The organism is Achromobacter sp. SD115, assembly GCF_017355315.1.
GTDB lineage: Bacteria > Pseudomonadota > Gammaproteobacteria > Burkholderiales > Burkholderiaceae_B > Achromobacter > Achromobacter xylosoxidans_B.
The window spans coordinates 57,672-113,533 of record NZ_JADIJM010000008.1 but is presented as its reverse complement, the minus strand read 5'-3'; the positions used below and the strand labels follow the sequence as shown (position 1 = coordinate 113,533).

Here is a 55,862-nt window from a genome sequence, read left to right as displayed (position 1 = left end):
TGCCTGCTCCCCATTTTCCAGGTTCATCGTCCGCGTCCGGCCGCCCGGCGCGAATCATTTGAGGGCAATTCTCGGCACCGGGATCGATATCGTCCAATACGAATTAAGGAATCATCTATAGTGTTTCCAGATAAATTGGACGGAATGCCCAGCCATGGACTTGCGGCAGCTTCGGTACTTCGCGGCGATTGCGGAAGAACAGAGCTTTACGAAAGCGGCCCGGAAGCTGCACATTTCGCAACCTCCGCTCAGCCAGCAACTGAGCAATCTGGAGGCCGACCTCGGCGTCCGTCTTTTCATACGCACCAGCAGAAGCGTCCAGCTCAGTGAAGCGGGCAGCGTGCTGTTGCCCCACGTCCGCGCCGTGCTGGATCGCCTGGACGAGGCCAGGCTGCAGGTACAGCGCGTGGCGCAGGGCCTGGAAGGGTGCGTGACGCTGGGCTTGACCGGCTCGCACTTCCTCGGCACCTTGCCCCAGTTCATCCGCGAGTTCCGGCAGGAGCGGCCGCAGGTGGACGTGGCCTTGAAGGAAATGCCCCCGTCCGATCAACTGACAGGGCTGCAGGACAGGCGCCTGGATCTGTGCCTCTCGCGCGGCATTCCTGACGACCCGACATTCGCCGCCGAACTGCTGTGGCACGACTCGTCGGTGGTCGTGCTGCCACCGGGCCATCCGCTGTCGCGCCGCAAGCGGCTGCGCCTGCAGGAATTGAAAGACGAGGATTTCGTATTCTTCCGCCTGGGGTCGTCCATCTTTGCCGACTCGGTGTACCAAGCCTGCCTGTTTTCCCGCTTCAAGCCGAAGATCGTCCAACAGGTCGTGGAAGTGCCCGCCGTGGTCAATCTGGTGGCCGCCGGACTCGGGATCTCCATCGTCCCGGAATCGATTGCACGCCTGCGCGCCGACGCCGTCGCGATCTGCGAACTCGCACATGAAAAAGACATGCCGCAGATTTCCTCCAGCGTCTATCTGATGCGCCGATCCGACGAAGACCGCCAGGTCGTGCTGGGATTTGCCGCCGCGCTCAATCAATGGGCCAGGCAATCGATGCCCGCGCCCCTTTCCCTGGCCCGCCCTTCCGCGATATCGTAAGACGCCCTCTCCGTAGCCCGCCGCATCCATCCACCGGAGCCGCGACATGCGCGCCCAAGCAACAGCAAGAGCAAAAGCGCTTTTCGGTCTGATTGCACTGCTGGCCTGCCTGCTGGGTCCCGCGCACGCACAGAGCGGCGCTACGACGCCAGCCCGCCCAGTCCCGGCTTCCACGCAGGTCCAGGCCATCCTGGTGGCGGAAATCCCGCTGCGGGCGGACACCGATCACCGCTACGCCGAAAGCGTCATGGAACGCGTCACCGGCGCCGACCCCACTGACTTGCTGGCGCCGCGCCTGGAATCGATTTCCCGGTCCGTCGACGAAAAGCTCCAGCAATTCCAGCCGGCCCAATTGCGCAGCCTGCCCATCATGCGGCTGGAAAGCCTGGAGCGGCACTGGATGTTCGACGCGCGCCGTTTCGCGGCCTGGCAAGAGGACATGCGCCAGGCGACCGCGGCCTATGCCAGCGACGCCGCCGAACTGGCGCGTCGCCGGGATGCCTGGCAGGCCCTCAAGAGCGCGCCCGGCGCCGCCGACCTGCCGCCGGCCCTGACCGGCCGGATCGACTCCGTCATTGCCCAACTGGTCCGGGCTGAACAAGCGCTTTCCGTGCCGCTGGGCCGCCAGATCGCACTGGGCCAGCGCGCCAACGCCGTCGAAGAGCGCATCCAGTCCGGACAGCGGGCGGTGGCCGAGGCCATCAACTACATCGACGCCCGCCTGCTCGAACTGGACGCGCCCCCGCTATGGGCGGCTACCTTCACGCCCACCGCACGCAGCGATGCGATGGCCTATCTACGCTCCGGCCTGGACATGGAATTGCGCTTCGCCCGCCAGTACGCCGCGGCCGACACCGGCAACCAGCTTGCCCTGCATGTGCTGCAAGTCGTCCTGCTGCCGCTGCTGCTCTGGCTGGCCTGGCACAGCCGCCACGCGATCCGGGCCGGCGAAATGAGCCAGACCGCCGCAAGGGTGCTGGGACGCCCGCTGTCCGCCTGGCTGCTGCTGGCCATGATGGGGGTGCAGCTGCTGGAGTCGGATGCACCGCTGATCGTGCTGCAGATCGCGCTGCTGCTGGCGGTAGTGCCGGTCCTGCGCCTGCTGCCGCCGACCGCGCGCGAGCAGCTGGATCTGTGGCCCTACGCCATCACCGGCCTGTATCTGGCGGAGCGGCTGGGCATATTCTTCCTGGCCAGCGAAACGCTGTACCGGCTGCACAACCTCGCCATCACCCTGCTGGCCCTGGCAACGGCGCTTTGGCTGCATACCCGCGCCCAGCGCCGCGGCAACGCCCAGGCGCCCAGCCGGCTGCACAAGGCCGTGCGTGCCGGCGCCTGGGTCGCCGTGGCGTTGCTGGCCATTGCCGGCGTCTCCAACCTGATCGGCAACCTGTCGATGGCTGAGATGCTGACCAGCGCCGTCATCAGCAGCGGCTACTTCGGCCTGATGCTGTACGCCGGGGTCACCATCATCGTCACCCTGCTGCAGCTGCTGCTGGCCCGGCCCGGCGTGTCGCGCTTCCGCATCGCGCGCGAGCACGCCCCGCCCCTGGTGCAACTGCTAATCCGCCTGGTGATGGCCAGCGCCGTCGTGGGCTGGACCCTCTACACGATGGACCGCTTCCGCATTCTGCGCGGCACCTATGCCGTCACGACGAAAGTACTGTCATACACGCTGGCGCTCGGGGACATCACCATCAGCCTGGGTAACATCCTGGTGTTCGCGATCTCCGTAGTGATCGCGTTCTGGGCTGCGCGGGCGATCCGCCTGGTGCTGCACGACGAAGTGCTGGCCCGCATGCCGCTGCCGCGCGGCGTCGGCAACAGCATCGCCTCGCTGACCTACTACTCCGTGCTGCTGCTGGGCCTGGCGGTGGCGCTGTCGGCCGCCGGCGTCAGGACCAGCCAATTGGCCCTGGTGCTGGGCGCACTGGGCGTGGGCATAGGCTTCGGCCTGCAGAACGTGGTCAACAACTTCGTGTCAGGGCTGATCCTGATGTTCGAACGTCCCATCCAGCCGGGCGACGTGGTGGAAATCGGCGAGACCTCCGGACAGGTGCGCGAGATCGGCATGCGCGCAACCCGCATCAGAACCTTTGAAGGGGCCGACGTGGTGGTCCCGAACGGCACCTTGCTTTCGGAAAAACTGACCAACTGGACCATGCTGGACCGCAACCGCCGTATCGAAATCAGCATCGGTCTGGCCTACGGCACGGACCCCGCGCAGGCCATCGAACTGCTGGGCTCGGTGGCGCGCGGCACCCTGGGCGTCTCCACCCAGCCGGCGCCCATCGCACTCTTCATGGGCTTCGGCGCCAGCACCCTGGATTTCAGCATCCGCGCCTGGACGCCGGACTTCGACCAGTGGATGTCCATCCGCAGCGACATGTTGTCGCGGATGTACGAGGCGCTGACGCAGGCCGGCATCGGGATACCCTATCCGCAGACCGACCTGCACCTGCGCAGCATCTCTCCGGAAGCCGGCGCCGTCCTCGCGCAAGCCCGCCGCGCCGCGCCGGATGGCGGGCCGCCTCCCACATGACGCGGATATTGTGTATAGTGGCGGACTTTCGCGTTGGCCTGGTAGCTCAGTCGGTAGAGCAGAGGATTGAAAATCCTTGTGTCGGTGGTTCGATTCCGCCCCAGGCCACCAATGAATTCAAGCAGCTGGCCCCGCCTTTGGCGGGGCCTTTTGCTTTGGTGCGCGGCGGCGTTTGTCGGATAGCATAGTCACGCCGTGCCACCCCTGACTTCCCCTCCACGCGATGACGCCTGATTCCTCTTCCCCGTCCTCCTCCATCGGCATGGGCCGCGCGGCGCTCGTGCTGTGTCGCGCGCTCTGGCACTATGCCGACGGCGCGCGGCGGCAGCTGATGGGCGCCATCGCGCTGCTATCGGGCGCGCAGTTGGTCAAGCTGACCCTGCCCTGGCTGGCCTCCCACGCCATCAATGCCTTGCAGCAGAACGACATGTCCACCGCCGGCCTCTGGATCCTGTTCCTGGTCGGCAGCTACATGATGTCCTGGGTGTTCCACGGCCCGGGACGCGTCCTGGAAGGCAACGTAGGCGTGCATGTCCGCCAACGGCAGGCCGACGATCTCTATGCCCGCATCGCGGCCGCCCCGCTGACCTGGCGCGACGGCAGGCATTCCGGCGACCTGCAGCATCGGGTATTGCAATCCAGCCGCGCGCTGTCGGCTTTCGCCCGCAGCATGTACGGCTACCTGCACAGCGCCTTGAACTTCATCGGCCCACTGGTCGCGCTGACCCTGCTGTCGCCTGTCAGCGGCCTCATCGCCGTGAGCGGTTACCTGATAATTGCCCTCGTCACGTTGCGCTTCGACCTTGCGCTGATGCGGCTGGCCCGTTCCGAAAACGACCAGGAACGCCGCTACGTCGCCGCGCTGCTCGACTTCGTCAGCAATGCCGGCACCGTGATCGGCCTGCGGCTGCAAGCCGCCTCGCGCAAGATCCTGGGCCGCCGCCTGGAGGCGGTCATGCAGCCCTTGCGCCGCGCCCTGTGGATCAACGAAGTGAAGTGGTGCGTGGTCGACCTGGCCGGCATGTGCCTTACCTGGATCCTCGTGGTGGAGTATGTGCTGCGGCACCGCGAGCCCGGGCAGGCGCTCTTGCTGGGCACCATCTTCATGATCTATCAGTATGCTCAGCAGGCCGCGTCCGTGGTCAGCGCCATCGCCTCCAACTTCCAGAGCTTCGCGCGCATGCACACCGACTACAGCAGCGCAGAACCCATCTGGCAGGCCCCTGGCAATCCCGAAGCCGCCGTCCCAGCCGTCCAGCCCGACGCGCCGTGGCAGACCCTGGAGTTGCGCGGCGCCACCTGGCGTTACTCGGACGAAGGGCGCGGCGGCCTGCACGGCGTGGACCTGGTGCTGCGCCGCGGTTCGCGCGTCGCGTTGATCGGCGCCAGCGGCGGCGGCAAGAGCACGTTGCTGCGCACCCTTGCCGGACTCTATCCGCCGCAGCAGGGCGATCTGCTGCGCGACGGCAAGCCCGTGGACTGGACCGAACTGCGCGCGCTGGCCACGCTGATTCCGCAGGAGGCCGAAGTCTTCGAAGCCAGCGTGCAGGAGAACCTCACTTTCGGCGAACCTGCCGATGCGCAGGCGCTGCAAGCCGCTGTGCATACCGGCGTGTTCGACGAAGTGCTGCAACGCATGCCCGACGGCCTGGCCAGCCCGATGAATGAACGCGGCAGCAATCTGTCCGGCGGGCAACGCCAACGCCTGGCCCTGTCGCGCGGCGCGCTGGCCGCGCAAGGCAGTTCCTTGCTGCTGCTGGACGAACCCACCAGCGCGCTTGACCCGCAAGCGGAGGGTCGGGTGTTCGACCGCATGTACGCCGCCTTCCCGACGGCTTGCATCGTGGCCTCGGTGCACCGCCCCAGCCTGCTCAACCGCTTCGACACTATCGTGGTGATGGAAGCCGGGCGCGTGGTGGATGCGGGGCCGCGCGACGAGGTGCTGGCCCGGCATCAGCCTTGATGAGCAGCGCCTGCCGACCGCCCGTCTACACTCGATACCATGACACAGCCACCCGCCTCCGAAGCAGCGCAGCGCCCGTCCGGTCGCAGGCGCGCGAGCCTGATCACCTATGCCTGCCTGGCGATCAGCCTGGTGTTCGTCTACCTGGGTACGGAAATGATCCGGGACGGCGCCGACGCAGGCATCCCCGTCACGCTGTTCTTCGGCATCTGCGCCGCAACCGGCGTCCTGCAACTATGGCCGCAGCTGCTCCAGCGCGACTCGCGCTCGGCCGCGATGCTGCTGGCACGCTATCCAGGTCCCTTGGTGCTCAAGGCCGCGAAGGGCAAGCTGCTGGTGTTCTCGGTCCTGTCGGCGGCCTTCGGCGGCGTGATCCTGTGGATGCTGCTGCACGAAACGCTGCCGCCGCTGAAGCAGTTGATCCTATGGCCGGGAGCCTTGTTCTTTCTGCTCGGCGCGGCCATGTTGCTGGTGCGCGCCGCGAAAAACGATACCGCCTTGCGCCTGATCCGCGACGGCTTCGAAACCCGGCAGGTGTGGAACGGCAGAACCATACGCTGGCAAGACACCAGCGAATTCACCGTGGTCAGCGTCAGCCGCGCGGTGCCCAAGCTCATTGTCTTCGACGATGCCGCGGTAGAACGCAGCGGCACTGCGGGCCTCAACAGACATATCGTGGGGCGCAATTCCAGCCTGGGTGAGACGTATGGACTGACCCATGAGGCCCTCGCCGAACTGCTCAATGAGTGGCGTAAGCGGGCCTTGGATCAGGATGCGATCTTTACGCGATGGCCTGAGAACGGATGACAGCTGTTCTTCAGCAGAGCAGTCCGAAATGGATGTACTGCTGCGCTGGCTGATGTCGCGCATGCGGCGCCCCCAGAACATTACAAAAAAGTAATCCACGCGTAACCTCCCCGCCCCTGTCAGCCGTCCACACTGGAGTCCATGCACTTCCAGACCACAGAAAGGAGCTGACCATGAAGACCCTGACCACCTTGTTCAGTGCGTGCGCGTTGAGCCTGGGAATGACAGGCGCGGTCTACGCGCAGGCCGCCAGCGGCGGACATGACACGCATCATCCGGCCACGGCCGAGCCGGCCTCCAATATGCAAATGGCACCGGGCGCCGGCATGATGAAGAACATGGAAGCGCACATGCAAGCCATGGGCGGAATGCACCAGCAGATGGCTGCGGCCAAGACGGCCGAAGAGCGCCAGGCCTTGATGGGCGAACACATGAAGTCCATGCCCGCCAATGGCGCCAGCATGCTGGGCTGCCACGAGATGATGGGATCGATGATGAATCCGGCGGGCGATGCGCCCTCGGCGGCGTCCCCGGCAGCCAAGGGCTGAGCGCCACGAGTCATTGCTGGCGGCCGGCGCCGCAGTGGCGCCGGCCGCCAGCTATTGCGCTGCGCGCACCCCGCCTGGGCATAATAGGCACACGAAGGATCACACCGGCACTCGAAAGGGATGGGTATGAATCACTCTCGTCACGGCGACGCGGCATCGAACGAAGGCACGCTCTATGTGTGCCCCATGCACCCGGAGATCCGCCAGAACCATCCGGGCCGCTGTCCGAAGTGCCAGATGCATCTGGTGCCGGAAGGACAGGCGCACGCTCAGTCGGCTCATGCGCATGGCGGTCATGACGCGCACCAGCAGCAGCATCACGCCCACGATCACAATAAGCACGGTGCGGGTAGCGACGAACACGACGGCCTAACTGCCCAACCGACAGCAGCCGCCCCTATGGATGCCGCCGCCGACGTTCCCGCCGGCACGATCTACACCTGCCCCATGCATCCCGAGATCCGCCAGGGTCGCCCCGGGAGCTGCCCCAAGTGCGGCATGACGCTGGAGCCTCTTATCCCGCTGGATGAGGAGGACAACAGCGAACTCAATGACTTCCAGCGCCGCTTCTGGTGGACGCTGCCCCTGACCCTCATCGTGGCCGTGATGGCCATGTTCGGCCATCGCCTGGGTTGGTTCGACATGGCGACCCAGAGCTGGCTGGAGTTGGCGCTGTCCCTGCCGGTGGTGTTCTGGACCGGCTGGCCGTTCTTCGTGCGCGGCTGGCAGTCGCTTGTGCATCGCAGCCCCAACATGTGGACGCTGATCAGCCTGGGCACGGCCGCGGCATTCATCTACAGTGTGGTCGCCACGCTGGCGCCGGGCGTGTTCCCGGATTCCTTCGTATCGATGGGGCGCGTGGCGGTGTATTTCGAGGCTGCCGTGGTCATCATTTCGCTGACCATGCTGGGGCAGATCCTGGAGCTGCAGGCGCGCTCGCAGACGTCCGCCGCGATCAAGGCCCTGCTCGGCCTGGCGCCCAAGACGGCGCGGCGCATCAACACCGACGGCAGCGAGGAAGACGTGCCGCTGAACCACGTGCATGTGGGCGACCTGCTGCGCGTGCGTCCCGGCGAGAAGATTCCGGTGGACGGCATCGTCACCGAAGGCCGCAGCGCCGTGGACGAATCCATGCTCACCGGCGAGCCCGTGCCAGTCAGCAAGCGCGAGAACGACAAGCTGATCGGCGCCACGCTCAACACCAGCGGCACCCTGGTGATGCGCTCGGAGAAGGTGGGTTCCGCCACCATGCTGGCGCAAATCGTGCAGATGGTCGCCAACGCCCAACGTTCCAAGGCGCCCATGCAACGCATGGCGGATGTGGTGGCGGGCAAGTTCGTCGTCGCCGTGGTGTTGGTGGCGATCTCCACACTGCTGGTGTGGGGCGTTTTCGGGCCGGAACCCAGTTGGGTGTACGGCCTGATCAACGCTGTCGCCGTGCTCATCATCGCCTGCCCCTGCGCGCTGGGACTGGCTACGCCCATGTCGGTCATGGTGGCCACGGGCCGCGCCGCCGCGCAGGGCGTGCTGTTCCGCGACGCCGGCGCGATCGAGAAGATGCGCGAGGTGGACACGTTGATCGTCGACAAGACCGGCACCCTGACCGAAGGAAAACCTGCCTTCGATACCGCGATCGCGGCGCCGGGATACACGTCCGACGAAGTGCTGCGCCTGGCGGCCAGCCTGGACCAAGGCAGCGAACATCCGCTGGCCGACGCCATCGTCAGCGCCGCGCGCGCCCAGGGCCTCGCGCTGGCCAAGGCCGAGGACTTCGATTCCGGCAGCGGCATCGGCGTGCGCGGCACGGTGGAAGGCAAGCGTCTGGCCTTGGGCAACACGGCATTGATGGAGCAGGAAGGCGTGCGGGTGGACGCGTTGCGCGCGGACGGCGAACGCCTGCGCGGCGAAGGCGCCAGCATCATGCACCTGGCAGTGGACGGCCAGTTCGCCGGCATCCTGGCGGTGACCGATCCCATCAAGCCCAGCACGCACGAGGCCATCCAGAACCTGCACGACAGCGGCCTGCGCATCGTCATGGCGACGGGCGACGGCCTGACCACCGCGCGCGCCGTCGGCGCCGCCCTACGCATCGACGAAGTGCACGGCGAGGTCAAGCCGGCCGACAAGCTGGCGCTGGTGGAAAAGCTGCAAAAGGACGGCCACGTGGTGGCGATGGCGGGCGACGGCATCAACGACGCCCCCGCGCTGGCCCGCGCCGACGTAGGCGTAGCCATGGGCACGGGCACCGACGTGGCCATGAACAGCGGCCAGGTGACCCTGGTCAAGGGCGACCTGCGCGGCATCGCCGCCTCGCGCCAGATCTCCATCGACACCGTGCGCAACATGCGGCAGAACTTGATGTTCGCCTTCGTCTACAACGGCATCGGCGTTCCGATAGCGGCGGGCTTGCTGTATCCGTTCACAGGATGGTTGCTGTCGCCGATGATCGCGGCGCTGGCGATGAGCCTGAGTTCGGCTTCGGTGATTTTCAATGCGTTGCGGTTGCGATAGCTCCCCAAAGCTAATCGTTCCAGATCGAGGCAGCGTCCCAGCCCTGTGGAAACCCCAAGTCTGCTGGCGCAATGGCGGGGTGCATTCTGAACAGGTCCATCAGGCGAACTGGCCACTCATCTTGGGAATCAACCGCCTTTGAGAACAGCCGCATGACGACCGCCAAGCAGTAATAGCTTTGCGGATCGTTGAAATGTTCCGCGGCCAGGTGGTAAACAGCCGGCCGGACGGCAAAGCGACGATTCCACACCCGTCCGTGATGCGCGCAAATATTGCGCAGCAAGGTCAGCGCATGCAGCCAGGATTCGACTAGAGGAGCGGCCAGGCCGAATGCCTTGGCTACGATCTTTTTGGGATTGGGGTGCGTCCGATCCGCCTTTTGCAGGTGTTTGTAGAGTTGCGACCATTTGCCGAAGGACAAACACTCTGCCATCAACCAACTAGGTGGCAGCAGCGGCTCGGTGTAGGTTCCGAAATAATGCTGTGCAAACAAGTCTCTGGAACGACGCGTCTCACGCTCAACAGTTCCAAGAAAGCTGCCAAGCGGAAATGGGTCCGGCCGGCTTCCATACCCTGACGCATACCCCAAAACCTGAGCAGGATGATTCAGATACCAGAACGGCCCATACCGTATGGACATCTGATTGCTTATGACTGTCCGCACGGCCACCTCTATCCGTTCGAGCTGGCCAAGCGTAGTACGCCTCAGGACGCGGTCGAACTCATAGCGGGCGATGACGTCTTCGAATCTCACCCCGGGCTGAAACATACGCCCCGCTGGCGTGGAGATCATGAGAGATAACGCATAGCCACGCAGGCGGAAATACCCAACAAAGTTCAGCGCACGCTCGGCAGCCATAACGCATGGAACCGCCAGACCTTTGTCTTGCCAGCGGGCTAGCAGGGCAGCATTGGACAGCGGGACTTTGGTGTACCTCACGACAGAATCCCGGCAGAAAAAAGAAACCCGCCCTGGGAGCACGGTACCGGCGCTTGCGCGCAGGCCTGAAGTGTGGCGGGTGTTGTTGAGCGCAGTGTATCAACAGGTCCGCCAACGGCAACGCCATTTCTTGCTCTATAAGACTCAAACACGGCCTTTGCTCCCCAGGATGCGGATGCTTCGCTGATCTTTAAGCGATCCCGGCAATTCTGGCGCTGCATCGATAAATGACGCAACGGTGTGTGGGACATTTTTGGCCTACGAGATGCCTGCGCGCAGGAGCCTTGTTTCTAACAATAGGTACGTATCAAAATTTACCGACTTTTAGGAATAGCAGCACTCCCATCCAACCGCGCCAGCGTCCTCTCCACCACCCTGTCACAATCATCCCCATCAAACTCAAACAAACTCTTCTCCACCACCCCCACATCCCGCGCCAGCGCTTCGCGCAGCAGCGCATTGGCGCGGAAGTGGCGGCTGCGGACGGTGGCTTCGGGGATGCCCAGGCAATGCGCCGTTTCCTCGACCGACAGTTCCTCGACCGAGCGCAATACGAACACGGTCCGGAACGAGACGGGCAAGGCGTCCAGCCGCGCTTCCAGCAGGCTTCTCAATTCAGCGCGGACGGCGGCGTGGTACGGCGGATTGAAGTCGTTGATGGTCATCGCATCAACCTCTTTCTCTATGTCATCGGCGACGGGAAACAGCGCCTCGCGGCGGCTGTGCTTGCGCAGCCGGCCATAGCATTCGTTGAGCAGGAGCCGCGACAGCCAGGTGAACAACGTCGATTCGCCGCGGAACGCCGCCATGTTCCGATAGGCCGCAAGGTAGGTTTCCTGCAAGGCATCCTCGGCATCGGCGTCGTTGCGCAGAGTGGCGCGCGCCAGACGGTAGAGCCGCCGGTTGTGCCGCCGCATCATCAACTCAAACGCGCTCTGCTCGCCCGCCGCGATGCGGTGCGCGAGCGCCAGGTCTTCGTCCTCAGCCGGCGTTGCCGCCAGCGCCGCAAGTGCAGTCATGAGTCTGACCTCCGCCACGCGTCATTGCGCAATCAAGGTACCCTGCATCGTCGGATGAAACAGGCAGGCATAGGCGCTGCTGCCTGCCTCTGTCACAGTGTAGGTCCAGGATGCGCCGGCGGCGATCACTCCCGAATCGAAAGTCTTGGAAACCGCGGTGGCGGTGTGCGGGACCAGGTCCTTGTTGATCCATGTCACCTTGTCGCCCCGCTTGACGGTCAGCGTCGCGGGCCTGAACTGCATTCCTTCGATGGTCACGACATGCTCGGCCAGTTGAGTGCCAGTGGGGCTTTGCTGGGCGGACGCGACCGCGCCCGCCAGCATCAGGCTGGCGCATAGCGCGGCCAGGCCGGCGCGCCCGAGCGCGGAAAATGAGCAGGTGTCAGCCACCGTTGAGCCTCTTCTGCAGGGATTTGGCATGTTCCAGGTGCGCGATGAACGCAGGCCGCACCTTGACCAACAGGGCCTTCAACTCCGCGTTGTGCGCGCCGGGAATCAGGGTCGTGTCCAGCGCCTGGATCACGGCCTCGTGGTAGGCCACCTCGTGATCCACATAGGCTTTGTCGAACGCAGCGCCGCTCATACCCTTGAGCGCGGCGAGGTTCTTGTCCCCGCCCTGCTGCAGGCTGTCGCTGGTCGCGTTCGGTTCGGGCTTGACCTTGAGCTTCTGCACCAGCTCGCCGGCCGACTTGTTGACCGCGGAATGATCAGTCACCATCAGCGTGGCGAAGTCGCGAACCTCCTTGTTGCCGGTCTTGCCCTGCGCCAGCTTGCCGGCGTCGATGTCGACCTGGTTGGCCACCACCACGATGGCCGCTATCTGCGGATCCGTCGGCCCGTTGCCATGGGCAAACACCCCGCAGCTCACCAAGGCCAGCGCATAGAACCATCTTGCTTGAATTGCTTTCATCTCATCCCCCGAAGCCATGGATGCAGGCGCGGCCGGAATAGCCAGGAATCTTGCCTGCTTATGGGGTTGGATGTCGCGAAAACGCGCCGCGTTCCGGCGCGGGGCAACGACGGGGTTCAGCCCACCGGCACCGCCATGCCGTACTTGGCACGGTTCATCACCACCAGCGTGGAAAAGCGCTTGACGTTGGGATTGCCCCAGAAATTGCGCTGGGCGAAGGTTTCGTATTCGGCCATGTCGCGCATGGTGATGGTCAGGACGAAGTCCACCTCGCCCGTGACCGACAGGCACTGCATGATTTCCGGCGCGGACTGCATGGCGCGCTTGAACTGGTCGAGCTTGTCGGCGCGTTCGCTCTCCAGCGTCACCAGCACGACCATCATGATGCCCCGGCCCACGGCAGCGGGGTCGACCACGGAAACGTCGCCCAGCACCACCTTGGACTCGCGCAGCCGCTTCATGCGGCGCAGACAGGACACCGGCGACAGGTTCACGCGCTGCGCGACTTCCTGGCTGGTGCGCTGGTTGTCTTCCTGCATGCTTTGCAGGATCTGGAGGTCGAAATCGTCTAGTTCCATCAGGGTCTCGGAACGGCTGGAAACGGCCGGAAGGGAGCCGCCAACAGATTCTAAGCCCGGCCGCGCCTGAATCCGGCCCCATTTTGACGGGAAACTTCATTTCCGCACCCCGCGATGCAGGAATTATTCAGCCGGCTTGCTTAAACTGGGAGCCCTCTGCCCGCGCCGCGGGTACGTCCGCCCTCGTATCATGCCGTCACTCCAGCTTTTCCTGCTGTTCCTCGCCGCCGACGCGGCGCTCAAACTCACGCCCGGGCCCGACATGGCGCTGACCTTGTCCCGGGGCATGACGCAGGGCTTCCGGCCCGCCTTCCACAGTGTCCTGGGCAACGTCGCCGCCGGCTTCATCCAGGTGCCGGCGGTGGTGCTGGGCCTGGCTTCGGTGCTGCAGGCGTTCCCGTCGTTGTTCATGGGCATCAAGGCCGCGGGCGGCCTGTACCTGGGCTACCTGGGCATCAAGGCCATTGTCCGCTGCGCGCGTTCGGCCGACGTGTCGCTCGCGGCCCGCCCCGGAGACGCGCGCGACGCGTTCTGGCAGGGCTTCACGACGAACCTGCTGAACCCCAAGGTGCTGCTGTTCATGATCGCCTTCCTGCCGCAGTTCACTACCCCGGACAATGGGCCGGTGTGGATCCAGATGCTGGTGCTGGGCGTGACGATGAAGGCGCTGAGCCTGCCCTACGGCAGCTGCTTCGCCTATGGCGCCTCGCGCATCCGCGGCTGGGTGGGGCGCAATCCCTGGTTCCTGCGGATGCAGCAGGGCCTGCTCGGCGCCGTCATGCTGGGCCTGGCGCTTTACGTGCTTTATTCCACCGCCGAACACCTGACACCCTGAACCACCCGCCGTCCCGTACGTATCCTGTCTTTCCGCCATTGCCATGACCGCCGCCACCCTGAATACCGGACGCAACGCGTCTTCCTCCACCCTGCTCCCCATCCTGTCGCTGATCGGCGCGATGGCCTCGCTGTGCGTCGGCACCTCGTTCGCCAAGTCGCTCTTCCCCATGGTGGGCGCCCAGGGCACGACCGCCTACCGCATCGCCATCGGCGCGCTGATCCTGGTGGCGATCTGGCGTCCGTGGCGCTTTCCGCTGACGCGCCAGGCGGCGGCCAAGATCGCCCTGTACGGCGTGACGCTGGCCTGCATGAACCTGCTGTTCTACATGGCCTTGCGCACGCTGCCGCTGGGCGTGGCCATCGCCATCGAATTCATCGGCCCGCTGACCCTGGCAGTGGCGCTGTCGCGGCGCGCCATCGACTTCGTCTGGATCGGCTGCGCCATCGCAGGCCTGGTGCTGCTGATTCCCACGGGGCAATCGGTGCGTGACCTGGACCCCGTGGGGATCGCCTTTGCGCTGGGCGCGGCGGTGTGCTGGGCGCTCTACATCATCTTCGGCAAGATGGCGGGCAATGTGCATGGCGGGCAAGCCACCTCGCTCGGGCTGACCGCGGCGACATTGGTGGCGCTGCCCATAGGCGCGGCGCACGCCGGCGCGGCATTGCTGGATCCGACCCTGATCCTGGCCGGCATCGCCGTGGGCATACTGTCCAGCGCTCTGCCCTATTCGCTGGAAATGGTGGCGCTGCGGCGCCTGCCGCAGAAGACCTTCGGCGTGCTGCTCAGCATGGAGCCCGCCATGGGCGCGCTGGCCGGCGTGATCGTCCTGAATGAGCAGCTGTCGCAGACGCAATGGCTGGCCATCTGCGGCATCATCGTGGCTTCCGCGGGCTGCGCAGCGACCGCCCGCCGGCAAAATACCGCTCCCACGCCCGCGCCGGACTGAGCGCGGACGGACGCCGCCGCCGCGGCCCGCGCGCGTTTCAGCCGAATCCCACTTCCCGCTGGGGCGGCGCCAGCGGATCGAAGTCTTCCCAATGGTTGTTGCGCCAGCGGCCGTTGGCGTGTTCCACGTCGGCGCCGCCGGCATCGCGCAGGATGCGACACGCGAGCATTTCGCGTTGCGGGCGCGTGCGCACGGCGACCATCACGCCGGCCTGGCGGATCTCGGCATGGGAATCGGGATTGAAGTGGCCGTGCAGCGTGCTGCCGTGGCCCGTCACCCAGAGCGCGCCGAACAGCGACCCCAGATAGGCGCCGACGCCTGCGGCGGCCAGGATCAATGGCGTGGATTCGCTTATTTCCGACATCACGAACCCGCCAAACACCGCAAAGCCTGCCCCCACCCCGCCTGCTCCGAGGAAGGCGCCGATGTCGGCGCGTCCCGAGTCCGGATCGGAGCGGCGGTCGCCACCCAAGGGGTAGCGGCCATGCTCGCCGGCCGGATTGACGTAGAAGGTATTGATGTCCCAGTGGGGAAAGCCGTTGGCGGACAGGCGCTCGGCTGCGGCGTGCGCCGCTTCGAAGCCCTCGAACCGGGCTGCTACGATCAGAGACATGATGTGCTCCTTGCCCGGGCTGCCGGACAGGATATACGTGCCTTTATCGTACGCCCGCGCCGCTTGCGCAACCGCGCCGGTTACACCTTGCGGCGGCTGTTACCGTCCGCCTTCAGTTGGCGGAAATGTTTTTGCTGCGGATCACCGCGCCCCAGCGCTCGTACTCCGTGCGCGCATAGTCCGCGAAGGCTTGCGGGGTGCTGCCGGTGGGCTCCATGCCCTGCAATTTCAGTTGGTCGGCCACTGCCGGCGAGCGCAGGGCCTGGGCAATGGCGTGGCTGAGTTTCTCGACCACCGGAGTCGGCGTGCCGGCGGGCGCGACCACGCCCTGCCAGGCGGCGGCTTCGAACGCCGGGCCGCCCGCCTCGGCGAAGGTCGGCACCTGCGGCAATTGCCCGGAACGCTGCGCGGCCGGCACCGCGATGGCGCGCAGCTTGCCCGCCTGGATCAGCGGACGCGCGGCGGCCAGATCGGCCATCATCATCGGCACCACGCCGGACGCCACATCCTGCAAGGCGGGCGGTGTGCCCTTGTAGGGTATGGCCGTGGCCCGGCCCTGGATGGTATCCAGGAACAGTTCCATGGCCAGGTGATGCGGGCTGCCCACGCCCAGGGACGCATAGCTGCCCGGCTTGTCCCGCTTGAGGTAAGCCGTCACGTCCGCCAGCGTATGCATCGAGGAATCGGGCGACACCACCAGCACGATGGGCAGCGCCACCAGCGTGGAGACGGGAGTCAGATCCTTCGCCGGATCGTAAGGCAGCTTTTGGTACAGCCAGGGATTCAGCGCCAGCGTGCTCATCCCGGCCGTCAGCAGGGTGTAGCCATCAGGCGCGGCGCGCGCGGTCTCCTGCGCGGCGACGATGGTGGCGGCGCCCGGACGATTTTCCACCACCACCGGCTGCCCCAACGCGTCGCCCACGTGCTTGGCGACGACGCGGGTGGCGATGTCGCTGCCGCCGCCTGCGCTGAACGGCACCAGCCAGCGGATCGGATGATCGGGAAACTCCGCTGCCGCAGCCTTGCCCGGAACCGTCACTGCCCCGGCCAGCGCCGCCGCCAGCAAGGCGCCCTGCAAAATGCCTTTGAACATGTCGCGCTCTCCTCGCCTGCCTATTTATTTAACATATTAATGATTAATTATCGGACCCGGAACGCCGGTGCACATCACCGGAAAAACCCGGAGCTTCGCCAAGCCCGCAAGACTCAGGTACGGGCCGCAGCCAGCCAGCGCAAGCCGGCCGAGGTGCCGGCGGCCGGACGGTATTCGCAGCCGATCCAGCCGCTGTACTGCAGTTCGCGCAGCACGCTGAAGACCCAGCCGTAATCCAGTTCGCCCCGGTCGGGTTCCTGGCGCAGCGGCACGCCGGCGATCTGCAGATGGCCGACCCGCCCCGTTGGCAGGTATTCGCGCAGCTTCATGGTGACGTCGCCTTCGACGATCTGGCAGTGGTAGAGATCCATCTGCACTTTCAGATTGGACGCATTGACCGCCTGCACCACGGCATGCGCCTCATCCTGGCGGTTCAGGAAGTAGCCGGGTATGTCGCGGGTGTTGATGGGTTCGATCAGCACGGTAACGCCGGCCGAGCGCGCCTGGCGCGCGGCCCAGTCCAGGTTCTCGCGATAGCAGTCCAGCATGGCCTCGCGCGAGGCGTCAGGCGCAACCAAGCCCGCCATCACATGGAGGTTCGGGCAGGCCAACGCCGTGGCGTAGGACAGCGCCTGTTCAATCCCCGCCTGGAATTCCGCCTGCCGCCCCGGCTGCGCGGCCAGGCCGCGATCGCCGCGAGCAGCGACGCCAGGCGGCGCATTGAAGAGCACCTGCGTCACGCCGGCCGCGTCCATGCGCTCGCGCACGAAGGCGGCCGGGGCCTCGTAGGGAAACATGCATTCCACGCCGGCGTATCCGTCCGCCGCGGCGGCCGCATAGCGGTCCAGGAACGCGTGTTCCGTGTACATCATGGAAAGATTGGCGGCGAACTTCAACATGGCGGGCTCCGGACCGGGCGGCATGCATGGAAATTAGCACAACCGCCCGCCCCGCCATCGCCGCAGCGCTAGACGCCGAAGTCGGGCGCCGGATGCAAGGTCAGGCGTGGTCCCGCCTTGAGCAGCTGGCTGGGGATGTCGTGTCCCACCAACGCGGGCAAGGTCGCCGAAGCGCCGAGTATGGCGTCCAGGTCCACACCGGTGTCGTAGCCCATCAGCTCCAGCATGTGCACCAGTTCTTCCGTGCACACGTTGCCGCTGGCGCCCGGCGCGTAAGGGCAGCCGCCCAGCCCCCCCAGCGAGGCGTCAAAGCGGTCGATGCCCGCCTCGATGGCCGTCAGGGTATTGGCCAGCGCCATACCGCGCGTATTGTGGAAATGCATGGTGGTGGTCAGGCCGGGAAACAGCTTGCGAACCTCGCGGCCGATCTTGCCAACCTGCGTGGGATAAGCCATGCCGGTGGTGTCGCACAGCGTCACGCCGTCCACGCCCAGCGCGGCGAAGCGCCCCACCAGTTCGAAGACGTCGAAGGCATTGATGTCGCCTTCCATCGGGCAGCCGAACACAGTGGACAGCGACACGTTGATGGCAACGCGGCTGTCGCGCACCGCGTTGACCACGTCGCTCAACTGCTCGAACGACTGCTCCCGCGTCATGCGCAGATTGGCGCGGTTATGGGTCTCGCTGACGGACATCACCAGGTTGACCTCGTCCACCTGGCACTCCAGCGCCCGCTGCGCGCCGCGCACATTGGGCACCAGCACCGTGTAGACGACGTCCGGATTGCGCTCGATCTCGTGCATCACGATCTCGGCGTCGCGCAGGGCCGGAATGGCCTTGGGCGAGGTGAAGGACGTCGCCTCGATCTTGGCGAACCCGCTGGCGGACAGCCGGTTGATGAAGGCGATCTTGTCCCGCGTTTCGATGAACTGCTTTTCGTTCTGGAAGCCGTCGCGCGGCGCGACTTCCTGGATGTACAGCCGCGGGCGGCTGGCGTTGGTGCCGGGGTGGGTCACATTCATGCTGCGCTCCTCAGATGATGCCGCGCGCGCGCCAGTCCTGGCGCTGCGCCTCGCCGATGCCCAAGCCGGCCAGCACGTCGTCGGTGTCCTGGCCCAGGGCGGGCGCCGGGCTACGCACTTCACCCGGCGTTTCCGACAATTTGGGCACGATGCCCGGCACCTGCACCGGCGTGCCGTCCGGCAGCGCGCCGTCCAGGATCATGCCGCGCGCCCGGTAGTGCGGGTCGGCCGCGATGTCGGCCACGTCATAGATCTTGCCGGCGGGGATCTGCCCGTCGTTCAGGCGCTCCAGCACCAGGTCCAGCGGATGCCGGCCGGTCCATTGCGAAATTGCGTCGTCAAGCATGACTACGTGCTTCACGCGTCCGGCGTTGTTCGCCAGTTCCGGCGCCTCGGCCAGGTCAGGGCGCCCGATCACGCCCATCAGGCGCTTGAAGATGCTGTCGCCATTGCCGGCGATCAGCACGTACTTGTTGTCCTGGCAGCGGTAGGCGTTGCTGGGCGCGATGCCCGGCAGACTGCTGCCGGCGGGTTGGCGGATCTCGCCGAACACCGAATATTCGGGCAGCAGGCTTTCCATCATGTTGAAGACCGACTCGTACAACGCCACATCGATCATCTGGCCCGTGCCGTTCTGGTCGCGCGCACGCAGCGCCAGCAGGATGCCGATGACGCCGTGCAGCGCCGACAGCGAATCGCCGATGGACACGCCCACGCGCACCGGGGTGCGATCAGGCTCGCCACTCAGGTGGCGCAGACCGCCCATGGCTTCGCCGATGGCGCCGAAGCCGGGCAGATCGCGGTACGGGCCGCTCTGGCCGTAGCCGGACACGCGCAGCATCACCAGCCGCGGATTGATGGCGCGCAGTTCCTCCCAGCCCAGCCCCCAGCCTTCCATGGTGCCGGGCTTGAAGTTCTCGATCACCACGTCGACGTCCTTGACCAGGGTCCGGATCAGGTCCTGCGCCTCGGGTTTTCGCAGATCCAGGCTGACCGACTTCTTGTTGCGCGACTGCACCTGCCACCAGACGGAGGTGCCGTCGTGGATCAGGCGCCAGTTGCGCAGCGGATCGCCCTTGCCGGGCGGTTCGATCTTGATGACCTCGGCCCCGAATTCGCCCAGCATCTTGGCGGCGAACGGTCCGGCGATCAGCTGGCCCAATTCCAGCACTCGGATTCCGCTCAATGGTTTGGATGACATGATTGCCTCGTCAGCTCTTGTGTTTGCCCAGATAGGCCTCGCGCACGCGCTCGCTGGCCAACAACTCCTGGCCCGTGCCCTCCATCACGATGGAGCCCACTTCCAGGACATATGCGCGGTCGGAGATCGCCAGCGCCTGATTGGCCATCTGCTCGACCAGCAGAATCGTCATGCCGCGCTCTTTCAGCGACTTGATGATCTTGAAGATCTCGGCCACGATCAGCGGTGCCAGCCCCAGCGACGGTTCGTCCAGCATCAGGATGCGCGGCTTGCTCATCAGGGCGCGGCAGATCGCCAGCATCTGCTGTTCGCCGCCCGACAGGGTTCCCGCGTACTGCGCGCGGCGCTCTTTCAGGCGCGGGAACATCGCGTAGCAGTGCTCGATCTCCGCAGCCAGCTCGGCGGGCGATTCCTTGCGCAGGAACGCGCCCAGCATCAGGTTGTCGTGGACCGTCTGGTCCGGGAACACCTGGCGTCCTTCCGGCACGTGGGCGATGCCCAGCCCCACGCGCTTGTGCGCGCTGATGCCGCCCAGGTCCTGACCGGCGAACGCAATGTCGCCGGTAGATTTTTCGATGCCCGACAGCGCGCGCATCATGGTGCTCTTGCCCGCGCCGTTGCCGCCGATGATGGTCACGATCTCGTTCGTGTCCACATGCAGCGACACCTGCTTCAGGGCATTGACGGCGCCGTAGCTGACCGCCAGGTTCTTGATGTCCAGTAAACGGCTCATTGCGGTCTCCTATGCCGGCGCGCCCAGGTAGGCTTCGATGACTTTCGGATTCTCCTGGATGTGGTGCGGCAGGCCCGAGGCGATCTTCACGCCGTAGTCCAGCACGACAATATGGTCGGAAATGGCCATGACCAGATCCATGTGATGCTCGATCAGCAGAATGGTCAGGCCCATGTTCTTGAGCTTCACGATCAGCTCGGTCAACTGGTCCGTTTCCGCCGGGTTCAGGCCCGCGGCAGGTTCGTCCAGCAGCAGCAGGTCCGGCATCGCCGCCACCGCGCGCGCAATCTCCAGGCGGCGCTGCAGGCCGTAAGGCAGGCTGTTGGCGGCATCGTCGGCATAGCGGTCCAGCTCGAAGAACTTGAGAATGGCGTAGGCCTGGCGGCGGATGCGCCGTTCCTCCGCCAGGCTGCCGGGCAGGCCCAGCAGGTTGGAGAAGAAGCTCGACTGCTGCACGCGATAGAAGCCGACCATCACGTTCTCCAGCGCGCTCAGCCCGTCGAACAGCTTCAGGTTCTGGAACGTGCGGCCGATGCCCGACGCGGCGATCTCGTTGGGCGACAGGCCCACCATCTGGCGGTTCTTGAAGCGAATGCTGCCGGCGTCCGGCGCCACCAGGCCCGACAAGAGGTTCAGGGTGGTGGTCTTGCCGGCGCCGTTGGGGCCGATCAGCGATACGACGGAACCGCGCTCCAGCGTGAACGACACCTTGTTGGTCGGCACCACGCCGCCGAAGGCCTTGTACAGGTCCTTCACTTCCAGGAAGCCGGCGTCCGCACCGCCGCGGCTGGCCGGCGGAGCCGGTGTCCAGTCGGCAGCGCCTGAGTCAGCGGCCAGCGCCTCGCGTTGGCCGCGCTTGGGCAGCACCTTGGCCAACAGGCCCGCCAGCCCTTCCGGCATGGCGTACAGCGCGAACAGCAGGATCAGGCCATAGGCGAAATGCTGCACTTCCGGCCAGCGCGCCAGCATGGCGTCGATCACCGTCAGCACCACTGCGCCCAGGAAGGAGCCCGCCGGCGTGCGGCCGCCGAACAGCACCAGCACCAGGAAGAACACCGACAGGTTGAAATTGACGAAATCCGAGTTGATGTACTGGTTCTGCTGCGCCACCAGGCCGCCCGCGATGCCGCAGGTGATGGCGCTGATGGCGAAAGCCAGGATCTTGAAGCGGTAGACGCTGATGCCCACGCTCTCGGCCGCGATTTCGGACGTGCGCACCGCGGCGAAGCCGCGGCCGAAACGGCCGTTCAACAACAGCGAGGTCATGGCGTGCAGCGCCAGGCCCAGCACCACGACCACCACCACCCACTGGCGGCTGTCCAGCGGCGCGCCGCCGAAGGTCAGGCCGGTGATGCCGTAGAAACCCTCCTGGCCCTTGAATACGTCGGTCCATTCCGACACGATCTTTTCGATCAACAGGCCGAAGGCGATGGTCACCATCGCCAGGCTTGGCCCCTTGACCTTCAGCGCCGGGATCGCAATCACCACGCCGAACACCGCGGACACGACCGCGGCGCAGACCAGCGCCAGCCAGGGATCGACCTGGTAGTTCACCGTCAGAAGCGCCACCGTGTAGGCGCCCACGCCGAACAGTCCGGCATGGCCCAGCGACTTCTGGCCGGTCTGGCCGACCAGAATGTTGAAACCCGTGGCGGCGATGTAGTAGACCCCGATGTTGAACAGGATCAGCAGATAGAAGTCATTCAAGCCCGAATAGGCGTAGCCGATGGCAAGCGCCGCGATAACAAGGGGAATGAGAATTTTGGAGAGCTTCATACTTTCTCCGCATGCACGCGGCCAAGAATGCCGGCCGGGCGGAAATACAGCACCACGATGATCAACGCGAAAACCGCTATTTCACGCAGGTTCGAATACCAGAGGCCGATCAGCGATTCCAGCAGCCCGATCAGGAAGCCGCCGAAAATGCAGCCGCGCGGATTCTCCAACCCGCCCAGGATCGCGGCGGAAAAGGCCTTGAGCGACAACAGCGTGCCCACGAACACCGAGGCGGTCGCGATCGGCGCAACCATCACGCCCGCGATCGCGGCCAGCGCCGAACTGATCGCGAACACGGCGATCGCCACCGCGTTGGCGTTGATCCCCATCAGACTGGCGGCGGTCTTGCTGAACGCCACCGCGCGCACCGCCTTGCCCATCTTGGTCTTGTGCAAGGCCCAGTCGAACACGATCATCAGCACCAGCGTGGTGCCGAACACCAGGATTTCCTGCGGCCGCACGCCAGTACCCAGGACCGTGATGATGCCTTCGCCCAATGGCGAAGCCACCGCGATGGGCGCCGGGCCCCAGACCAGCAGCGCCAGGTTCTGGATGATGATGCCGAAGCCTATGGTGCTCATCACCCAGGACAGGCCCGCCTCGCCCACGAAGTGGCGGATGGCGGTGATGTAGAGCACATAGCCCAGCAAGCTCAGGACCAGCATGGCGGCCAGCAGGGCGAACAGGAACGTGCCCCAGGTCACGTCCTCCGGATTCGGGAATCCGATCAGCGTGCCCTGGCTGACCAGCAGGATGGCGCTGATGCCGATCAGGCCAGCCAACGCCAGGAACGCGCCCTGTCCGAAGTTGAAGGTCTTGGTCGTGGTGTACGTGATGCTGAACCCGAACGCGACCAGGGCGTAGACGCTGCCCATGGCCAGCCCGCTCAAGATGGCTTGTAGTATTTGCATGCTGGATGCCCCCCTTATTGACGACTCCCCGGCGCGTACTGGCGCGCCGGGGAGAGATCTTTCTCGTTGCCGCGCCGCCTTACAGCTTCAGGTCTTCCGGCTTGATCGCGCGGGTGTACTCATCGTCGACCGTGACCACCTTGCCGTCGATCCAGCGCACCAGGCGGAAATCCTTCACCGACAGCGCTTCGTGGTTCTCGGCCGTGAACGGCTTCTCGTAGGTCTTGATCACGCCCTTGGCCTGAGCCAGGTTCTGCAATGCGGCCTGCACGGCCTCGCCTTCGGTCGACTTGGCCTGCTCCATCGCGGCGGCGATGAGCTTGACCGAGTCATACGCCTGCGCGGCCATGACATAGGTCGGCACGCGGCCATCGCGCTTCATCAGCGTGTCGTACAGCGCCTTGGACTCGGGCGAGGAGTCTTCGGTGATCGACGCCGTGAAGATCATCTTGCTGGCCAGCTCGGGGCCGGCAATGCGCAGGAACGGCGAGCTGAGATTGGCCCAGGAGGCCAGCGTCGTCGGGAAGTAGCTGATCTTTTCCAGGCTGCGCATGACGTGCGCATTGGAGTCCGCCAGCGCGTAGACGATCAGCGTATCGGCGCCCGAGCTCTTGATCTTGTTCAGTTGCGACGACATGTCCGTGTCCTTGGGACCGAACTTCTCGTTGGCCACGGGCGTGATCTTGTGCAGGGCCAGGATCTCGACCGCGTCCTTGGCGCCTTGCTGACCGTAGCCGGTAGTGTCGGCGATGATGGCGACCTTGCCGTTCTTGCTGGCGCGGGCGGCATAGGCCGCCAGCAGCGCAATCTGGTCGCGGTCGCGCATCGAAACGCGGAACACGTAATTGGCCGGCGATTTGGCGTAGCGACCGGTGATGTCGGTGGCAGTAGCCACCGGCGAGATCGTCGGGATCTTCTTCTGCTGCACCAGGTGCAGCCAGGCCAGCATGTTGCCGGAGTTGACGCCGCCCAGCATGGCGTTGACCTTGACGTTGTCGACCAGCTCGTTGGTGTTCTGGATGGCCTTGGGAGGCGCGCCCACATCGTCGCGTTCGACGATGACGACCTTCTTGCCCAGCACGCCACCGGCCGCGTTCAACTCATCGGCCGCCTGACGCGCGCCGGCCAGCGCGGAAATGCCGAAGTCCGCCGAACCGGTGGCCGACATGTCGCTGTTGAAGCCGATCTTGATGTCGTCGGCCAGCGCTGCGCCGCTGGCGCCCGCAAGCGCCGCCGCCAGCAGCAGGGACTTCATCGTCTTGGGAAAATGCTTGAAGTACATCTTGTCTCCTTCTGGATCACTCTGGTGACCGCTGATTGGCAATTCAGGATTGTTTGATGAGGTCGGCGGCCTTGTTGCCGATCATCATGGTGGCCGCGCAGATGTTGGCCGACGGCATGGCTGGCATCACCGAGGAATCGATGACGCGCAGATTGGCGATGCCGTGCACCCGCAGCTGGGGGTCGACCACCGCATACTTGTCATCAGCCTGGCCCATACGGGCCGTGCCATTGACGTGATAGGACGACACGCCATAGCGGCGCGCGAAGTCCAGCAATTCGGAATCGGATTCGCACAGCGGGCCGGGTAGGACTTCGCTGTCGAAGTACGGCGACAGGGCCTGCGAACGCAGCAATTGGCGCGCCAGCCGGATGCCGCGCACCAGCGTCATCTGATCGCGTTCGTTTTCCAGGTAATTGGCCAGAATCACGGGATCCTGCAGCGGGTCCGCCGAGCGGATGCGCACCTGGCCGCGACTCTCGGGACGGTGCTGCCAGACGCCCGCGGTCATGCCGGGAAAATCGTCCAGCATGCCGACATATCCTTCCTTGTAGCTGGCGGGCGTGAACACGCCCTGCAGGTCGGGCAGGGCGAGGTCCGGCGTCGACTTCCAGAAGTAATGCAGCAGCGACGGGCTCAGCGCCATGATGCTGGGGCGCTTCATCATCCAGCGACTGATCTGGCCGGCCAAGCTCAAGCCCTTGACCAGCTGATTCATGGTCTGGCTGTTCTTCACGCGCGCCACGACCCGTACCGAGTAGTGATCGCTCAGGTTCTCGCCCACGCCGGGCAGATCGCAAACCACGTCGATGTTGTGTTGGCGCAGAAACTCCGCCGGCCCCAGGCCGGACAACTGCAACAGCTTGGGTGTGTTGATCGCGCCGCAGGATACGATCACCTCGCGGCGAGCGCGCACCGCGCGGACCTGCGAGGGATGCGCCGGATGGCAGTAGGCCACGCCCACCGCCTTGCCACCGTCGAACAAAATGCGCGTCGCCTGCGCATGGGTACGCACTTCCAGGTTCTTGCGGCCCATGGCCGGCTTGAGGAAGCATTTGGCCGTGCTCATGCGCCAGCCCCGGTCGATGGTGCGCTGGAAGTAGCCCACGCCGGCCTGATCCGCGCCGTTGTAGTCGGGATTGCGCGGGATACCTTGCTCTACGGCGCCGGCGATGAAGGCCTCGCACAGCGGGTGGATCCAGTCTATGTCCGTGACCGGCAGCTCGCCGTTGCGGCCGCGGTAGCGGTCGTCCCCCCCCACCCGTCGTTCCATGGACTTGAAGTACGGCAGCACTTCCTCGTACGACCAGCCGGTGTTGCCCAACTCCGCCCAGTGGTCGAAGTCGGCCGCCTGGCCACGGTTGTAGACCAGGCCGTTGATCGAGGTCGACCCGCCCAGCGTGCGGCCCTGCGGGATCGGCACGCGCCGTCCGTTGGTCTGGGCCGTGCCTTCGCTGGAAAACTGCCAGGCGTACTTCTTGTTGAACACCGCCTTGATGAAGCCAGCGGGTATGTGGAGGTAGGGGCTGCGGTCCGGCGGACCGGCCTCCAGCACGCAGACCGTGGAGCCGTCCGCGCTCAGGCGGTTGGCCAGAATGGAACCGGCCGCGCCGGATCCCACGATCACATAATCGAATTGATCCGCGTCGCGGAGGGTAGGCTGTGCTTGACTCATGTCTGGATCCGCGTACGTCAGGGAACCGCGTTGAACGACTTGCCGGCAAGGCAGACGTACTTGATTTCCAGGAACTCTTCGATGCCGTACTTGGAACCCTCGCGGCCCACGCCCGACTCCTTGACGCCTCCGAAGGGGCCGACCTCGTTGGACACGGCGCCGGTGTTGACGCCGACGATGCCGTACTCCAGCCCTTCCATCATGCGCCAGACCCGTTCCAGGTTGGCGGTGTAGAAGTACGCCGCCAGACCCGAGGCGCTGTCGTTGGCGCGCGCCAGCACCGCGGCCTCGGATTCGAAGGTGCTGATCCCCACCACCGGGCCGAAGATCTCCTCGTGCGCCAGTTCCATGGCGTCGGTGATGCCGGTAATCAGGGTCGGTTCATACAGCAGGGTGCCCGGCTCGCGCAGCTTGCCGCCCGCCAGGAGGCGCGCGCCGCGCGCGGTGGCGTCGTCCACCAGGCGCGCTACCTTGTCCACGGCGCGCTGGTCGATCAGCGGTCCTTGGGTGACACCCTCTTCCAGCCCGCCGCCCACCTTCATGCGGCGCATTTCCGCCAGCAGCTTGTCATTGAAGGCGTCGGCGACGCTGGCATGGACGTAGACGCGGTTGGCGCACACGCAGGTCTGGCCGGCGTTGCGGAACTTGGACAGCACCAGGCCTTGCACCGCTTCGTCCAGATCGGCGTCCTCAAACACGATGAAGGGCGCATTGCCGCCGAGTTCCAGCGACAGCTTCTTGATGTTGGAAGCGCTTTGCTGCATCAGCAGGCGGCCCGTCTGCGTGGAGCCGGTGAAGGTCAGCTTGCGCACCGTGGGGTTCTGCGTCAGCTCCGTGCCGATGGGCGCGGGATCGCCGATGACCACGTTGAGCACGCCCGGCGGCATGCCGGCCTGCTCGCCCAGCCTGGCCAGCGCCAGCGCGGTAAACGGCGTCAGTTCGGATGGCTTGAGCACCACCGTGCAGCCGGCGGCCAGCGCCGGGCTGACCTTGCGCGTGACCAGGGCCGAGGGGAAATTCCAGGCGATGATGGCCGCGCATACACCCACGGGCTGGCGGATGGCCAGCATGCGCTGGTCGCCGCGGGTATGGGGCAGGACATCGCCGTAGACCCGCTTGGCCTCTTCCGCGAACCATTCGACGAAAGACAGCGCGTAGTTGAGTTCACCCCGGGCCTCGGCCAGCGGCTTGCCCTGTTCCAGGGTCAGCAGCAGCGCCAGGTCGTCGGCGTGCGCCTCGATCAGCGCATGCCACTTGCGCAGGATGGCGCCACGCTCTTTGCCCGTCCTGGCCCGCCAGGCCGGCAGTGCGTCATCGGCTGCCGCGATGGCGCGGGCGGTCTCGGCCTGGCCCAGGTTAGGTACCGTGCCCAGCACGCTGGCATCGAAAGGATTGCGCACCGTAATGGTGGCGCCATTGTCGGCGTCGCACCAGGCGCCGCCGATGTAGGCCTGCTGCCGCAGCAGCTGGCTATTCTGCAGATTCATTTGTCTCGCACTCCATCCATCATGCTCCGCACGGTCCACACTGGGGGCCGGACGGAATTTTTTGGGGAGGATAGCCCTGGCGCCCGCCTGCACAACAGCAGTCATTAGCGATGCCGCCATCGTCATCCGCGATGACAAACCCGCACATGGCTACAATGGGCCATCTCGTCCGCTTTCCCGTCCGTCCCGCCATGCGCCTCGATCCCACCTCCCTCAAGCTATTCATCAGCGTGGTCGAGCAAGGCACCATCGCCGCGGCGGCCGAACATGAGCACATCGCCGCGGCCGCCATCAGCAAGCGGATCAGCGAACTGGAAGAGAACCTCAAGATCCGGCTGCTCATCCGCACCAACAAGGGCATCCGCCCCACGCCGGCCGGCATCGCGTTGTCCACCATGGCGCGGCGCGCCCTGCACGAGCTCGATGAAATCTCGGTGCACATGCGCGACTACTCGCGCGGCCTGCGTGGCTTCATCCGGGTGCACGCCAATATTTCCGCGATCACCCAGTTCCTGCCGCAGGACATCAAGCTATTCCTGAACGACTATCCCAACGTGCAGGTCGATCTGGAAGAGAAAATCACCTCGACCATCATCAAATCAGTGGCCGAAAACGCAGCCGATGTGGGCATCTTCTCGGGCACGGCGCCGGACCACGATGTAGAGATTCTTCCCTACCGCGAAGACACGCTTGCCCTGGTCGTGCCCGCCGACCATCCGCTGCAGGAAAAACCGGGCTTTCGCTTCGCCGAAGCGCTGGAACATGATTTCGTCGGCTTGCACCGTGGCAGCGCCATCAACCGCATCCTGTCCAACGCCGCCAGCGACGAGAAACGCAACATCCAGCTCAAGGTGCAGGTCACCGGTTTTGACGCGTTGTGCTTCATGGTGAACTCGGGGCTGGGCATAGGCGTGCTGCCGCTGGACATCGCACGCCGCTACTCGGTCATGTTCGACATCCGCATCATTCCGCTGACCGAAGCCTGGGCGCGACGCCAGATCCAGATCTGCGTGCGATCCTTCGACGCCTTGCCCACGGCCGCTAAGCTTTTTGTGAACCACCTGAGCAAGCGCCAGCCCTGATTTGAGGTTTGAGAGCCCCGCCCGGGCATCGATGCCCGGGCGCAAAAAAACGGAGACGGAATGACCGTCTCCGCCGCTGTCACGTGTATTCCTGCGTCAGTACGTCATGCGCACGCCGAGCAGCACGCTGCGTCCGGGCAGCGGCGCCACCGTCGAAATGAAGGACGCGTGGTTGTAGGCCAGCTTGTTCAGCAGGTTGGTGCCGCGCAGGTAGACTTCATAACCCGTAGCGCCGTACTGGCCGCGATAGGCCACTACCGCATTGACCATGTTGTAGCCAGGCGTGCTCTCCTCGTAGGCGGCGATGTCCTTCTGCGCAAACACGCGCGCGTATTCGACACCGCCCGACCACTGCTGCCACTTCATGTTGGCGCGCACGCCGGCGCGCGCCGCCGGGATGCGCGGCAGGTTGCCGTCGCCGCCCGTCAGCTTGCCGCGCACGTAGTCGCCGAACACCGCGGCCGAGAACACAGGAGTGAACTGATGGCGCAGTTCGCCTTCCACGCCGGTGAACTCCGCGTCGCGCTGGGTGTATTCGATCAGGCGGAAGTCTTCGTAGCGATCCAGCGTGTTGGCGTAGATGTAGTTCTTCACCCGGTTGTGGAACACGCTGGCCGAGAACGTGGTGTCGCCGGCGTGCTTGCGCAGGGTCAGGTCGATGTTGTGCGAGGTCTCGCGGCCCAGGTCCGCATTGCCCAGTTCATAGGTGTTGGTGGCCAGGTGCACGCCGTCCGCATACAGTTCCTGCGCGGTAGGCAGGCGCTGCGAACGCGACAGGGACAGGGCCACGGAATACTGCGGCGCGAAGTCCCAGATGGCGGCGGCCGACAAGGAAGTGCCAGACAGACTGCTGCGCGCAGCCCCGCCCGTCGGCGAGATGCGTTGCCAGTCCTGGCGCGCGCCCAGTTCGAAACGCCAGTCGTTCAGTTGGTACTCCTCCAGCACGAACAAGCCGTAGGAGCGCGTCTTGCTGCGGGGCAGGAAGGCCTCTTCGCCGTCGGCGCGGAAATCGCTGTAGGCGTTCTGCACGCCCACCACGCCGCGCCAACCCGCGATGGGCTTGTGCTGCATTTCCACGCGCAGGTCATAGCCCTTGTTCTTGAAGCGCGTGCCGACTTCGCCTCCTTCGATCTCGTCGTGCTGGTAGTCGGTCAGGCCGCCCCGCACGCGGATCTTCTCGAAGCCCGCGAACGGATCCTGGTACTCGGCGCGCAGGTCGAGGCGGTTACTGCGCAGCTTCACGTAGGGTACGCCGCCATGCTCGTGTTCATGGTCGTGGTCGTGGCCTTCTTCGCCGTGGCCATGGTCATGCCCGCCGCAATGCAGATGCGTGCCATGCGGGTGGCAGCCCTCGTATTCGTGATTGTGCCCAGGCAGGCCGTACTTGCTTTCGAGATGCGTGAACGCCAGGCCGACATAGCCGCGCGGCGTGATCCACGACATGCCCACCGTACCTTGCGTCGACTCGCTGTACGAGCCTTCCAGCTTGCCGCCAGGCCAGTCGGGCACGTCATAGTCGCTGGTGCGGCGCTTCAAACCTTCCACGCGTACCGCGAACCGACCTTCGCCCGCGGTGATGCCCACCGCGCCCGCGCGTTCCTTGGTGCCGGTGGCGCCGCGCAACTCGGCTTCGGCCTCTATGCCTTTTTCCGGCACTGCCGTCGGGATCTTCTTGTCCACCACATTGACCACGCCGCCGATGGCGCCGCCGCCATACAGCAGTGTGGCGGGGCCGCGCAGCACTTCGATGCGCTCTGCCAGCAGCGGCTCCACCGTCACCGCATGGTCGGGAGAAATGCTGGACGCGTCCATCACTTCGGAACCGTCGGACAGCACCTTCACGCGTGGCGCGGTCTGTCCTCGGATCACGGGGCGGCTGGCGCCGCCGCCGAAGGTATCGCTATTGACCCCCGGCAGGTTCTTCAAGGTGTCGCCCAGGGTGCCGTTGCGCTGTTCGATCAGTTCGTCGCCTTCCAGCACCGAGGCAGGCAGCGCGGTGCTGTTCAGGTCCAGCCCCAGCGGATTGGCGGATACCGTGATCGGCGCCAGCGTCTTGGCGGCCGCGCGTTCGGCCGCGGCCTCGTCGGCCTGCGCCGCGGGCGCGGCCAGCATCAGCGCGCAAACCAGGGGTTTCAGCGCGCCCCGGCGGCCTGCCTGCAGGGTAGCCCTGCTGCCGCGTTTTCTTTGCCACCCCAGCGTCTTGCCATTCATCATCGTCCTCTTTCAAATGTTATAACGTACCAATTAATTAGCGAATGATATAACATTTCGTATAGTTGCGAAGACAGAATCGCCGTTGCTTGCGCACTCACCCTGTGCCAGAAAGCAAAAAAGCCGGCAGTGGACGCCACTGCCGGCCGGATATCGAGCGGCCTGCGGGCCGCCTCGGATACTGCGCGGACTAGTGTGCCCGGCCCGCGATCTCGCCCACCACCCGCACGCGCGCGCGCACGGCATTGCCGGGCAGGTAAGCCAACGGAATGTCTTCCTGTTCGATGACGGTGACGGTCGCCGCGTCCGCCCCGGCGGCCACCGCCCGTTCCACGGCGATGGCACGCGCGCGCTCCAGCAGTTCGTCGCGCCCCATGTTGGTGAAGATCTGGTCCACTTCCCCGGAGACCTGGGCGATAGCCGCGCCGACCGCGTTGGCGACGGCGTGGTTCGGCACACGCACCACTTCAGAGAATCCCGGCACATGATCGGGAATCAGCACGGAACCCCCGCCTACCGCAATGAGAGGCACGTCGCGCGCGTCGCTCTTCATGCGGTCGCAGGCCTCGGAGATGGCTTCGTGGATGCGCGCCAGCGCGCCGCGCACCATGGCGGGATCCAGATGCGCCACGCGGGAACGGTCGCCGATGTCTGCCAGGCCGGCGGCCACGGCGATGTCGGTGCAGGTCAGCTGCTTGCCGCCGAACACCAGCGCCTCTTCGAGCAGCCGGTGGCCCACGCTGACAGGACCGACCTGCAGGGTGCGCGGATCGACCAGCGTACCGCCGCCCACGCCGATGGACAGCAGATCGGGCATGCGGAACGCGGTGCGCACGCCGCCCACCTCGACCATGTTGTTGGCCTGGCGCGGGAAGCCGTTCTGCACGCAGCCGACATCGGCGGTGGTGCCGCCCACGTCGCACACCACCGCGTCGTTGATCGAGGCCAGGAAGACCGCGCCGCGCATCGAGTTGGTGGGACCCGAAGCAAACGAATGCACCGGGAAATCGCGCGCATTCTCCGCCAGGGTCACGGTGCCGTCATTCTGTGTCAGGAACAGCGGCGCGCGGATGCCGCTGTCGGCCAACGCCTGAACGAAGGCGTCGGTAGTCTTGTGCGCCAGATTGATCAGGGTCGCGTTCAGCAGCGCCACGTTCTCGCGGCCCAGCAGGCCGATGCGGCCGAGCTGGTGCGAATAGGTGATGCGGCAATCGGGATGTTCCTGCTGCAGAATTTCTCCGGCGCGCAGTTCGGCCGTGCCGATCAGGGGCGAGAACACGCCGCTGATCGCGACGGTGGACACACCCGACGCGCGGATGGCCCGGGCCGCGTCACGCACGGCGGCCTCGTCCAGCGGCATAAGCTCGCGGCCGTCGAATTCGTGGCCGCCCTGCACCAGATAGGTGCCGCCATTGACCTTCTGCGCCAGGTCCTCGGGCCAGTCGCAGAACGGCAACAGCGACGCCGCCGCCGGCAGGCAGACGCGCAAGGCGGCCGCCGGCTCCAGGTCGCGCCGCTGCACCACCGCGTTGGTGAAGTGCGTGGTGCCTATCATCACCGCGTCCGGACTGCCTGCCTCGGGGCAGGCCTGGATAAGCGCCGCCAGGGCGCGGCGCACGCCCGTCGTCACGTCCGCGGTGGTGGGCGACTTGACCGCGCCCAGGACCTGATCGTCCCGCACAAATACGGCGTCCGTGTTGGTGCCGCCTACGTCGATACCGATGTGTTTCATGTCTATGGTTCTATGCGAAGACCGAGCGATAGTCGAAGTCGAAGCCGAAAGCCCGCGGCCCCACCAATTCCAGGCCGCGCGGCGTGGTGAACACGGACGGCGCGGGCAAGGCCAGCACGCTGACGCGCTGGCCGAAACGCAGCACGTCGGTGCCGATGCCGTCGCCGCTGACCGAATCCAGCACGCAGATCAGGTCGGGCGTCATCACCTCGGGTACGCCATCGCGCTCACCCACCGAGAATTCGTTCTGGAAGTGCAGCGCGTAACGCGAACCCCGGTCGTCGCCGAGGCCTTCCAGGATGGCGCGGCCGCGCAGAAAGCCCGCCGTGGTGCGGCGTTCCACGTCCACCACCTTGCCGGTGAACATACGCTTGCCGGCGGTTTCCTGCAGCACGGCGCCAATCACGTCGTCATGTTGGCGGCGCGCGCGCAGCACCACCTCGCCCAGGCGGATCGCCTTGCTGACGGTATAGAGAATGCCGTGGTCCTTTACTTCGCTGCCGCTGCGCGGCGTCTTGCAGGTGGCGGCGGTGGACCCCATTTCCACCACCACCTTGCGGCTCAGGCGCTCCACCCACGTCGCCGACGCCGCGCGCGTGACGATCACCTCGTTGTCGCGGATGTCGGCTACGGCCAGCGGATACATGGGCAGGCCGTTGGCGGCGAAGCTGGTCATCTGCGCTTCGGGATAGGCGCGGCCCATGCTGTCCGCATCCACCACTGGCAAGCCCATCAGCGCCGCCACCATGAAAGGCTGCAGGCCGTTGCCGCCGCCGATTTCCAGCGCCATGATGGCGCGGAATCGCGCACCGCAGTATTCCTCCATCATGCGCACCGGCTTGACCGCGAAATGCGGATCGGCCAGGCGTTCCTGCCCGACCAACGGCGCGCCCATGCCCGACACCACGGCCACGCGGTCGTCGTCGTTCAGGTACATGGGATCCAGCAGCGAGGCGCGATAGCCCTTTTTGTAGAGCTGTCGCATGTTCAGCAGTTTCTGGTAGGGATCGCCGCCGCCGCCAGTGCCCAGAATCCAGGCGCCCACGGCCAGGGCTTCCATCTCTTCGGCGGATACGACGCGCGTTCCGGTAGTTGTGCTTGCGGCTACAGATAGCATGGTTCGATGTGTTCTGAAGGGAACCGGGATGGGAAGCAAACCTTACTTCGCGCCGAAGAGGCCGGGCAAATTGAATATGCGCATGATGCGCATAGACCCAAATCATGCGCCCTCCATGTGTTGAACCTATGTGCCGCATTCTTCGTATTTATTTGCCGTCGGGTGGTGCATCTGCAAATATCAGCCCACGGTTTCCGGCACCAACCGGCGAGCGATATACAAGGGGAAATACCAATGCGGCAACGCCTGAGCAACTTCCTGCTGGCAGCGGCCATCGCCTGCGCGCCGGCTGCCTCGCATGCGTTCGAGACATCGAATGGCAAGCGCATCCTGGTCATCGGCGGACAGCAGGCCGTGTCCGTGATGGACCCGGCCCAGAAGTACGACTTGTCCATCCGTACCATCCAGCAGGCCACGTATGACGCCTTGCTGAAGTACGAAGGCGACCCGCCCGAACTCAAGCCCTGGCTGGCCACGTCCTGGTCGGCGAATGAAGACGCCACCGAATGGACCTTCAAGCTCGATCCGCGCGCCAAGTTCCAGAACGGCGACCCGGTGGACGCGGCCGCGGTGAAGGCCTCGTTCGAGCGCACGCTGAAACTGAACAAGGGCCCCGCCTGGATGTTCTCGGACTTTCTCAAGGCCGAGAACATCATGGTCGACGATCCCCAGACCATCCGCTTCAAGCTGACCCGGCCCTACGCCGCCTTCCTGGGCCTGGTCCCCTGGTGGTACGTGGTCAACGTGAAGGAAGCGATGGCGCACGAGCAGAACGGCGACTACGGCCAGCAATGGCTGACCGAGCACACGGCCGGTTCCGGCCCGTTCCGCGTCAAGCGCGTGGAGCCGAACTCGCTCTACGAGCTGGAAACCTGGAACGAGTACTGGAAGGGCTGGCCCCAACCTGAAAAGGCGCGCCTGGGCGGCATCATCTACCGCGTCATCACCGAGAACTCCAGCCGCCGCGCGGCGCTGGCGCGCGGCGAGATCGACATCGCGGGCAGCCTGTCACCCGAAGACATCGACCAGCTCGCCACGGTCAAGGGCGTCAAGATCGGCCGCAAGCCCGGCATGGGCGGCTTCGGCCTCAAGTTCAACACACAAGGCAAGTACACCTCCGACCTGAACCTGCGGCGCGCGCTCGCCTACGCTTTCGACTACGACTCGCTGCTGAAGATCTACAACGGCAAGGCGCGCTTGATGGACAGCCCGTTCCCGCCGTCGGTGCAAGGCCACATCGCGGTGCCGGACATGCCGCGCCGCGACATGGACCGCGCGCGCGCCTACCTGGCCAAGTCGAAATGGCCGCAAGGCGGCATCGAACTCGAATACGTGTACGTGCAGGGCCTGGAAGAAGAACGCCAGATGGGCCTGCTGCTTATCGACAATCTCAAGCCATTGGGCATCACGATCCGCATGGTGCCGCTGACCTGGCCGAACATGGTGGCGCGCGGCTCCAAGGTGGAGACCTCGCCGGACATCTTCGCGTCGTTCACGTCGGTGATGTCGATCGACCCCGAATCCGTGGCCTACATGTATCACAAGGGTTCCTGGGGCCAGTACTACGGCACGCACTTCCTGGACGACCCCGAGCTGTTCGCGCTGATCGACCGCGCCCGCACCCTGTCGGCCTGGCCGCAGCGCCAGCCGCTGTATGAAGAGATCCAGCGCCGCATCGTCGCCGACCAGCCCGAGATCTTCGGCATGATCCGCGACCGCACCACGGCCTCGCGCGACTACGTGCAGGGCCTGTTGGATTCGCCGATCCGCATGGCCAGCGAATTCGATCTGTATCCGCTGTACATCGGCCGCTAGGAAATACCGGCGTCATGCTGCGCTTCATACTCAAACGCTCCGCCTTCATGCTGTTGATGCTGGCCGGGCTGCTGGCCATCACCTTCACGATCTCGCACGTGGCGCCGGGAGATCCCGCGCGCCTGGCGGCCGGCCCCAATGCCACCGAGGCGATGGTGCAGACCATCCGCGCCGAGTACGGCATGGACCAGTCTGTGCTGAGGCAATTCGGAAACTACCTCGGAGGCGTGCTGCACGGAGACCTGGGGCGCTCCATCACCACCACGCGGCCGGTGTTCCAGGACCTGCTGCGCTATTTTCCGGCCACGCTGGAACTGGTGAGCTTTGCGATTCTGCTGTCCATCGTCGGCGGCGTGACGCTGGGCACCGTCGCCGCGGCGACGCAGAACCGCTGGCCGGACCACCTGATCCGGCTGCTGTCGACCTCGGGCGTGGCCTTTCCGATGTTTTCCCTGGGCCTGCTGCTGAAGTATGTGTTTGCGCAGCACATGGAGTGGCTGCCGCTAGGGGGCCGGCTGGACATGCTGGCCATTCCGCCCGATCCCATCACCGGCTTCTACACCATCGACAGCCTGCTGCGCGGCGATTTCGAAACCTTTGTTTCCGCGCTCAGCTACATGATCCTGCCAGCACTGGCGTTGGCGTTTCCCGCGCTGGCCTCCATCATCCGCGTGAACCGCGCGGAAATGCTGGAAGTCCTGCGGCAGGACTACATCGTGGCGGCGCGCGCGCACGGCGTGGCGCCATGGCGCGTGATCGCCAAGTACGCCCTGCGCAACGCCATGCTGCCCACGCTGGCCATGATAGGCCTGCGCTTCGGTTGGATGCTGGGTGGAACCGTGCTGATCGAGTCGGTGTTCGATTGGCCCGGCATCGGTCTGTATGCCGTGCAAGCCACCATGAACTCCGATTTCCAGCCCATCATGGGCGTCACGTTGGTGCTGGGCGCAAGCTTCATGCTGATCAACTTCGCCATCGACATCATCTACGGCATGCTGGACCCGCGGGTCCGCCATCAAGGCTAGCGCACCATGTCCACCACGGCCATCTCCCCGCCGCCGCGCACGCAACACGGCCTTTCCCGGCAGTTGCGCCTGTACGCAGCCACCTTCGCGCGTAACAAGTCCGCCATGCTGGGCCTGGTCATCGTGATCGCGTTCCTGCTGGTGGCGCTGTTCGCACCCTGGCTCGCGCCCTATCCCGAGGACGCCGCCGGTTCCGTCAAGCTGGCGCAGAAGCTGCTGCCTCCAAGCCCGGCCCACTGGTTCGGCACCGACGAAATGGGCAACGACGTGCTGTCGCGCGTCATCCTCGGCGCCCGCACCTCGCTGCAGATCGGACTCACCATCACCTGCATCGCCGCGCTCATCGGCGTGCCGCTGGGCGTCATCGCCGGCTACTTCGGCGGCCGTGTGCAGGAACTGATCATGCGCGTCACCGACATCTTCCTGTCGGTCCCCGGCCTGGTGCTGGCCATCGCCATCGTGGGCGCGCTCGGGCCCGGCATCCTGAACGCCATGATCGCGCTGTCGCTGGTGTGGTGGCCGGGCTATGTGCGGCTGGTGCAGGCCAAGACCCTCTCGCTGAAGGGCGAGGTCTATATCGACGCGGCCCGCATGATGGGCGCCGGCCCCCTGCGCATCGTGTTCGTCCACATCCTGCCCAACTGCGTGTCGCCCATCGTCATCAAGGCATCCATGGACATGGGCATGGCCATTCTCAGCGCGGCCAGCCTGGGCTTCCTGGGCCTGGGCGCGCAGCCGCCCTCGCCCGAATGGGGCGCCATGATCTCGGTGGGCCGCAACTATCTGCCGCAATGGTGGTGGTACTCGGCTTTCCCCGGACTGGCCATCTACCTCACGGTGCTAGGCTTCAACCTGATAGGCGACGGGCTGCGCGATGTGCTCGACCCGAAGCAAAGGAGCTGATGGGATGGACGCTCCCCTGTTGGAATTCGACGATTTCCGCCTGCATTTCGATACCTTCGACGGCAGCTACCAGGCGCTGGACGGCGTCACGCTCAGCATCGCCCCCGGAGAAAGCCTGGGCATCGTCGGCGAGACCGGCTGCGGCAAGTCGGTCACCGCGAAAAGCGTGCTGGGCCTGGTGCCTAGTCCGCCCGCCCGCGTCGTCAGCGGCGACCTGCGCTACCGCGGCCGCAGCCTGTTGGGCATAGGCGAGGCCGCCATGCGCCGGATCCGCGGCGTGGAGATCGCCATGATCTTCCAGGATCCGATGACCTATCTGAATCCGCTGTTCACCATCGGCGACCAGATGTCCGCGGTGATCGCGGCGCACGACGCCGGCAAGCCCCGCGGCCAGCGCCGCTCCGGCAACCAGCGACGGCGCCTAGCCGCCGAGATGCTGGCGCGCGTGCACCTGCCCAACCCGGATACGCAGTTGGAGCGCTATCCGCATCAGTTGTCGGGCGGGCAACGCCAGCGCGTGCTGATCGCCATGGCTCTGTCCGGCTCGCCATCGCTGCTGATCGCCGACGAGCCGACGACCGCGCTGGACGTCACCATCCAGGCGCAGATCCTGGACCTGCTGGACGAACTGCGGCGCGACCTGGGCCTGGCCATCCTGCTGATCTCGCACGACCTGGGCGTGATCTCGCGGGTGTGCGACCGCGTGGCCGTCATGTATGCGGGTACCGTGGTCGAGACCGCGCCGGTCGAAGACCTGTTCGACAACCCGCGCCATCCCTACACGCGCGGCCTGCTGGCCTCGGTGCCGCACCCGCGCAAGCCGGCCCAGGCGCTGGCGGGCATACCCGGCACGGTGCCCAATCTGCTGCATCCACCGACGGGCTGCCGCTACCAGGCGCGTTGCGCGCAAGCCGTGCCCGCTTGCGCGCAACAACGGCCGCCCACCCTGACGCTCGCTCCCCGCCACACCGCCGCCTGTATCCTGCTGGCGCAAGACCACGCCTACGGCACTGCCACCCATGCTGCTTGAACTGCGCTCCGTTTCCCGTGATTTCCGCCTGAACGACGGCCGCGTCCTGCACGCGGTCAGCGATGTGGACCTGGCGATCGAGCCCGGCCAGGCGCTCGGCCTGGTGGGTGAATCCGGCTGCGGCAAGTCCACCCTGGGTCGCCTGTGCGCGCGCGCCCTGGATCCGTCGCGCGGCAGCGTCCACTTCGATGGCCGCGACGTCACCCGGCTCAGTCCGCGCGACCTGCGCGCCTTGCGGCGTTCGGTGCAGTTCATCTTCCAGGATCCGCATTCCGCGCTGAACCCGCGCATGACCATCCTGCGCAGCGTATCGGAACCATTGATCCTGCATACGGACCTGCGCGGCGCCCGCCTACGGGCGCAGGCCGCCGAACTGATGGAGATGGTCGGCCTGCCTGCCCAGTTTCTCAGCCGCTATCCGCACGAGCTTTCGGGCGGCCAGAAGCAGCGCGTCTGCATCGCCCGCGCCATCGCGCTCAAGCCCAGGCTGCTGGTGCTGGATGAGCCCACCTCGGCGCTGGACGTTTCGGTACAGGCGCAGATCCTGTCGTTCCTGAAGGAACTGCAAACGCGCTTCAACCTGTCCTACCTGTTCATCTCGCACAACCTGGCCGTGATCCGTGCGCTTTGTCCGCGAGTGGCGGTCATGTACCTGGGGCGCATCGTCGAACAAGGGCCTACCGAAGACGTCTTCGTCCAGCCGCGCCACCCCTACGCCGAGGCGCTGATCGATGCCATCCCCGTGCCGGAAGGCCGCCAGCCCGCGCGCCGCATCACGCTGCAAGGCGATATTCCCTCGCCCATCGACCTGCCGCGCGGCTGCTCCTTCGCTTCGCGCTGCGGCAAGGCGATCGCCGGCCTTTGCGACGCCGCGCAGCCCGGCCTGTACACCACCGGCCCCGCGCACGAGGTGCGCTGCCACCTCTATGCCCCGGCGTGACGGCGGGCGGCGAGGCAACGCGCAAGATGGTAAAAATGCAGCTGATATGAGTCGCCCGGCATGACCGCTCTCTTCGACAAGTTCGCCAACCAGCTCGACTGGAACCTGCTGCGCACCTTCATGGTGATCGTGCAGGAGCGCAGCATCACGCTGGCCGCCCACCGCCTGTCGGTGACGCAGCCCTCGGTCAGCGCGGCGCTGCGGCGCCTCGAAGAACGGCTGGAGCGGCGCCTGATCGAACGCGGCGGCGCCGCCGCGTTCCAACCCACTCCCGCCGGTGAAGTGCTCTACCGCCATTGCGCCGACATCTACGGCATTGTGACCGCCCTCCCGAACGCGCTGGACGCGGCCCACGCCGAGGTCCAGGGCATCGTCACATTGCACCTCAGCGGCCACATCCACTGGCCGGAACTGCCCGGCCTGATCGCCGCCTACCGGCAGGACTATCCGCTGGTGCGATTCCGCTTCAGGCGCGGCACCTGCGATGACATCCTCAGCCAGCTGGCCCAGAAGAATGCCGCCCTGGGGGTGGTGTCCGCGCACGACGCTCGTCCCGTGCTGGTGCAACGCAAGCTGTTCGACCAGGAAATGGGCCACTACGTCCGCGCCCCCGCGTCCACCGACGACCCGCGCGCCGCGCCGGTGCTCGGCTACGAAGGCGAGCAGGCCGGTTCGCCCCTGGCCGCGCTATCCATGCATCGCATCCGCGCCGGCCTGGAAGGGCCCACCGTCGCCGAAACGCCAGACTGCGAAGCGCTGGCGGCCCTGGTGCGCGCCGGCGCCGGCATCGGCGCACTGCCGCGCCGCCAGGCGGCACAGGACATCAGCCTGGCCGAACTTCCGCTCGCACCAGTGATCCTGCCCGTCTATCTGGTGCGCCACGAGCAGGGCGCCTTGAGTCCCGCGGACCAGAGTTTCCTGCAGTACCTGGACGCGCACGGCGGCGGCGCCTGAGACGCTATCCGGCGCATGCGTCCGGACGACGAAAGAACGCGCCGCCAGGCCCGCGCGGCGAGGACGGCGCAGTATCATACGGCGATGGCATTTCCCCGGCTCCCGCCCCCTCCCACGCTGACCGACACGGTCGCCAAACGCCTGCTCGCCGAGATCGACGCGGGCCGCGTGCCGCCCGGCGAAAAACTGCCCACCGAAAGCGCCCTGGCCGAACAATTCGGTGTCAGCCGCACGGTCATCCGCGAAGCGGTGTCACGCCTGCGGCAGGATGGCATCGTGGAGGCGCGGCAAGGCAGCGGCGTGTATGTCACCGGCCATGCCGGCAACCGCGCCCTGCGCATCGACGCGGCCGATCTTTCCTCGCTGGACGCGGTGCTGCATATCGTGGACCTGCGCCGCGCGCTGGAAACCGAGATCGCCGCGCAAGCCGCGGCAATGCGCAAGAAGCAGGACATGGCCGAGATCGATGCCGCCCTGGCCGCCATTTCGCAGGCGGTGGCAAACGGTGGCGACGGGGTGCAGGAAGACGTCGCCTTCCATCGCAGCATCGCCCGCGCCACCGGCAACCCCTATTTCCTGACCACCCTGGCCTTCGTCAGCCAGTTCCTGGAAGCCGCCACGCGCGTCACACGCGCCAACGAGGCCCGCCACGCCAGCCTGATGCGCGCCGTGCTGCAGGAACATGCCGCCATCGTCGAGGCCATACGCAACAAGGACGTGGACGGGGCGCGCGAGGCCGCGCGCATCCACATGCTGAATGCCGCCAAACGGCTGAGCCAGGCGCACCGCTGACCTCGCAGATCCTGCGCGGCAATAGCGCCGCGCATTGCCGACCGGGGCCGAAGCGCACAGGCAGAGGCTGCGACGGCAGCCTAGCCGAACGCCTTGACGAAGAAGTCCCGCGTACCGAAGTTGCCCGACTTCAGCGCGATGCTGATCTCCCCTTGCGCCGCGGGCGCGTGGCCGGCACACCAAGGCACGCCGGGATCGATCTGCTCGCCGATGGCGATCTGTTCCAGCCCCAGCGCCTGCACCACCGCCCCCGAGGTTTCTCCGCCCGCCACGATCAACTGGCGCACGCCGCGTTCGACCAGCCCGACCGCGATGCGCGCAATGGCATCCTCGATCATGGCGCCCGCGCGCGCGGCGCCCAACGCGCCCTGCGCCTGCCGCACCTGCTCGGGCTGCGCCGTGGAATAGATCAGCACGGGGCCGTGCGCCAGGCGCGCGTCGGCCCAGGCCAGCGCTTCGCCCACGACGTCCTCGCCCGCCGCCAGCCGCAGCGGATCCAGTGCCAAGGCCGGCCGGCCGTTTTCGATGAACGCCGCCACCTGCGCGTTGGTAGCCGCCGAGCAGCTGCCCGCCACCACCGCCTGCAAACCCGGCGCGCGCGGCTGTCGCGCCTGCGCGGAAGCAGCCGTCAGCCCCCAGTTGCCCGGCAGGCCGATCGCCACGCCCGAGCCCGCCGTCACCAGCGGCATGCCAGCAAGCGCAGGCCCCAGCGCCAGCAGATCCTCATTGGACACGGCGTCCACGATGGCGATCTCCATGCCCTGCTCCTTCAACGCCTGGATGCGGGCGCGGATGCTCTCGCTGCCGCGCGCCACGACGCTGTAGTCGATCAGCCCGACGCGGCGCGAGGTCTGCGCGGATAGGACGCGCACGAGGTTCGGATCGGTCATCGGCGTCAGAGGATGGTGCTGCATGCCGGATTCATTCAGCAGCACGTCGCCCGCGAACAGATAGCCTTTGAACACCGTGCGCTTGTTGTCCGGAAAGGCCGGCGTGGCGACGGTGAAATCCGTGCCCAGCCGCGCCATCAGCGCATCGGTGACCGGCCCGATATTGCCCGCGGGCGTGCTGTCGAAGGTGGAGCAGTACTTGAAGTAGATCTGTTCCGCACCCTGCGCCCGCAGCCAGTCCAGCGCCGCCAGCGACTGCGCCACGGCCTCGGCCGCCTGCAAGGTGCGGGTCTTGAGCGCGACCACGGCGGCGTCGGCGCCGCCGCGCAAGGGTTCGCCCGGTATGCCTATGGTCTGCACGGTGCGCATGCCGGCCCGCACCAGGTTGTTGGCCAGGTCGGTGGCGCCAGTGAAGTCGTCGGCGATGCAGCCCAGCTTGATGCTCATTTCGCCTCCGGCAGGGATATTCCCGGGAATATCTTGATCACCGCGCTGTCGTCCTCGCGGCCGTGGCCGGCGCTGGATGCCTGCATGAACATCTGGTGCGCGGTGGACGCCAGCGGCAGGGGAAAGCGGGTGTTCCTGGCGGTGTCCAGCACCAGGCCCAGGTCCTTGACGAAGATATCGACGGCGGACAGCGGCGTGTAGTCGCCCGCCAGGACGTGGGCCATGCGGTTCTCGAACATCCAGCTGTTGCCGGCGCTGTGCGTGATCACGTCATACAGGGCGTCAGCGTCCACCCCTTCGCGCAAGCCCAGCGCCATGGCTTCCGCCGCCGCGGCGATGTGCACGCCCGCCAGCAGCTGATTGATGATCTTGACCTTGCTGCCCGCGCCGGCACGGTCGCCCAGGCGATAGACCTTGCCGGCCATGGACTCCAGCACCGCGCCGCAGGCTTCATAGGCGGCCGCGCGGCCGGCGGTCATCATGGTCATCTCGCCCGACGCCGCGCGCGCAGCGCCGCCGGAGATGGGCGCATCCAGGTACAGGATGCCCTGCGCTTCGAGCGTCGCCTCCTGCGCGATGGACCAATTGGGATCCACGGTGGAGCACATCACGAACACCGTCCCCGGGCGCAGCGCGGCGGCGAGGGCGCCCTCGCCATACAGCACCGCTTCAGTCTGCTGGGCGTTGACGACCACGCTGACGACGATGTCGCAGGCGGCCGCCAGGTCCGCCAGGGTGGCGCAGGCCACGCCGCCTTGCGCCGCGAACGCCGCGCTGGCTTCGGGTCGGATGTCGTACACATGCACGTCATGGCCGGCCCGGCGCAGGCTTTGCGCCATGCCCGCGCCCATGGCGCCCAGGCCGATGACGCCGACGCGCCGGGGTGCTGCTTGGAGTTTGCTCATGTCGTTCGCCATGTTGCGTAAGGATGGAATGCCGGCTGCACTCAGCGCGGCAAGTCGTCGGCCACATAGGCGCGGATGATGGCCGCGAAATCGGCGTCGCCGCGCAGACCCAGGCTCTCGGCCCGCGCCGTGTCCCAACGGCCCGGCCAACTGCCCACGATACGTTCGACGCGCTCGTCCGGCTGCCAGCCGACGCGGTCGGCAACCTCGTCCCCGGCGACTTCACGCAGCGCCTGCACCATCTCCGCCGCCGTGACCGACACGCCCGGCAGGTTGATGGGCGCGCGGTCCGCGACCGCGGCGGCGGCCAGCTCGCAGCCGGCGATCAACGCCTGGATCGCTCCGCGCGGCGACAGCAGCCACAAACGCGTGTCGGCGCGTACCGGGCAGGTCGCCGCCATGCCGTTCAGCGGTTCGCGGATGATGCCGCTGGCAAACGATGAAGCCGCCGCATTGGGCCGGCCCGGACGCACGCTGATGGTCGGCAGGCGCAGCACGCGCCCGTCCACGTAGCCGCGCCGCGTGTAGTCCGCCAGCAGCAGTTCGGCGATGGCTTTCTGCGTACCGTAGCACGATTGGGGATTGAGCGCGGTATCGTCCCGCACGATGTCGGGCAGCGCACCGCCATACACCGCGACCGAGCTGGTGAAGATCACCCGCGGCTGGTGGCCCAGGGCGCGGCAGGTCTCCAGCAGCGCCCGCGACGCGTCCAGGTTGATGCGCATGCCCAGGTCGAAATCCGCCTCGGCCTGGCCGCTGACGATGGCCGCCAGATGGAAGATGGCACGGGTATCCGCGCCGATGGCCTGTTGCAGCACCACCGGATCGGCGATATCGCCCACCTGCGTCCGTATGCGCGGATCATCCGGACCCGGAGCCTGCACGACATCCAGAAGATCGATCTGCGTGATGGCTTCAGGCTTGCCGCCGGCCAATGCCAGCGTGCCGCGCTCCAGCAGCGTGCGGGCCAGGCGCTGCCCCAGGAATCCGGCGCCGCCGGTGATGAGTATCTTCATGTCGCGGTATGTCCCGTGTGAGTCAGGTAGGGCCGGGCCCAGCCCAGCCCGGCGGAGGTGCCGGCCCGCGGGCGGTATTCGCAGCCGATCCAACCCGCATAGCCCAGCGCGTCGATCTGCTCGAACAGATAGGGATAGTTCAGCTCGCCCAGGTCTGGCTCGTGGCGGTCGGGCACGCCGGCGATCTGGATGTGGCCGATGGCGGCCATGTCGCGCTTGAGCTTGACCGCAATATCGCCTTCCACGATCTGGCAGTGGTAGATGTCGAATTGCACCTTCAGATTCTCCGCGCCGACCTCGGCGCAGATGGCCTGCGCCTCGTCCTGCCGGTTGAGGAAGAAGCCCGGGATGTCGCGCGGGTTGATCGGTTCTATCAGCACGGTGACGCCGGCGGTTGCGGCGGCGCGCGCAGCCCACGCCAGGTTTTCCAGATAGATCGCGCGATGCGCGGCGCGGTCCTGCCCGGGCTGGATCAGCCCGGCCATGACGTGCAGCTTGCGGTTGCCGAGCGCGACGGCGTACTCCAGCGCCAGGTCGACCCCGCGCCGGAACTCGCTTTCGCGGCCGGGTAGCGAAGCCGTGCCGCGCTCGCCCCCCGCCCAGTCCCCCGGCGGCGCATTGAACAGCGCCTGGGTCAGTCCCTGCGCCTGCAACCGCGCCTTGAGTTCGGCGGCGGCAAATTCGTAGGGAAACAGGAACTCCACCCCCATGAACCCATCCCGCGCAGCCGCGGCAAAGCGGTCCAGAAAGGGATGCTCGGTGTACATCATGCTCAGATTGGCGGCCAGGCGCGGCATTGCGATTCCTTGGTTCAGTAGCGGGCGCCGAACACGGCCCGCAGTTCGTCGAGCGCCTCGGCGCCCAGCGGCTCGGGCCGGGGATCGCTCATCAGCCACAGGCGGGCGGTTTCTTCCAGTTCTTCCAGCGCGTAGGAGGCATGCGCCACGGAGCGCTCCCACACCACCGGCCCCAGGCGCTCGAACAGCGCTCCGCGCACCTGGCCGGCCACGCCTGCGACCTGGGCGGCGGCTTGCGGATCGCCCGGGCGGCGATAGGGAATCAGCGGAATTCTGCCGACCTTCATGACCTGATAAGGCGTGATGGGGGGCAGCACTTCATCCGGCCGCCATACGCCCGCCAGCGTCAACGCCACCAGATGCGTGGAATGCGTGTGCACGATGCCGCGTGCGCCAGGGCTGGCCTGATAAATGCCGCGATGCAGCTCCAGCGTCTTGGACGGCTTGCTGCCCGACACGTGCCTGCCCGCCGCATCCACCTTGGAAAGCTCGGCGGGATCCAGCCGGCCCAGGCAGGCGTCGGTAGGCGTGATCAGCCAACCGTCATCCAGGCGGGCGCTGATGTTGCCCGCGGCGCCCACGGTGTAGCCGCGGTTGTAGAGGCTGGCGCCGACGGTGCAGATCTCTTCGCGGATGCGGGATTCTTCGGTCATGGACGCCCGCCAGTCGCGGCACGGGCGAACATGCAAAGGGGAAATGCTGCGAGCATGATGAGCTTTCCTTCAACCATTGAAGTCATATGGTCATCATACAAATTTATCGAAAAGAGCAGTGCCAGGGTAAATACTGAGCAGAGAGCGCTGCGGCCGGACGCCAGCCCGGCCGCAACACGCTCAGTCTTTCGGCTTGGCGCCCAGCTCCACGCCAGCCAGTTGCTCGGACAGGCGCGCCACGGCGGTGTGGTCCTGCCCCTTGCCCAGCGTCTTGCCGGCCGAGGCCCACAGTTCGCGGCAGAGCGAGGCGAACGGCGTGGGCGTGCCGGTATCGGTCGCAATGCCCATCGCAATCCCCAGGTCCTTGACCATCAGGTCCAGGCCGAAACCGGAATTGAACTGGCGCGACAGCACGAATTGCTTGAACTTCTTCTGGGTCGAATTGTTCATGCCGGTGGAGGCATTGAGCACATCCACGATCACATTCGGATCCAGGCCGAACTGCTGGCCGATCAGCATGGCCTCGACGCCGATCAGAAAGCCGCCGGCCGACACCAGATTGTTCAAGGCCTTCATGGCGTGGGCGCTGCCCACCTCACCCACCGCCGTGATCGAGGTACCCATGCTGGACAGGGCCGGACGCACCCGCTCCAACGTCGCCGCGGGCCCGCCGTACATGATGGCCAGGTCGCCCGTGCCGGCACGCTGCACGCCACCCGAGACCGGCGCGTCGACCATGACGCCGCCGGCGGCTGCCACGGCCTGCGCCAGGCGCTGCGTGTGCGCCGGCACGCCGGAACTCATGTCCACGACGACAGCACCCGGGCGCAAGCCCGCCAGCACGCCCTGCTCGCCGCCCAGTACCTGCTCGACGATCGCGCTGGTGGGCAACATGGTGAAGATGATGTCGGACTGCGCCGCCAGTTCGGCGCAGGTGGCGGCGGCCTGGCCGCCCACTTCCTGGGCGAACCTCGCGGCCTGGCCCGGCACGGCGTCGAACACCGTCAGGGCGAAGCCGGCCTGCGCCAGCCGGGCGGCCATCGGCCAACCCATGCTGCCGATGCCGATCAGGCCCACCCGTTCCTGCTGCGCGCTCATGCCTGCGGCTCCTTGAAGGCGCCCTCTTCTTCCAGCACCTGGTTGGCGACCTTGAATGCATCCAGGCCGGCGGGGATGCCGCAGTAGACCGTGGCTTGCAACAGGATTTCCTTGATCTCTTCGACCGTCACGCCGTTGTTCAGCGCCCCCTTGACGTGCAGCTTGATCTCGGCCGGCCGGTTCAGCGCCGTCAGCATGGCCAGGTTGAGCATGCTGCGGGTCTTCTTTTCCAGCCCTGGGCGACCCCAGGTGTAGCCCCAGCACCACTCGGTGGTGATGTTCTGAAAGGCCATCATGAAGTCGTTGGCGCGGGCCAGGGAGCCGTCCACATACTCGGTGCCCAGCACTTCGCGGCGCAGGTTCAGGCCTTGGTCGAACAGCGCCTGGGTTTCGGATTTGATGTCTGCCATGAGTTCCTCTTTGTGATGGGGTGACGGGCTGCGGATCAAGCTGCCGCCCGATCCATTTTGTCTGATTGTTAGTCAATTTTCCGGAAATCGTCAATAGTCAGATTGTCAGACAATCTTCTTGACTGCTTAAAATTTGAGCACAATAATGTGCCGCAGAGCGCCGGGCCGGCAGCCTTGCGCCACACCCGAAAAAAGCCAGGAGACAGACATGACAAAACCCCAACAGGCCATGCGCCGCGGGCGCAGGGAATTCGTCGCTGGATTGGGCGCAGCCGCACTGGCCGCCAGCTTGCCGGGCCGCGCGCTGGCCGCGCCGTCGGAAATCAACGTCGGCGTCATCCTGCCGTTGTCGGGCGCCAACGCCCAATTCGGCATCAACTCGCGGCAGGGGCTGGAACTGGCCGCCGACGAGATCAACGCGGCCGGCGGCATCAAGGCCATGGGTGGGGCCAGGCTCAAGCTGATCATCGCCGACGCCACCTCTCAACCCACCACCGCTGCCACGGTGGCGCAACGCCTGATCACGCAGAACCGCTGCGTGGCAATCATCGGCGCCTACGCCTCGTCGTTGACGCTGGCCATATCGGAAGTGACCGAGCGCCGCGGCATCCCGTTGCTCACCATGTCGTTCTCCGACGTGCTCACGGAACGCGGTTTCAAGCACATCTTCCAGGTGGTCTCCAAGGGTTCGGTGCTGGGCCGCGCACAGTACGACTATGCGGCGTCGGTCGTGGCGGGCGCCTCGGACATCAAGAAGATCGCGCTGCTCTACGAAGACACCGCCTACGGCACCTCGCAGGCGGTCGGCGTGCGCAACGCCGCCAAGGCCGCGGGCACGCAGATCGTGCTGGACGAGGCCTACCCCCTGGGCATCACCGACGTCACGCCCCTGATCAGCAAGCTGCGGGGATCGGATGCCCAGATCGTCTTCCCGATCTCCTACCTGAACGACAGCCTGCTGATCATCCGCGTGATGCGGCAGCAGCGCCTGACCGTGCCCATCGTGGGCGGCGCGGCGGGCTATGTCATTCCCGACTTCGCCAAGGCCCTGGGCCAGTATTCCGAGGCCGTGCTGTCGATAGCTCCGGCCAACTACGACCAGGCGCCCGAATACACCGAACGCTACCGCAAGCGCTTCGGGACCTTCATGCCGCATGAGGCGCTGGAGCACGCCGTGTGCGCGGGCGTGCTGGCCCAGGCGCTGGAAGTCGCCGCTTCCGACAAGCCGGAAGCGGTCTCCCAGGCCCTGCGCGCGCAGAAGTACGACCAGGGCTGGGCCGGCGTAATGTCGGGCGGCGGCGTGCATTTCGACGCCAGCGGCCTGAACACCATGGCGCAACCCATCATGGTCCAGTGGCAGAAAGGCGAACTGGTCTCGGTCTGGCCGCAGGAGCTGGCCAAAGGCCGCGTCATCGCGGCCTCCTGAGTCGGCGCGGAGAACGGTCATGCAATTCCTACAGGCATTGGTCGACGGCATTCTGCTGGGCGGAGTCTACGCGGTCATCTCCATCGGGCTCACGCTCGTCTTCGGAGTGGTCTCCATCGTCAACTTCGCCCAGGCGGAATTCCTGATGGTGGGCATGTTCGTGGCGTACTTCGCCTGGAAGCTGCTCGGGCTGGATCCCTTGCTGGGGTCGCTGCTGTCATTCGCGGTGGCCTTCGTGCTGGGCGTGCTGACGCAGAAGTACCTGATCAACCGGGTGCTGAAGGCGCCGGCGGTGGCGCAGATCTTCCTGACGGTGGGCCTGCTCATCGTCATGGAGAACCTGGCGCTGATCCTGTTCGGTTCCGAGTTCCGCTCGGTGCAGACGCCCTACCAGATGACGGCGCTGGCCGTAGGCCCCATCCTGCTCAGCGCGCCCTACCTGCTGGCCTTCGCGGTCGCATCGGTGGCGGGCCTGGCCCTGTGGTGGGTGCTGAAGAAAACCTGGTGGGGCATGGCGGTGCGCGCCACCGCCCAGGATCCCATGGCCGCCCGGTTGTCCGGCATTTCCACGCACCGCGTGCACCAGTTGGCGTTCGGGCTGGGCGTGGGCATGACGGCGTTGGGCGGCGGCATCATCCTGCCCTACCTGACCGCCTCGACCACCGTCGGCGCGCAGTTCAGCGTGCTGATGTTCACCGCGGTGGTGCTGGGCGGACTGGGCAGCGTGATAGGCGCGGTGGTGGGCGGCGTGGCGGTCGGCGTGATCCAGTCGCTGTCTTCGCTGGTGCTGCCGATGCAGCTGCAAAACCTGGCGCTGTTCGCCATCTTCATCCTGGTGCTGGCCGTGCGCCCGGAAGGTCTTTTGAAAAGGGCGGGCTGATGGCTCAGAACCGACAAATCCTGTTGTGGGCGCTGCCGCTGGCGGCAGCCCTGATCGCGCCGTGGCTGATGGAAGACCAGGGTTACGGCATCCGCGTCATGACGCTGGTGCTGTTGTTCGCCGCCATGGGCCAATCCTGGAACATCGTGGGCGGACTGGCCAACCAGATCTCGCTGGGACACGCGGCCTTCTTCGGACTGGGCGCCTACACCTCGACCTTGCTGCTGATGCGCTACGGCATCTCGCCGTGGCTGGGCATCGTCGCCGCCATGGCGGTCGCCGCGGCCGCGGGCGCGCTGCTCAGCCTGCCGACCATGCGCCTGCGCGGGCACTACTTCGCGCTGGCCACGCTGGCCTTTGGCGAAGTGCTGCGTGCCATCGCCAACACCTGGGCCTCCGTGACGGGAGGCCCGGTGGGCGTGTCGATCCCATTCTCGGAAGGCCTGGCGCAGATGCAGTTCAAGTCCAGCATCCCGTACTACTACCTGATGCTGGGAGCCGCGGTGATCACCTCCACCGTGTTCGCGCTGATCAGCCGTTCACGCCTGGGCTACCGCTTGCGCGCGGTCAAGGCCAATCCGCAGGCCGCCGAGGTGATAGGCGTGAACACCGCCAGGACCCGCATCCTCGCGGCCGTCATCTCCGCCGCGCTGATGGGCGCCTGCGGCACGCTGTATGCGCAGTTCATCTACTTCTTCGACCCGGACACGGTCTTCTCGCTGGTCGGGATTTCGGTGCGTGTCGCGCTGATCTGCATCATCGGCGGCGTGGGCACCGTGGCCGGTCCGCTGATCGGCGCGCTGGTCATCATCCCGCTGGAAGAAGTGTTCAACGATTGGCTGTCGGGCCACACGGCGGGCGCGTCGCAGCTGGCTTTCGGGCTGATCCTCATCGCCATCATCCTGATCGAGCCGCGCGGCCTGTCGGCGCTTTGGACCCGGCTGCGCAACCTGACGCGAGGCCAGCATGCCTGACATCCTCAAGGTCTCCCATATCCAGCGCCGTTTCGGGGGCCTGAAAGCCGTGGACGACGTGTCGTTCAACGTGGCCCGCGGCGACATCCTGGGCCTCATCGGCCCCAACGGCGCCGGCAAGACCACCCTATTCAACCTGCTCGTCGGGCTGTATCGCGGCAACGGCGGCCGGATCGAGCTGGAAGGCCGCGACATCAGCGGCCTGCGGCCCCACCAGATCGCGGCGCTGGGCATGACCAAGACCTTCCAGAACGTGGCGCTGTTCCCCGAAATGACGGTGCTGGACAACGTGCTGGTCGGCGGACTGCTGCGACATGACGTGGGCCGGGCCCGCCGGCTCGCGTTGGAAAACCTGGATCGCGTCGACTTGGCCGGCATCGCGCGCAAGCCCGCCGGCGAGCTTTCGTTTCCCGAGCAGGCGCGGGTGGAGCTGGCGCGCGCCCTGTGCACCGATCCCAAGGTGTTCCTGCTGGACGAGGTGATGGCGGCGCTGAACGAATCCGAAATGGACGCCCTGCTGGACCTGATCCGCACCCTGCGCGACGAATCCGGCATCACCTTCATCGTGGTGGAACACCATATGCGCGCCATCATGCGCTTGTGCAACCGGATCCTGGTGCTGTCGTTCGGCCAGAAGATCGCCGAGGGCAGCCCGGCGCAGATCGCGGCCGATCCCACTGTGATCGAGGTCTACCTGGGCAAGTCGTTGGAACAGGTGGAGGTCCCGGCATGAGCCTGTTGCAGATCCAGGGGCTGACCGCCGCCTACGACCGCAGTCCGGTGCTGCGCGACATCACGCTGGATGTCCCCGCCGGCGGCTTCATCGCCGTAGTCGGGGCCAACACGGCCGGCAAGAGCACGCTGCTGCGCTGCATCTCCGGCCTGCTGGACAAGGTCGGCGGCAGCGTCAAGTTCGACGGACAGGAAATCCTGCGCCTGGCGCCGCACCGCATTCCCGAACTGGGCATCGCCCACGTGCCGGAAGGCCGTCACGTCTTTCCGGAAATGACGGTCGAAGAAAACCTGTACCTGGGCGGCTACACCCGCCGCCGCGACATGACGGCAGTCAGGCGCGGCTGCGACAGGATCTACACCCTGTTTCCACGGCTGCGGGAACGACGCCGCCAGCAGGCCGGCACGCTTTCCGGCGGCGAACAGCAGATGGTGGCCTTCGGCCGCGCGCTGATGCTGGAACCCCGGCTGTTGCTGCTGGACGAGCCCAGCCACGGCCTGGCGCCCAAGATCGTCGAGGAAATGCACCAGGCCATGGTCGACATCCACCGCAGCGGCCTGACCATTCTGCTGGTGGAGCAGAACACGCGCCTGGCGCTGTCGGTGGCCGAGTACGCCTACGTGCTGCAGTCGGGCTCCCTGGTGCTGTCCGGTCCCAGCGGCGAACTGCTGGAAGACAGCCGCGTGCGCGCGGCCTACCTCGGACTGTAGCCATGGCCCGCCGACGGGATATATTGCGTCTTTACGTAGACACGGCGGTTCGCCGCGGCGCGGCCATGAGCCCTCGCCGACGCGCGGACTTGCCGCCAGGATAAGCGAGAGACAACCATGGCCAGCCCGACAGGCGCGGTATTCGAGAAACCCGGCACCCTGCGCACCCGCGTGGAGGAATTCCTGCGCGCGTCCATCATGGACGGACGGATCAAGGGCGGGGAACGCCTGCGCGAACAAGAATTGTGCGATCAGCTCGGTATCAGCCGCAGCACCCTGCGCGAAGCGCTGCGCACGCTCGAAGCCGAACGCCTGATTTCCATCGAACCGCATCGCGGCCCCACCGTCGTGCGCATCACCGAAAAGGCCGCCCGCGACCTCTACGCCCTGCGCGCCCTGCTGGAAGGCTATGCCGCGCATGAATTCGCGCGGCTGGCGAGCGACCCCGACGTCGAACGACTGCGCAAGGCGGTGGATGCCCTGCACCGCCAGGCCAAGGGCAGCAACAAGTCGGCCCTGCTGGCGGCCAAGCGCGATTTCTACGACGTGCTGCTGAGCGGCTGCGACAACGATCTGGTCAAGGACATGCTGCCGGGCCTGCTGTCGCGCATCAACCTGCTGCGCGCCACCTCGTTCGCGCGCGCTGACCGCCTGCCGGAAAGCATGGCCGAAATCGATCTGATCTTCGAGCGCATCCAGGCTCGGGACCCGCAAGGCGCGCAAAGCGCGGCGCAGAGCCATATCGTGAACGCGCAACGCACCGCGCTCGAAGTGCTCAAGCGCCAGCAACAGGAGACATCCGACAGTGAAGGCGATCGTCCAGAAACTAAAGGCCGGGGCAGCCCTGGCGCAGCAGGATAGCGAATTCATCTTGGCCGCCCGCGGCCTGCCCTGCGCCATCTGGCTGCAAGCAGGCCCCGGACCGGATGAAAAGATAGCGGCCTGGGCCGGCCAGCCCGCCGCCCCCTCGCAATGCATCGTCGTCAGCGCTCCGCCCGAAACCTGGCACAAGCTGCTCAGCGACGCCCCGCCCCCGGGCTACCACTCCTTTACCGCGGCCCGCCGCCAGGCACAGGGCCTGCGCGTCACCGGCGATGCGCTGGCCGTCGCCCAGGCGTTGCACCCGCTCGAACGGCTGTTCGAGATCCTGCGCGGCCAACTCGCCGCCGCGCCCGAATTGCTGGACCGCAGCCCGATTACCGGCGCCTACGCCACCCTCGATATCGGCCCGGCCCGGACCTCCCTCTACTATGAAACCAGTGGACTCGACGCCGGACCGCCACTGCTGATGCTGCACACGGCGGGCGCGGACTCCCGCCAATACCATGCGCTGATGACCGACCCCGGGCTGCGCCGGCAATGGCGCATGATCGCCTTCGACATGCCCGGACACGGCCGCAGCATGCCCTTGCCGGGCCAGGCCTGGACCGAAGCGGGCCTGTCCCGAGACGCCTATCTACAGATCTGCCTCGCGGTGATCCGCCAGCTGGCGGGCGCGCCGGCCGTGCTGCTGGGCTGCTCGATGGGCGCGGCGATGGCGCTGGTGGTCGCCGCGCGCAGCCCCGCCGACGTGGCCGGCGTCGCCGCGCTGGAAGCGCCCTACAAGGCCGCGGGCCGGCGCACCCCGATGCTGTGCCATCCCCAGGTCAACCAGGCCGCGCACAACCCCGCCTACGTGCGCGGCCTGATGGGTCCGGCCGCCACCTTGCAGGCCCGGCGCGATGCGGCCTGGATCTACTCGCAGGGCGGCTTCAATGTCTACGCCAACGATCTTTGGTTCTACAGCGAAGACTTCGACGCCGCGACGCACCTGGCCGGCCTGAACGCCGACGCCTTCGGCATATCGCTGTTGACGGGCGCCTACGACTATTCAGCCAGCCCCGAGGATTCCCGCCGGGTAGCGGCCCTGATCCGCGGCGCGCGCTTTCAGGCCATGCCGGAACTGGGACATTTCCCCATGGTCGAGAACCCGCAACGCCTGCTGGACTATCTGCGGCCCGAGCTGGATCGCCTGCGCACTACCGGAGCCATCGCATGACGCTGCCCAATTACGAAGTCTATGCCCTGCGCTACGCCACGGTGGCGCGCAAGCGCAGCCAGAACTTCATCACGCCCCCGGACCCCCACGACGGCCCGATGCCGATGGACTATTTTGTCTGGGTCATCCGTAACGGCGCACGCGTCTACCTCGTCGACACGGGATTCAATGAAGAGGCCGCGCGGGCCCGGGGCCGCGAGTTCCTGCGCTGCCCGATAGACGCGCTGGAACAGCTGGGCATCGCGCCCGCCGACGTCCGCGACGTCATCGTCACGCATCTGCACTATGACCATGCCGGCAACATCCGCAAGCTGCCGCAAGCCCACCTGCATCTCCAGGAAAGCGAGCTGCATTACGCCTGCGGCTGCAATATGCGCTTCGACATGCTGCGCCATGCCTATGCGGTGGAAGACGTGATCGACGTAGTGCGCGGCGTGTACGACAAGCGCGTGGCGTTCTACCACGGCCACGACGAGATCGCGCCAGGCCTGCAACTGCTGCACATCGGCGGCCACACGCGCGGGCTGCAGGCCGTGCGCGTGCACACGACGCGCGGCTGGATGGTGCTGGCCTCCGACGCCAGCCACTACTACGACAACATGGGGCGGGACGCGCCGTTTCCCATCGTCGACAACGTTGCCGACATGCTGGCGGGCTACGAGATCCTGCTTAAATTCGCTGAGTCTCCGGACCATATCGTGCCGGGACACGATCCTCAGGTCAGGACGCGGTATCCGGGCCTGGCTGGCATGGATACCGAAGTTGTCGCGCTGCATCTGGGTGGCGCCGGCAAGCATCCCTGATGCGCGGTCGCTCCAGGCGCCGCCGCCGGGCAAACTCACAGATCCAGCGGCCGCATCGCCTCGTCCACTTCCTCGCCAGACAGGTCTTGCACGATCAGGACCATGGCGCCCGGCTGCACCCCACCTTCCGGCAGGGCGACGGGCTCGGGCGTTGCAAACACGTGCCGCACGCCGTGCACCGCGCGCAGGGTGCCATCCGTCCAGCGCAGCAAGCCCTTGGCACGCAGCAGACGGTCGCCGATATGGCGCTGCATATGCCGGGTCCAGCGCGCATATTCCTCCCAGCCTACCGGCCGGCTCTGCGGGAAGGCGTAGGACACGATGCCGTAGCGCAGCACATGCGCCAACGGCCCTGCGGCGAGCGGCGCCGCGGCGGTCAGCTCGGCTGCGTCCAGATGCTCAGGGCGCAGCCCGTCGAACAGTGCCGGCGCATCCTCGTCCACGGTATCGGGCGACACCGCGCGGATGGGCGCGCTGGCGTTATAGCCGCGCAACGCAGACCGTAGCGCCTCGATGGCGGTCTCATCGGCCAGATCGGTCTTGGTCAGCGCGATCCGGTCGGCGATGGCGATCTGGGTACTGGCTTCGCGATAGGCGTCCAGCGTCACCATGCCGTGCAACGCGTCGGCCGTCGCCACCACCCCGCCGAAACGGTAATGGCGGGCGATCAGCGGATCCGCCGCCAGCGTGTTGATGACCGGGCAGGGATCCGCCAGCCCGGACGTTTCCACCACCACCCGCGTAAAAGCAGGAATCTCCCCGCGCTGGCGCCTGTAATAGAGCGACTCCAGCGTGTCCTGCAGCGAACTGGTGGCCGCGCAGCACAGGCAGCCCGAATCCAGCAACACCACGTCGCTGTCGTCGGCGCGGCCCACCAGCATATGGTCCAGGCCGATCTCGCCGAACTCGTTGATGATCACCGCCGTGTCGGCAAAACGCGGGCTGCGCACCAGGCGCGACAGCAGCGTGGTCTTGCCGCTGCCCAGGAAGCCCGTCAGCAAATAGACCGGCAGCGGTCCGGCGGCAGTCACGGCCATGGCGCGCGCTCCCTGCCGCGCTTCAGGCCTGGTCCGCGCCGGCGGGCGCGGGCAGGT

General features: G+C 66.3%; 53 protein-coding genes and 1 tRNA gene (2 of these 54 cut by a window edge). 25 read left to right on the top strand and 29 right to left on the bottom strand.

Translation table 11 applies throughout. The features are described from left to right. Nucleotides 1-27, bottom strand: the 5' end (the start) of a protein-coding gene (locus IPU70_RS13625; RefSeq protein ID WP_242702489.1) for a tripartite tricarboxylate transporter substrate binding protein. 1,035 nt of this gene lie to the left of the window's left edge; 27 of the gene's 1,062 nt are visible here — the first part of the coding sequence; the start codon lies at nt 25-27; the stop codon falls past the left edge of the window. 127 nt (nt 28-154) lie between these two features. Here IPU70_RS13625 and IPU70_RS13620 point away from each other — a divergent pair, with 127 nt between their 5' ends. The 7 genes from IPU70_RS13620 to IPU70_RS13590 all read left to right on the top strand — a co-directional run bounded on the left by IPU70_RS13620 (nt 155) and on the right by IPU70_RS13590 (nt 9,464). Then, entirely contained in the window at nt 155-1,093 is a 939-nt protein-coding gene (locus IPU70_RS13620; protein ID WP_207467962.1) for a LysR substrate-binding domain-containing protein, read from the top strand. Between the two features lie 46 nt (nt 1,094-1,139). Next, nucleotides 1,140-3,635 (top strand): mechanosensitive ion channel family protein, encoded by a 2,496-nt coding sequence (locus IPU70_RS13615; RefSeq protein WP_207467960.1) that lies wholly within the window; start codon nt 1,140-1,142, stop codon nt 3,633-3,635. 35 nt (nt 3,636-3,670) lie between these two features. Further along, nucleotides 3,671-3,746, top strand: a tRNA-Phe gene (locus tag IPU70_RS13610). Nucleotides 3,747-3,858: 112 nt separating this feature from the next. Further along, nucleotides 3,859-5,598, top strand: coding sequence for an ABC transporter ATP-binding protein (locus IPU70_RS13605; protein WP_242702488.1), 1,740 nt, complete (start codon nt 3,859-3,861; stop codon nt 5,596-5,598). A 39-nt stretch (nt 5,599-5,637) separates the two neighbouring features. Then, nucleotides 5,638-6,405 (top strand): hypothetical protein, encoded by a 768-nt coding sequence (locus IPU70_RS13600; RefSeq protein ID WP_207467959.1) that lies wholly within the window; start codon nt 5,638-5,640, stop codon nt 6,403-6,405. A 173-nt stretch (nt 6,406-6,578) separates the two neighbouring features. Next, nucleotides 6,579-6,953 carry a hypothetical protein gene (locus IPU70_RS13595; protein ID WP_207467958.1) on the top strand — a complete coding sequence of 125 codons (375 nt, stop codon included), beginning with the start codon at nt 6,579-6,581 and terminating at the stop codon, nt 6,951-6,953. Between the two features lie 126 nt (nt 6,954-7,079). Beyond that, complete coding sequence (locus IPU70_RS13590; RefSeq protein ID WP_256439235.1) at nt 7,080-9,464, top strand: copper-translocating P-type ATPase; 2,385 nt, start codon at nt 7,080-7,082, stop codon at nt 9,462-9,464. A gap of 10 nt (nt 9,465-9,474) precedes the next feature. Here IPU70_RS13590 and IPU70_RS13585 read toward each other — a convergent pair whose 3' ends face one another. The 5 genes from IPU70_RS13585 to IPU70_RS13565 form a co-directional block, all read right to left on the bottom strand. Beyond that, entirely contained in the window at nt 9,475-10,404 is a 930-nt protein-coding gene (locus IPU70_RS13585; protein ID WP_207467957.1) for an Abi family protein, read from the bottom strand. 314 nt (nt 10,405-10,718) lie between these two features. Then, the gene (locus IPU70_RS13580; protein ID WP_207467956.1) at nt 10,719-11,423 is read right to left on the bottom strand and encodes an RNA polymerase sigma factor; all 705 of its coding nucleotides are present in this window, start codon (nt 11,421-11,423) and stop codon (nt 10,719-10,721) included. 21 nt (nt 11,424-11,444) lie between these two features. Continuing rightward, nucleotides 11,445-11,747 carry a cupredoxin family copper-binding protein gene (locus IPU70_RS13575; protein ID WP_207468136.1) on the bottom strand — a complete coding sequence of 101 codons (303 nt, stop codon included), beginning with the start codon at nt 11,745-11,747 and terminating at the stop codon, nt 11,445-11,447. 58 nt (nt 11,748-11,805) lie between these two features. Continuing rightward, nucleotides 11,806-12,333 (bottom strand): DUF4142 domain-containing protein, encoded by a 528-nt coding sequence (locus IPU70_RS13570; RefSeq protein ID WP_207467955.1) that lies wholly within the window; start codon nt 12,331-12,333, stop codon nt 11,806-11,808. Nucleotides 12,334-12,449: 116 nt separating this feature from the next. After that, a complete protein-coding gene (locus tag IPU70_RS13565) occupies nt 12,450-12,911 on the bottom strand; it encodes an Lrp/AsnC family transcriptional regulator (RefSeq protein ID WP_207467954.1) in 462 nt (153 codons plus the stop codon). 190 nt (nt 12,912-13,101) lie between these two features. Here IPU70_RS13565 and IPU70_RS13560 point away from each other — a divergent pair, with 190 nt between their 5' ends. Then, nucleotides 13,102-13,746, top strand: a complete 645-nt coding sequence (locus IPU70_RS13560; RefSeq protein ID WP_207467953.1) for a LysE family translocator — start codon at nt 13,102-13,104, stop codon at nt 13,744-13,746. A 43-nt stretch (nt 13,747-13,789) separates the two neighbouring features. Next, entirely contained in the window at nt 13,790-14,695 is a 906-nt protein-coding gene (locus IPU70_RS13555) for a DMT family transporter (RefSeq protein WP_207467951.1), read from the top strand. Nucleotides 14,696-14,732: 37 nt separating this feature from the next. On the opposite strand, the gene IPU70_RS13550 is transcribed toward IPU70_RS13555, so the two are convergent. The 11 genes from IPU70_RS13550 to IPU70_RS13500 form a co-directional block, all read right to left on the bottom strand. After that, nucleotides 14,733-15,308, bottom strand: coding sequence for a hypothetical protein (locus IPU70_RS13550; RefSeq protein WP_207467948.1), 576 nt, complete (start codon nt 15,306-15,308; stop codon nt 14,733-14,735). 112 nt (nt 15,309-15,420) lie between these two features. Then, the gene (locus IPU70_RS13545; protein ID WP_207467946.1) at nt 15,421-16,401 is read right to left on the bottom strand and encodes a tripartite tricarboxylate transporter substrate binding protein; all 981 of its coding nucleotides are present in this window, start codon (nt 16,399-16,401) and stop codon (nt 15,421-15,423) included. Between the two features lie 113 nt (nt 16,402-16,514). Then, nucleotides 16,515-17,300, bottom strand: a complete 786-nt coding sequence (otnI, locus tag IPU70_RS13540) for a 2-oxo-tetronate isomerase (RefSeq protein WP_207467944.1) — start codon at nt 17,298-17,300, stop codon at nt 16,515-16,517. Between the two features lie 68 nt (nt 17,301-17,368). Then, the gene (locus IPU70_RS13535; RefSeq protein ID WP_207467942.1) at nt 17,369-18,322 is read right to left on the bottom strand and encodes a hydroxymethylglutaryl-CoA lyase; all 954 of its coding nucleotides are present in this window, start codon (nt 18,320-18,322) and stop codon (nt 17,369-17,371) included. Nucleotides 18,323-18,332: 10 nt separating this feature from the next. Continuing rightward, the gene (locus tag IPU70_RS13530; RefSeq protein ID WP_207467941.1) at nt 18,333-19,523 is read right to left on the bottom strand and encodes a CaiB/BaiF CoA-transferase family protein; all 1,191 of its coding nucleotides are present in this window, start codon (nt 19,521-19,523) and stop codon (nt 18,333-18,335) included. A 10-nt stretch (nt 19,524-19,533) separates the two neighbouring features. Further along, on the bottom strand, nt 19,534-20,256 hold the full coding sequence (locus IPU70_RS13525; RefSeq protein ID WP_013396575.1) for an ABC transporter ATP-binding protein: 723 nt from the start codon (nt 20,254-20,256) through the stop codon (nt 19,534-19,536). Between the two features lie 9 nt (nt 20,257-20,265). Further along, complete coding sequence (locus tag IPU70_RS13520) at nt 20,266-22,032, bottom strand: ATP-binding cassette domain-containing protein (protein ID WP_207467940.1); 1,767 nt, start codon at nt 22,030-22,032, stop codon at nt 20,266-20,268. Further along, nucleotides 22,029-22,943, bottom strand: coding sequence for a branched-chain amino acid ABC transporter permease (locus IPU70_RS13515; RefSeq protein ID WP_207467939.1), 915 nt, complete (start codon nt 22,941-22,943; stop codon nt 22,029-22,031). Before IPU70_RS13515 ends, IPU70_RS13520 begins: the two co-directional genes overlap by 4 nt. A gap of 79 nt (nt 22,944-23,022) precedes the next feature. After that, a complete protein-coding gene (locus tag IPU70_RS13510) occupies nt 23,023-24,225 on the bottom strand; it encodes an ABC transporter substrate-binding protein (protein ID WP_207467938.1) in 1,203 nt (400 codons plus the stop codon). Nucleotides 24,226-24,268: 43 nt separating this feature from the next. Then, entirely contained in the window at nt 24,269-25,900 is a 1,632-nt protein-coding gene (locus IPU70_RS13505) for a GMC family oxidoreductase (protein WP_207467937.1), read from the bottom strand. 17 nt (nt 25,901-25,917) lie between these two features. Beyond that, a complete protein-coding gene (locus tag IPU70_RS13500; RefSeq protein ID WP_207467936.1) occupies nt 25,918-27,387 on the bottom strand; it encodes an NAD-dependent succinate-semialdehyde dehydrogenase in 1,470 nt (489 codons plus the stop codon). Nucleotides 27,388-27,578: 191 nt separating this feature from the next. Here IPU70_RS13500 and IPU70_RS13495 point away from each other — a divergent pair, with 191 nt between their 5' ends. Next, nucleotides 27,579-28,469, top strand: coding sequence for a LysR substrate-binding domain-containing protein (locus IPU70_RS13495; protein WP_207468135.1), 891 nt, complete (start codon nt 27,579-27,581; stop codon nt 28,467-28,469). Between the two features lie 96 nt (nt 28,470-28,565). Here IPU70_RS13495 and IPU70_RS13490 read toward each other — a convergent pair whose 3' ends face one another. The 3 genes from IPU70_RS13490 to IPU70_RS13480 form a co-directional block, all read right to left on the bottom strand. Then, complete coding sequence (locus tag IPU70_RS13490) at nt 28,566-30,581, bottom strand: TonB-dependent receptor domain-containing protein (RefSeq protein WP_242702497.1); 2,016 nt, start codon at nt 30,579-30,581, stop codon at nt 28,566-28,568. A gap of 289 nt (nt 30,582-30,870) precedes the next feature. After that, nucleotides 30,871-32,412 carry a hydantoinase/oxoprolinase N-terminal domain-containing protein gene (locus tag IPU70_RS13485; protein ID WP_207467934.1) on the bottom strand — a complete coding sequence of 514 codons (1,542 nt, stop codon included), beginning with the start codon at nt 32,410-32,412 and terminating at the stop codon, nt 30,871-30,873. 10 nt (nt 32,413-32,422) lie between these two features. After that, complete coding sequence (locus tag IPU70_RS13480; protein ID WP_207467933.1) at nt 32,423-33,529, bottom strand: DUF917 domain-containing protein; 1,107 nt, start codon at nt 33,527-33,529, stop codon at nt 32,423-32,425. A gap of 234 nt (nt 33,530-33,763) precedes the next feature. Here IPU70_RS13480 and IPU70_RS13475 point away from each other — a divergent pair, with 234 nt between their 5' ends. The 7 genes from IPU70_RS13475 to IPU70_RS13445 all read left to right on the top strand — a co-directional run bounded on the left by IPU70_RS13475 (nt 33,764) and on the right by IPU70_RS13445 (nt 40,988). Then, on the top strand, nt 33,764-35,344 hold the full coding sequence (locus tag IPU70_RS13475) for an ABC transporter substrate-binding protein (protein ID WP_207467932.1): 1,581 nt from the start codon (nt 33,764-33,766) through the stop codon (nt 35,342-35,344). Nucleotides 35,345-35,358: 14 nt separating this feature from the next. Continuing rightward, a complete protein-coding gene (locus IPU70_RS13470) occupies nt 35,359-36,369 on the top strand; it encodes an ABC transporter permease (RefSeq protein ID WP_207467931.1) in 1,011 nt (336 codons plus the stop codon). A 6-nt stretch (nt 36,370-36,375) separates the two neighbouring features. After that, nucleotides 36,376-37,272: a nickel transporter permease gene (gene nikC, locus IPU70_RS13465; protein WP_207467930.1), complete on the top strand. Its 897-nt coding sequence runs from the start codon at nt 36,376-36,378 to the stop codon at nt 37,270-37,272. Nucleotides 37,273-37,276: 4 nt separating this feature from the next. Then, on the top strand, nt 37,277-38,302 hold the full coding sequence (locus IPU70_RS13460) for an ABC transporter ATP-binding protein (RefSeq protein WP_207467929.1): 1,026 nt from the start codon (nt 37,277-37,279) through the stop codon (nt 38,300-38,302). Then, nucleotides 38,292-39,242, top strand: coding sequence for an ABC transporter ATP-binding protein (locus IPU70_RS13455; protein ID WP_207467927.1), 951 nt, complete (start codon nt 38,292-38,294; stop codon nt 39,240-39,242). Before IPU70_RS13460 ends, IPU70_RS13455 begins: the two co-directional genes overlap by 11 nt. A gap of 60 nt (nt 39,243-39,302) precedes the next feature. Continuing rightward, nucleotides 39,303-40,196 carry a LysR family transcriptional regulator gene (locus IPU70_RS13450; RefSeq protein WP_207467926.1) on the top strand — a complete coding sequence of 298 codons (894 nt, stop codon included), beginning with the start codon at nt 39,303-39,305 and terminating at the stop codon, nt 40,194-40,196. An 84-nt stretch (nt 40,197-40,280) separates the two neighbouring features. Beyond that, entirely contained in the window at nt 40,281-40,988 is a 708-nt protein-coding gene (locus IPU70_RS13445) for a FadR/GntR family transcriptional regulator (RefSeq protein ID WP_207467925.1), read from the top strand. Nucleotides 40,989-41,068: 80 nt separating this feature from the next. On the opposite strand, the gene otnK is transcribed toward IPU70_RS13445, so the two are convergent. The 7 genes from otnK to IPU70_RS13410 form a co-directional block, all read right to left on the bottom strand. Continuing rightward, entirely contained in the window at nt 41,069-42,325 is a 1,257-nt protein-coding gene (gene otnK, locus IPU70_RS13440) for a 3-oxo-tetronate kinase (RefSeq protein WP_207467924.1), read from the bottom strand. Next, nucleotides 42,322-43,242, bottom strand: coding sequence for an L-threonate dehydrogenase (gene ltnD, locus IPU70_RS13435; protein WP_371818935.1), 921 nt, complete (start codon nt 43,240-43,242; stop codon nt 42,322-42,324). Before ltnD ends, otnK begins: the two co-directional genes overlap by 4 nt. A 29-nt stretch (nt 43,243-43,271) precedes the next feature. Then, entirely contained in the window at nt 43,272-44,246 is a 975-nt protein-coding gene (gene denD, locus IPU70_RS13430; protein WP_207467922.1) for a D-erythronate dehydrogenase, read from the bottom strand. Continuing rightward, nucleotides 44,243-45,043 (bottom strand): 2-oxo-tetronate isomerase, encoded by an 801-nt coding sequence (gene otnI / locus IPU70_RS13425; RefSeq protein WP_207467920.1) that lies wholly within the window; start codon nt 45,041-45,043, stop codon nt 44,243-44,245. The genes denD and otnI (IPU70_RS13425) overlap by 4 nt, the downstream gene beginning before the upstream one ends. Before the next feature lie 14 nt (nt 45,044-45,057). Further along, nucleotides 45,058-45,696, bottom strand: coding sequence for an aldolase (locus IPU70_RS13420; RefSeq protein WP_207467918.1), 639 nt, complete (start codon nt 45,694-45,696; stop codon nt 45,058-45,060). A 180-nt stretch (nt 45,697-45,876) separates the two neighbouring features. Then, the gene (locus tag IPU70_RS13415) at nt 45,877-46,794 is read right to left on the bottom strand and encodes an NAD(P)-dependent oxidoreductase (protein WP_207467917.1); all 918 of its coding nucleotides are present in this window, start codon (nt 46,792-46,794) and stop codon (nt 45,877-45,879) included. Continuing rightward, a complete protein-coding gene (locus IPU70_RS13410; RefSeq protein ID WP_207467916.1) occupies nt 46,791-47,204 on the bottom strand; it encodes a carboxymuconolactone decarboxylase family protein in 414 nt (137 codons plus the stop codon). The genes IPU70_RS13415 and IPU70_RS13410 overlap by 4 nt, the downstream gene beginning before the upstream one ends. A 208-nt stretch (nt 47,205-47,412) precedes the next feature. On the opposite strand from IPU70_RS13410, the gene IPU70_RS13405 reads away from it, so the two are divergent. From IPU70_RS13405 to IPU70_RS13370, 8 genes are all read left to right on the top strand, one after another. Beyond that, nucleotides 47,413-48,630, top strand: a complete 1,218-nt coding sequence (locus IPU70_RS13405) for an ABC transporter substrate-binding protein (RefSeq protein ID WP_207467915.1) — start codon at nt 47,413-47,415, stop codon at nt 48,628-48,630. 19 nt (nt 48,631-48,649) lie between these two features. After that, the gene (locus tag IPU70_RS13400) at nt 48,650-49,510 is read left to right on the top strand and encodes a branched-chain amino acid ABC transporter permease (protein WP_042796183.1); all 861 of its coding nucleotides are present in this window, start codon (nt 48,650-48,652) and stop codon (nt 49,508-49,510) included. Continuing rightward, complete coding sequence (locus IPU70_RS13395) at nt 49,510-50,484, top strand: branched-chain amino acid ABC transporter permease (protein WP_207467914.1); 975 nt, start codon at nt 49,510-49,512, stop codon at nt 50,482-50,484. The genes IPU70_RS13400 and IPU70_RS13395 overlap by 1 nt, the downstream gene beginning before the upstream one ends. Continuing rightward, nucleotides 50,477-51,217 (top strand): ABC transporter ATP-binding protein, encoded by a 741-nt coding sequence (locus IPU70_RS13390; RefSeq protein ID WP_207467913.1) that lies wholly within the window; start codon nt 50,477-50,479, stop codon nt 51,215-51,217. The genes IPU70_RS13395 and IPU70_RS13390 overlap by 8 nt, the downstream gene beginning before the upstream one ends. Continuing rightward, on the top strand, nt 51,214-51,927 hold the full coding sequence (locus tag IPU70_RS13385; RefSeq protein WP_207467912.1) for an ABC transporter ATP-binding protein: 714 nt from the start codon (nt 51,214-51,216) through the stop codon (nt 51,925-51,927). Before IPU70_RS13390 ends, IPU70_RS13385 begins: the two co-directional genes overlap by 4 nt. 117 nt (nt 51,928-52,044) lie before the next feature. Beyond that, the gene (locus IPU70_RS13380) at nt 52,045-52,788 is read left to right on the top strand and encodes a GntR family transcriptional regulator (RefSeq protein ID WP_013396596.1); all 744 of its coding nucleotides are present in this window, start codon (nt 52,045-52,047) and stop codon (nt 52,786-52,788) included. Further along, the gene (locus IPU70_RS13375) at nt 52,733-53,965 is read left to right on the top strand and encodes an alpha/beta fold hydrolase (protein ID WP_207467911.1); all 1,233 of its coding nucleotides are present in this window, start codon (nt 52,733-52,735) and stop codon (nt 53,963-53,965) included. The genes IPU70_RS13380 and IPU70_RS13375 overlap by 56 nt, the downstream gene beginning before the upstream one ends. Beyond that, nucleotides 53,962-54,768: an N-acyl homoserine lactonase family protein gene (locus IPU70_RS13370; RefSeq protein WP_207467909.1), complete on the top strand. Its 807-nt coding sequence runs from the start codon at nt 53,962-53,964 to the stop codon at nt 54,766-54,768. Before IPU70_RS13375 ends, IPU70_RS13370 begins: the two co-directional genes overlap by 4 nt. Nucleotides 54,769-54,803: 35 nt before the next feature. Here the strand turns inward: IPU70_RS13370 and IPU70_RS13365 are convergent, their stop codons facing one another. Further along, the gene (locus tag IPU70_RS13365; protein WP_207467907.1) at nt 54,804-55,805 is read right to left on the bottom strand and encodes a GTP-binding protein; all 1,002 of its coding nucleotides are present in this window, start codon (nt 55,803-55,805) and stop codon (nt 54,804-54,806) included. A gap of 22 nt (nt 55,806-55,827) precedes the next feature. Next, nucleotides 55,828-55,862, bottom strand: the 3' portion of a protein-coding gene (locus IPU70_RS13360) for an isochorismatase family protein (RefSeq protein WP_207467905.1). 694 nt of this gene lie beyond the right edge of the window; 35 of the gene's 729 nt are visible here — the last part of the coding sequence; its start codon lies off the right edge, out of view; the stop codon is at nt 55,828-55,830.

Excerpts from the sequence above, each read along its gene's own strand:
- IPU70_RS13620 (WP_207467962.1), top strand. The coding sequence starts at position 155 with ATGGACTTGCGGCAGCTTCGGTACTTCGCGGCGATTGCGGAAGAACAG.
- IPU70_RS13615 (WP_207467960.1), top strand. The coding sequence starts at position 1,140 with ATGCGCGCCCAAGCAACAGCAAGAGCAAAAGCGCTTTTCGGTCTGATT.
- IPU70_RS13605 (WP_242702488.1), top strand. The coding sequence starts at position 3,859 with ATGACGCCTGATTCCTCTTCCCCGTCCTCCTCCATCGGCATGGGCCGC.
- IPU70_RS13600 (WP_207467959.1), top strand. The coding sequence starts at position 5,638 with ATGACACAGCCACCCGCCTCCGAAGCAGCGCAGCGCCCGTCCGGTCGC.
- IPU70_RS13595 (WP_207467958.1), top strand. The coding sequence starts at position 6,579 with ATGAAGACCCTGACCACCTTGTTCAGTGCGTGCGCGTTGAGCCTGGGA.
- IPU70_RS13590 (WP_256439235.1), top strand. The coding sequence starts at position 7,080 with ATGAATCACTCTCGTCACGGCGACGCGGCATCGAACGAAGGCACGCTC.
- IPU70_RS13580 (WP_207467956.1), bottom strand. The coding sequence starts at position 11,423 with ATGACTGCACTTGCGGCGCTGGCGGCAACGCCGGCTGAGGACGAAGAC.
- IPU70_RS13575 (WP_207468136.1), bottom strand. The coding sequence starts at position 11,747 with ATGCTGGCGGGCGCGGTCGCGTCCGCCCAGCAAAGCCCCACTGGCACT.
- IPU70_RS13570 (WP_207467955.1), bottom strand. The coding sequence starts at position 12,333 with ATGAAAGCAATTCAAGCAAGATGGTTCTATGCGCTGGCCTTGGTGAGC.
- IPU70_RS13565 (WP_207467954.1), bottom strand. The coding sequence starts at position 12,911 with ATGGAACTAGACGATTTCGACCTCCAGATCCTGCAAAGCATGCAGGAA.
- IPU70_RS13560 (WP_207467953.1), top strand. The coding sequence starts at position 13,102 with ATGCCGTCACTCCAGCTTTTCCTGCTGTTCCTCGCCGCCGACGCGGCG.
- IPU70_RS13555 (WP_207467951.1), top strand. The coding sequence starts at position 13,790 with ATGACCGCCGCCACCCTGAATACCGGACGCAACGCGTCTTCCTCCACC.
- IPU70_RS13550 (WP_207467948.1), bottom strand. The coding sequence starts at position 15,308 with ATGTCTCTGATCGTAGCAGCCCGGTTCGAGGGCTTCGAAGCGGCGCAC.
- IPU70_RS13545 (WP_207467946.1), bottom strand. The coding sequence starts at position 16,401 with ATGTTCAAAGGCATTTTGCAGGGCGCCTTGCTGGCGGCGGCGCTGGCC.
- otnI (WP_207467944.1), bottom strand. The coding sequence starts at position 17,300 with ATGTTGAAGTTCGCCGCCAATCTTTCCATGATGTACACGGAACACGCG.
- IPU70_RS13535 (WP_207467942.1), bottom strand. The coding sequence starts at position 18,322 with ATGAATGTGACCCACCCCGGCACCAACGCCAGCCGCCCGCGGCTGTAC.
- IPU70_RS13530 (WP_207467941.1), bottom strand. The coding sequence starts at position 19,523 with ATGTCATCCAAACCATTGAGCGGAATCCGAGTGCTGGAATTGGGCCAG.
- IPU70_RS13525 (WP_013396575.1), bottom strand. The coding sequence starts at position 20,256 with ATGAGCCGTTTACTGGACATCAAGAACCTGGCGGTCAGCTACGGCGCC.
- IPU70_RS13520 (WP_207467940.1), bottom strand. The coding sequence starts at position 22,032 with ATGAAGCTCTCCAAAATTCTCATTCCCCTTGTTATCGCGGCGCTTGCC.
- IPU70_RS13515 (WP_207467939.1), bottom strand. The coding sequence starts at position 22,943 with ATGCAAATACTACAAGCCATCTTGAGCGGGCTGGCCATGGGCAGCGTC.
- IPU70_RS13510 (WP_207467938.1), bottom strand. The coding sequence starts at position 24,225 with ATGTACTTCAAGCATTTTCCCAAGACGATGAAGTCCCTGCTGCTGGCG.
- IPU70_RS13505 (WP_207467937.1), bottom strand. The coding sequence starts at position 25,900 with ATGAGTCAAGCACAGCCTACCCTCCGCGACGCGGATCAATTCGATTAT.
- IPU70_RS13500 (WP_207467936.1), bottom strand. The coding sequence starts at position 27,387 with ATGAATCTGCAGAATAGCCAGCTGCTGCGGCAGCAGGCCTACATCGGC.
- IPU70_RS13495 (WP_207468135.1), top strand. The coding sequence starts at position 27,579 with ATGCGCCTCGATCCCACCTCCCTCAAGCTATTCATCAGCGTGGTCGAG.
- IPU70_RS13490 (WP_242702497.1), bottom strand. The coding sequence starts at position 30,581 with ATGCTGGCCGCGCCCGCGGCGCAGGCCGACGAGGCCGCGGCCGAACGC.
- IPU70_RS13485 (WP_207467934.1), bottom strand. The coding sequence starts at position 32,412 with ATGAAACACATCGGTATCGACGTAGGCGGCACCAACACGGACGCCGTA.
- IPU70_RS13480 (WP_207467933.1), bottom strand. The coding sequence starts at position 33,529 with ATGCTATCTGTAGCCGCAAGCACAACTACCGGAACGCGCGTCGTATCC.
- IPU70_RS13475 (WP_207467932.1), top strand. The coding sequence starts at position 33,764 with ATGCGGCAACGCCTGAGCAACTTCCTGCTGGCAGCGGCCATCGCCTGC.
- IPU70_RS13470 (WP_207467931.1), top strand. The coding sequence starts at position 35,359 with ATGCTGCGCTTCATACTCAAACGCTCCGCCTTCATGCTGTTGATGCTG.
- nikC (WP_207467930.1), top strand. The coding sequence starts at position 36,376 with ATGTCCACCACGGCCATCTCCCCGCCGCCGCGCACGCAACACGGCCTT.
- IPU70_RS13460 (WP_207467929.1), top strand. The coding sequence starts at position 37,277 with ATGGACGCTCCCCTGTTGGAATTCGACGATTTCCGCCTGCATTTCGAT.
- IPU70_RS13455 (WP_207467927.1), top strand. The coding sequence starts at position 38,292 with ATGCTGCTTGAACTGCGCTCCGTTTCCCGTGATTTCCGCCTGAACGAC.
- IPU70_RS13450 (WP_207467926.1), top strand. The coding sequence starts at position 39,303 with ATGACCGCTCTCTTCGACAAGTTCGCCAACCAGCTCGACTGGAACCTG.
- IPU70_RS13445 (WP_207467925.1), top strand. The coding sequence starts at position 40,281 with ATGGCATTTCCCCGGCTCCCGCCCCCTCCCACGCTGACCGACACGGTC.
- otnK (WP_207467924.1), bottom strand. The coding sequence starts at position 42,325 with ATGAGCATCAAGCTGGGCTGCATCGCCGACGACTTCACTGGCGCCACC.
- ltnD (WP_371818935.1), bottom strand. The coding sequence starts at position 43,242 with ATGGCGAACGACATGAGCAAACTCCAAGCAGCACCCCGGCGCGTCGGC.
- denD (WP_207467922.1), bottom strand. The coding sequence starts at position 44,246 with ATGAAGATACTCATCACCGGCGGCGCCGGATTCCTGGGGCAGCGCCTG.
- otnI (WP_207467920.1), bottom strand. The coding sequence starts at position 45,043 with ATGCCGCGCCTGGCCGCCAATCTGAGCATGATGTACACCGAGCATCCC.
- IPU70_RS13420 (WP_207467918.1), bottom strand. The coding sequence starts at position 45,696 with ATGACCGAAGAATCCCGCATCCGCGAAGAGATCTGCACCGTCGGCGCC.
- IPU70_RS13415 (WP_207467917.1), bottom strand. The coding sequence starts at position 46,794 with ATGAGCGCGCAGCAGGAACGGGTGGGCCTGATCGGCATCGGCAGCATG.
- IPU70_RS13410 (WP_207467916.1), bottom strand. The coding sequence starts at position 47,204 with ATGGCAGACATCAAATCCGAAACCCAGGCGCTGTTCGACCAAGGCCTG.
- IPU70_RS13405 (WP_207467915.1), top strand. The coding sequence starts at position 47,413 with ATGACAAAACCCCAACAGGCCATGCGCCGCGGGCGCAGGGAATTCGTC.
- IPU70_RS13400 (WP_042796183.1), top strand. The coding sequence starts at position 48,650 with ATGCAATTCCTACAGGCATTGGTCGACGGCATTCTGCTGGGCGGAGTC.
- IPU70_RS13395 (WP_207467914.1), top strand. The coding sequence starts at position 49,510 with ATGGCTCAGAACCGACAAATCCTGTTGTGGGCGCTGCCGCTGGCGGCA.
- IPU70_RS13390 (WP_207467913.1), top strand. The coding sequence starts at position 50,477 with ATGCCTGACATCCTCAAGGTCTCCCATATCCAGCGCCGTTTCGGGGGC.
- IPU70_RS13385 (WP_207467912.1), top strand. The coding sequence starts at position 51,214 with ATGAGCCTGTTGCAGATCCAGGGGCTGACCGCCGCCTACGACCGCAGT.
- IPU70_RS13380 (WP_013396596.1), top strand. The coding sequence starts at position 52,045 with ATGGCCAGCCCGACAGGCGCGGTATTCGAGAAACCCGGCACCCTGCGC.
- IPU70_RS13370 (WP_207467909.1), top strand. The coding sequence starts at position 53,962 with ATGACGCTGCCCAATTACGAAGTCTATGCCCTGCGCTACGCCACGGTG.
- IPU70_RS13365 (WP_207467907.1), bottom strand. The coding sequence starts at position 55,805 with ATGGCCGTGACTGCCGCCGGACCGCTGCCGGTCTATTTGCTGACGGGC.